Origin of the sequence: Chryseobacterium sp. Leaf180 (genome assembly GCF_001424585.1) — a bacterium.
Taxonomy (GTDB): Bacteria; Bacteroidota; Bacteroidia; order Flavobacteriales; family Weeksellaceae; genus Chryseobacterium.
In genome coordinates, this window is record NZ_LMPJ01000012.1 from 1 (window position 1) to 57,671 (window position 57,671).

Sequence of the window (57,671 nt, forward strand, 5' to 3'; positions counted from 1 at the left end):
GGTAAACCTGCTGCCGGTAAACCTGCTGCCGGCGGCTTACCGGAATACCGAACGTATCTATCCGAATAAGATGACGGGTTACCTGGCTTTGGCAAAGATCAAGATGACTCTTAACAAGAATGCCGAAGCAGGTTTGCTGCTTCAGGGTATTCTTCAGTCCTCTGCGTATGCATTTCAAAGTGATATCACCAAAGTTTTTCAGAAGACGGGCACGCATATTCTCTGGCAGCTGAAACCTAAGAATACCAACGATGCAACAAAAGAAGCAACGTTGTACAATTTTGTCGGAGCACCCACCTCTTTTACAGCCAGTGCGAATCTGGTCAGTCAGTTTACCACGGGTGATCTGAGGAAGCAGCAGTATGTAACCGCGGTTCCTTTTCAAACGCAGACCAATTATAAGATCTCAAAGTACCGTAACTTAGGCGTTAATAACGCCACGGAATACTCCATCGTGTTCAGGCTGGAGGAAGTGAACTTCCTTTATGCGGAGATCCTGATCGGGCAGGGGCAGGTGTCTGCAGCAATACCGTATATCAATAAGACAAAGGTGCGCGCAGGGCTTGCGGCACTTCCGCTGAATCTTACTGCTGATGTTGCCTTGTCTGAACTAAGGTCTGAGAAACGGAAAGAAATGTTTGCTGAGCATGGCATCCGGTTTTTTGACCTGAAAAGGTGGGGATTACTGGATCAGCTGGTTACGGTAAAGCCCAACTGGAAATCCTTTCACGCGCAATGGCCGCTGCCAAATAAGGAACTGCTCCTAAATCCTAAACTGAGCCCGCAGAACCAGGGGTATTAATATCACATTGTCAATTTCATGGGGTTAGATTTCAGTTACAGATCCGAAGGGTTTGTATTTGAAAAACCTGATTGAAATTCCCAAAGAGCAGGGTTGATAATTACGAATTATCAATAGTCAGATAACCGTTAGATAACCAACAGATAACCATAATCCGGTTATCTGGTTTCTGCCTGCTTCTTCTTTAAATAAAATTGCACTTTATTTATTAATAATCTCAGATACTCATTGGTCTGGGATAAATATCATAATGTATGATCAATTCTAATAAAATACTTTTGGTACTGCTTCTTATGTTCCTGCCGATGCTTTTGATTAAATCGCAGGATAGAAATGAAATGCAGCATTTGAGAGACCTCGTTGAAAAGCAGGAGGAGCTACGGTTCCTGAATATGTCGGGAGACGGCCGGTGGGTTTCGTGGCAGTCTGTTTACGAGACAAGGCCTTCAGAATTAAAAGTGTCTTCCGTAAACTGTAAAAAACCGCTATTGACCATTCAGGGTGCCCATTACTGGCAGTTCATCAGAGACCACGAGATTGTTTACAGCAATGGTTCGGAAACTACCTATCGGGACCTTCATACCTTAAAGGAAAAGAGTTTTGATGATGTGAAGACTGCTTCATATGTGGATTTTCTTGATTTACTGTATATCCATCATAATGAAAAGGGACAGTATAGGCTGGATTTTTATGGAAGGAATTTACAGCTTGTTCGGACAATTCCGGATGTAAACAGGGTGATCAAACTTGCCAAGGAAATCATTATTATAAGAAATGACGGAAAGCTGAATCATGTTTTGCGTTATGATGGTAAAGCTTTACAGGAAATATTTTCTTCTCCTTCAGAGATTTATTCTGTAGCTGCATCGGATCTGAAAGAGGGAGGGTGGATTTTAACCATTCGGGAAAGGAACGGGTTTTCGATGTTCTTTGTTGATCATGAATTGAAGTGGAAGCAACTGTCAGTTAGTGGCAAGATGAAGTTTGATGGTCTGGCGGTGCATCCTTCATCGGAAAGTAATGCACTGCTGATAGATCTCCAAACCATTCAGGTTCGGGATAAAGGTATTGTTGATATCTGGTACGGAAAGGATTTTGATCTGGAAGACCATTTTAGGGATAAAAAGATAAGTAGCCGGGTATTATGGTACCCTGGTGAAGACAGAGTGGTGGGTACTTCAGACGAAGACTATTCTGAGATTGCTGCTTTGGGAAAATCAGGATTGTTTCTGCGATCAGTTGTTGATCATGAGCAGGTGGACAGCAATGACCTGAATGCAAAAGAAACGATAAGGGAATATGTTCTTTATGATCCCAAGTCAGGAACTAATACAGCGTTTGCGAAGACTTCAAAACCATTTGTAATTGATGATTCCGGCAGATTTCTGCTGTATCGTGATGCCCAGAACTGGCTGCTGTATGATGTCAGTAACCGTACAGTGAGGTCAACCGGATTACTGGAAAATGCGGTACCTTATTTTTCAGAGGATAATCAGTTGATCTGGGTGGAGGGTGATAAAATCTTTCGACAGAATCTACTTACTTTACAAAAGAGTTTGGTTAGTGAATTTTCAATGCAGGAAATTGAATTGGTAAATGGCACAGTGAACAAGTCCTTGTTACAACAGCATATTTTAATGCAAAAAATAGATGTAAAAAAAGGGTTGCTTTTGAAACTTACTGACAGAATGGATCAGACCTCATCAATAATATTATTGAAAGGAAGGATAAGCAAAATTATGGTGGACAAGACAGCTGACCGGATTACTGATTTTATATTTAATGATTTAAAAAGTTATGTGTGGTTTTCTGAAAATTTTAATAAGTCAAGAGAGATTTCTAGTGTTAGCGGTAACAGTAAAATGCATCAGGTTTATTCCACTGGTTTAAGTTCCGGGAACTCAAAAGATATCAGATTGAAGGAATTGAAATATAAAGGAGTTATGGGCGAGGAGCTGACAGCACTGCTTTTTTATCCACCTGGTTTTTCAGAGGAAAAGAAGTATCCTGTTGTTGCATCGATCTATGAACTGCAGAGTAAAAACAGAAATCAATACCTGCATCCTACTTTTAAGAATTCAAGAGGTTTTAATGAAAGGTTATTTTTGGAACTGGGATATATGGTCCTGCTGCCGGATATCAATAATGCAGGCGATGTAGGTCCGGGAATGGCTGCGTTACATTGTGTTAATGCTGCATTGGATGAGTTGCAGAAAATTGCACAGGCGGATATGAAAAGGGTAGGGCTGCTCGGTCAGTCTTTCGGCGGTTATGAGGCGAATTTTATTGCCACGAAATCCAATCGATTTGCAGCTTATGTTTCCGGAGCCTCCATTTCAGATATCATCAACACTTCTTTTGCATTTAATTACAATTTTTTCTCTGCGGATTATTATCGTTATGAGGATGGGCAGTTCAAGCTTGGAAAGTTTAGTGATAATAGAGAAAAATATTACGGTAACAATCCGCTGTATTTTGCTGAGGATGTGAAGAGCCCAATGCTGCTTTGGACTGGAACCGCTGACAAAAATGTGAATCCTGAACAGACCCGGTCATTTTATAATGCCTTGAGGAAATACAGAAAACCAGTGATTGCTTTGTTTTATCAGGATGAATTGCACTCGCTGATGGGAAAAGATCAACGGAATGATCTTACGGTGAAAATGATTGAGTGGTTTGATTATTATTTGAGATATAAAAAATATTTTATGGATTAATGTAGAACATATTGGAAGATAAACTATAGTGGTATAATTTTCGAGAGCTTCTTTTATTACTCAGGTGAAAGATGAATTATGAAGTAAAAGAAAAGATCAGATTAGAAAATGTAATGGCAGTAATGAAATTTGTGATCGTCTGCGGCTCAGCAATGACATTTGATTTCCGCTATACTTTATGGGACCCAAACGCGCTGCGACATATTTTGCACATTTTAAAGATCCTGTAACGGTGTTGTGGGAGTTACGCAACAGTGTCTTATTGAATACAAATTTACTTTATTATATCGGGATTTCATCTTCAACTATTATATATATAGAAAATGTTTCTAATTTCCCAAATAACTATCATTTAGACAATCTAGTGTTTCAAACAGGAATTACTTAATTAGCTTATTTACAAAGTTTTCATCTGCAGGTTGCTCAAGTCACGAATTTAGTTGCGACAATTAGAGCTACATTTTCTACTAAAGCAATTCTTACCAAAACTATTACTCCGGTTGATATATCTACACCGGGATTTGATTATTAAGAGCAATATATATAATACTCTTTATAACAAAATTTTGAAATAAATAACTCTATCAAGTTAGAAACCTCTGTCATTGAACTGCACGAATTTGAGCACGAGCGAGACGCTCGCGCCTGCTTAAGGTAAATATGTCTTACAACCCTACTTCTCTACGATGCTAATATCAAAATGTCTATCATTTATTAAACTTATATTAAAGCTGATATGTGAATAGAACAAAAAGATAAGATTATTGACGAGACAAATCATTAAATATATAATTATAAAAACTTTTATCAGGAATTTCGGTATTATATGTGTGATACTGCTTCAGCTTTTTTATAACTTCAAAATTTATAGTCCTATCATATCCGAATGTAACTTTTTCGAAATCTGGATCTTTATGGATTATCCAAGATAAGCACCAGCGACAACTATAATTCCCAATGCTTGAAAATCAGAATACTCATGTAGTTCGTCGCTATCACGAAAAACAAAGTTTTTAAAGGTCATTGCTTCAGTAAAAACTTTTGCATCAACATTTGCAAATTTTTATTCTTGAATAATTGATCTATACCCATTACATAAATAAATGTTATTACTACAACTAATAACATTTCTAAATGTTTTTATCGAATCATCAATACTTTCGTAATTAAAATAAAGACATTTAACATTATCAGATGGTCGGACAATAGCTTGAGCACTTAAATCAAATGTCATATAGATCTTAGAATTTATATTTTTCATTTGAACACAATAGTTGAATTTTTTTTATTACCTAACGTTTGAAAAAACGTATCAAAACCAGAGTAATTTCCAGTTTTTGATTGTCTAAAATAAATTATGTTTAAACCCTTTTTCAGCTGGTAGTATGCCTGATCACCAGTTCCTATTAATATAGACTCATAACCTTCTTTAATTAGTTGTCTAAAAACGTACGCAGCTTGCTCTTTTTCCTCCTTCAGCAATAATTTTTACACCTTGCCCAACTCGCACTGTTTCTATTCCATATTTGCCAACTTGTTCAAAATTCTTTATCCTACCATAATATGTTGCTTCAGTAGTACTTCCTGCTGCAAAAATTTCTCCTATTGCAAAAATAGGCATCATTAACACTGCTTGTGATTCCGGGTGTGTCCAGGCATCTTTAGCTACCTCTTTAGTCGCCCAGATTGAAATTTTCACAATTTCTTTCGCAGGCATTCCTTGTAAGTCATGTTTAGGATAAGCCTTACGAAAATCTTCAAAACTTTCGTAGTTTTTCCACTTTTTATCTTCAAGAACTGAAACATGATATTCTTGCGCACCTTTCCAGTTTTTACCTTCAATTCGTGTAATTTGTCTATCAAGCTGTGAATTTCTGAAAACGTTAAGGCCATTAGCGCTCATTACTGCATTAAAACTGGTAAACTTGAACTTTATGAGGGTCCCCAGGCTTCATTTTATAATTGATTACTTCTTCAATAAGATTTCCTTCTCCCTCATGTATAGGATCAGATTTCTTCCTATCTCCAGGTCCCCCGATCCTTTCGCCCATCAGCCCACTTGGATCTGCATAGTTTATCGGATCATTCTAAGAATATGCATACGGCGAATTTGTTATTTCAGCTAAAGGATCTACAGACAGCCAAATACATCTTTTAGGGTCATAATATCTTGCTCCATAAAGAAAATATCCAGTACTAGAATCAAACTCCCGTCCGTTAAATTTATAAACATTATTATGGATAGAGCTGGATGATTCCATCAGCATCTCTCCATACGAAATGTATTCGTACCAACTGGTGACTGCGACATTTGAATTTGTAAGAAATAAAGGAGCGCAATTGTCCTTTGTTTTACAAGCTTGCCATTTTGGTGGTAATTTTACAGTTTTTCGCTTTAAGATCGGCATATGTTTTATATACATTAACGTGATCTACACTAATTTAAGTTTCTATGACATAAGGCAGCAGACTTGTTGGCAAGACTGAGACGCTCGGGCAATATCGTACTGAGGTAGACCTAAAATAACAATTATACTATGTCATCCTCATATTGCTTCAACGAACTCATTATTTTTTCTTTAATATTGAGATTCTTTATTGATGTCACATTATTTCTTAAGTAATTAGTAATAGTCGTCCAGACGAAAGTCAAACATTACACCGATTAGATTTTCTATAACCGATACGTCGTTAAAATTCGTTAATTAAAAAATACATTCCGATAGCTTAGATCTTACACTAGAGAAAAGAACATTGCCATTATAAAACATCATATATCTCTGTCCCAGTTCTTCTAAGATCTCTAAAAAGATTTTATTTTGAAATTTTATTTTTTTTTCTAATAACTCATTTAACAAACAATGAAATTCTATCTCTCAACTATTTCATCCCAATTTCTGTAATCATTAATATTCATATTTTTAATAGTTCAGTGGTATATGCGATGAATTTCTGAAATTATTTATAATCACTTAAATACTACGGTAGTTTACTTATTGAGGGAAACGAATAAAGCCGATTTGTTTAAAAACCTTATAATGCTTCAACGACTTGCCGAACTGCACAAATGGATAGTGCCCGAAAAGCCATGTACTACACGTATTGGATGGCTTTATTAAATCTTTTAAACATAAAAATATTGCTGCTCTGTAATCATCAAAAATGTTTTACTGATAATTCTTTAAGCATTACTGTAGCTTGGTTATAAAGTGATGTGTTTTCTTCTCTAACCTCAAAATCCTGAGCAATACATTCAAACATATTATCGTGAAAAGTTAAAATGTAATGTTTATACATTTTCCATTTTTCAGGATTATAATTATGATGGATTTTTTCAATATCCTGTAGAGATTTAATAAGGTCGGAATTTCTCAACTCATAAAATGAGTAGGATTTCATACCAAGTTTACTATATGGATGCCCTTGTATTGTTTCATCGCCTGGCAAACCAAATGTGTATTTCAAGAAAACTTTAAACTTTAATGCAAAGATGCCTGTATCATAAATGGTATTACGTTCTTGCGGGATAGTATATGAACTTTGTTTATCCGCGTAAAAGGCAATAAACAACTCATTATCGTTTGACAATATCGTTGGCGAAGGCGAGCCAAAATCCATTTCAAAAAGACCTTTTATTTCTATTAACTCCATTATTCAACTATGTATTTTGAAGGTATTGGGCCTGATAACCAAATGCCACTTTCTTCTTTATAAAATCGTATATTATTTAAAAATGCTTCCTTAGCTCTAATAGTTAGTATAACTAAATCTCCTTTTCTTCTGCTACCTACCATTTCTGCTGTACGCCTATCAATTGAAAGGTGAACGTATTGCCTATCCATAGGTAATAATCCTTTTTCAAGAATATCAGATAAACTATTTTGCACTGTTCCGTGATATAAAAATTCAGGTGGTACAACTGGATGTTTTAAAATTTTATCTTTTACGGAATGCCCATAATAAGCTCTGATTTTGCCATTTAGAATTTGGTGCCTTTTCTTTTCAGATAATTCAACCATTTTATTAATACCAAATTCATCAATCTGTATTCCCTTTGATTTTAACGCAATAACTAAATCAGAAAGTAATACCCAACCTTGATTATCTAAATTAAGATTATAAGACTGTGGCTCGTGCCTTAAGGCGTGAGACACAGTTTTACTAAGTTGTATAAAATCTATTTTATTCACTAATGAGAAAGAATTAATTGTGTACCCGATTGTCTAATGGTCTTTGTACCGTTAATCAAACCATTTCTTTCCAATTGACCTGTAAGCATAGTTTCAAATGAAGAAACTCCTGTTTGATTTATTATATTCCAAGCGCTTCGTGGAACTCCTCCCCGCATTAATGCTGCTGACGACCTTGTGTTTAGAATAAACGTCTGACCATTCCTCAAGATCACATTTATAGGAACATCTGCGGCAGATAAAGTACCACTTCTTAAAGCACCCGCAACACCTTCAACGGTTTGTTCTGCAAATTTGCCACCTGCACCAAATGTACCACTATATGTTTTCTGTGCCCAAACAGCTCCTTCTGCAGTTACCCCTTTAGCGGCAATGTTAGGAACACTTTTTGGTAATGATCTGCCAAACTTACCTACTTTTAATGGTAATAATATTGTTATGGCTGTAAATGTTAAGTCACCAGTTATTCTCCCCTTATCATATAAGTTTCCGTAAAGATAGACATTTGAAATCTCGGCCACCATCTTATCTTCATAAGGCATATTTTCAGTGGGATCTGAAGGACAGTTACCAGTAAAACATAATGTTGATCCTAATGGTAGATTGCCTGAACTTACTATTCCCCGTATAGTTTCAAAGCTAACTTTCGCAGCGTCTCTAATGCCTTTAAATGTAATCATGTCGAACATAGCCCCTTTGAAACCATCTTTAAATCCTGCTGTAAAAGTCTTCGAATGCGGCATCCATGGGATTATCACTTCTTGAATAAGAGTTCCTTTACCTCCATATATGGGGTCAGATTTCTTCTCATTTCCAGGTCCCCCGATTCTTTCACCCATCAGTCCACTTGGATCCGCATAATTAACAGGATCATTCCAGGAATAAGCATATGGCGAATTGGTTATTACTGCCAAAGGATCCACAGATAACCACGTAGATCTCTTAGGATCATAATACCTTGCACCATATAAATAATATCCGGTACTTGAGTCAAATTCCCGTCCGTTAAATTTATAAACATTATTATAAATAGAGGTGGATGATTCCATCAGCATTTCTCCGTATGGCATATATTCATACCAATTGGTCACCGCGCCATTCGAATTGGTAATCACTGAAGAGCCACTTTGTTGATCCGGATGTATCCAATACATTTCTGATTTAAGGTTCTCAGCGGGAGGAGTCATACACTCACTGTTGTGACTGTATTCATTCCACAAATCACAAATAGCACAATCATTATTTAGACAGTTTTCGTAGAGAGTTATTAGTTCTTTGTAGCAATCTTCCTGACCTTGATCCTGAAAAATAGCAAGTTGCTCTTCTATCAGCGATTTGCAGGTATCATCATCCAACGGGTTTTGTGGATTATTTGATGAATAACTTTGCGAATCTGGATTTTGCACATAGTATGCCGGCGGCAGTCCTGCAATTTGCAATAGATCTCTTATTTCTTGTGACAATACAGCAGACAATGCTGTAAGTTCAGGAGTAGGATTGGTTTTAAAACGATGTGAAGGGATTTGACTTACCTTAGTTGCAATCCGCTGACCACCCATGAAATAATGCTTGTTCATGGTTTTATCGCTTAATACGAAGAATCCGCTAGGGTAGTAGATAAAAGCACCTATCTGGGTTATTCTTTTCGGGTCATTTCCATTCACATACATTTTTTTCGAGACAGCATCACTTTTTAATATTCTTGCCCCGGAACCGTCATAAACATAATAATTAAAATTTTCCCTGTTTATTGCCACCGCCTGCAATCTGTTTTGAACATCCCAATGCAATGTTCTGAGACCAGTTGTTGCTGTATTTAAATTATTATGCTCTACAACAGCGGTCATATTTCCATTTACATCATAACTAAACTGTTCATCAACAAGTATCTGAGGATTTACAGGTGCATTACCACAGTCTAAACTTGAATTAAAATTATCATACCTCTTATACTCAATCGAGGAAACAGCATTTGGGTGGGTGGGATTCAGATACTTATATTCAGCTTCATCACCTTCATTCATAGGATACTGGCATTGAACGCCATTATCATAGGTTTTTAGTTGAAAGATTTTGTTAGCAATGTTCCCTGCTGGATTGTAGTTCATGTGTAACTGGTAAAACTTTTTATTAAACTTTCCAGTCGCATAAATTCTTGAAGAGCTTAATCTTTCAAAATTATCGTATTGATATGTTTTGACGGCAGGTATTGCCAGATCATTAACCGGGAGTGAACCATTCATCGGCACAGTACCTGTTACTTTACTCAGATTTCCGCTTCCGTTATATTTGTAATAATTTGTTAAAATATCGCTGTTCGGATTGAGTGACAATTTCAATTGCTCAAGCCTTCCCCATGTACTGAAAGTACTGTTTGCAATTGTGTTGTTACCATTATTATAAGATAACAACTGATTACGGTTATCATAAGAAAGATTGTCAACAATAGTTCTGCTCGTGGGCTGACCAGCTTCAATACTAGTAATCTTATTTAAGAGACCTGCAAAGTTATAGGTGTAATCTACCTCTTCCAGATCCGGATACGTGATTTTTTGTATTCTTCCGTATACGTCATATTTAAACAGTGTTTTGAACAGCTTAGGTGCGTTCTCGGGAGCGACTACAACCCTGATATTTTCTTTTATATTTCCAAATAAATCATATTTCAAAACTTGAGTACCGGTTCGATCCGTTTGCTTGATAACTCTTCCACGCTCTTCAGCGGGACCCGACTGAGGGCCATATCTTAAATTTACCTCATGATCATAATAGACAATCTTTGTTAACTGCTCATAGTTATAAACGTATTTAGTAGCAGTGCCTACCGCATCAATGAGCGGATTCATGTAAGCCTCCAGCTTATTATCCAATGTGTAAAAGTAATTTGATGTGCCGGCATCAGGTTCGATTTTTCGATACATTCGACCTAAAGTATCATAAAACATTAAGGTGATATTGTTTCCAGCATCTTTTGAAGAAATTACCTGTCCTAAAGGATCGTATTGATAACTTGACCAAAGTTCAGTGGAGCCAGTTAATTGTTTTGATGCCGTTACTTGATCCTTCGCATCAGAATAGGTCAACACCTTGTTGCCAATCGGATTTTGAGTTTTTGTTACGAACTGTGTTATTCCATCGCGATCCGGACCAAATTCGTAGGATTGTGAAGTGACAAGATTTTGAACTCCAGTTTCTGTTTCAACATTATGTTGGGTCGAAGTCAGTGGCCGGTCTAACTCATCATAGGTAATTGTATTAAAAGTCTGTGTTGCCTCAATCTCACTTGTTGTGTAGTCATCATAAATTTGCAATGAAGCAATGATATTATTACCGGTAGTGACAAAATCCCTGAAAATCGTTTTTACGGGTCTTGCTAATTCATCTTTCAATTGAAACACATTATTCGTAAAATAATAACTTTGACTCTGTTTCTTGAATAAACTTTTAGACATGATTGCCTCGCCCCATGCATCAGTGAATATGCTGCCGAAATAGTTTTCCTGGCCACTTACAGGATTTCTTCGTTCGGTTATGGCAACAGGAATAGTCTGTGAAGGATAATAATAGAATTTTAAAGTCCAGTCCGTATCATTTGCAGCCGTAAACTGTGTTGTTCGTCCGAATGAGTCATACGAGAATTGAGATATACCTCCATTTTTGTCAAATATCTTTTTTGGAACACCGTACAGGTAGTTGCTGTCATATTCTATAGAACTTGTAAACTGATACGAATCTGTGGTGGAAGTCAGATAAGTATTGTATATAGGATCATAAACATAGTTATATTGTAGTCTTTGATTATTACTGTAGGATCCTGCATTTGGATTGGTTAATTTTTTTAAATTCCCATAAGTGTCATATTCAAAATCATATTCCTGTAGTTGTAATTGTGCACTAGGATTTGCATAAACATTTTTGGTAATTTTTTTAATATTCTGCGCTGCATCAAGAAGGGTAGATGTTTTACGCTGAACTGCACCTAAAGCACTAACTTCGATCTCTGAAGGTGTATTAATCACATTTTTGACGCCAGGCGGATGATAGGTAATAGCTGTTCGCACATCATCATTAGTGTCTGTTAAATTAACACCGAAGTCTTTCGTTTTTGAAATATTACCATAGCGGTCATATTGATCAAATACCTGAACAGTTGTTTTACTATGATTATTTGAACCTGAATATTCTGTGGTGGTAGATTCAGTTTTGTAGAGTAGAGGTATAATTCTGCTTATATCTTTAAACTGTGGTTCTATTACAGTATCATCAAGTATATATCCATTTGTTGATGACTGACTAAAGTATTTATAAATATTAGAAGTTTCTGTTCTCTTTCTGTTTTGATTATCTAATAGAAAAGTAGATCTAACAAGACCTTTTTTATAAAAATACTGCCTAACCCTGGTATCATCAAAATTAACGAAGAAGTTCCCATCATTGCCTCCATAGTTGGTTTCATATTCAGTCACAAAAGTTTGATGAATATTTTGACCATTGAAAACTTTCGTAGTAACAACTCCGAATCCTAAAAACTCTCTTTCTCTACGATCCTGAATACCTTTCTCATATTCAAAATGAAAGTTTTGGTAAGGTTTGACTCTTCTAGGCGCGCCGGATATATCATGAGCCGGATCAAGTGTATCCATCGTTCTAAAATTCCACAATTGTACATCAGAGAGGACAGTCTTAGAGAATGGCATTTGGTATGTACCTCCAATCAATGTTGCAAAATTATTTTTTACGTTTACATTGTCATATTCCATTTTAATAATCCCCTGAAGAGGATTTTCAATAGAAATTAGCATGTTTGAACGTCCTAACTTGTTCTGATAGAAGATTAATTCACTGTCACTTGTCGAAAGTAACAAATCGGGATATCCGTCACCGTCGAAATCTCTCAAATCCGCTTCTTGCTTAGAAACTGATTTATCAGTTGCCCCACCCACGGATATACATAATTTACCCCCACACTGTACGCAAATTGTTCCAAAAATATTGAGTCCTGAAGAGTTTTGTTTTGTGTCTAAACTAAAGTTTTTATTAAAATTTGCCTGATTGATAAATGATGTTCCATTATTAATTAAAATCATATAGGAATTTCCGGATTTAATTATTTTATCAGCCAAGCCATCACCGTTGATATCAATAAGTGCAACAGTGGCTGTAGATTTTGACTTAGAAAGTCCAACGCCTCCAGCCAAACTGTTATTTGTGGTGGCAAAGCCTCCACCCCCAGAAACCGATAATGAAGTTGATTTTGAAACATCAGCTACATCCCAATCGTTCACATCATTAATAAGCCCATAACCATTATTTAATTGGGAGCCTCCCTGCGTTATATAGTCTATAAGTCCGTCTCCGTTGATATCGACCCAAACACCGGTACCTTCACTCCATGCTTTACCAATTGCTATGTTTGCTCCTATTCCTAGACTAAAGGAAGAAGATCCCACCTGAGTATCCTTCTCACCAGCAAATGCAAAAGAAATATTTGATGTATTACTAAATTTAGAAATTGAGGCTGCCGCTGAGACGCCGCCTGCAATGACTGTACCTTTGTTTTTCGTTGTGATATTGTAAATAAACTGAGATGAACCTAACTGGCCTAACTGATTTGTTTTCTGAGTCAAACTGCCTGAAATAACATCAGGATATCTGTCACCATTGAAATCAAGGAAATAGTCTGAAGTTTTATCAACGGAATACCCACCATGGCCACTTATCCCTAACCAAGGTAAAAAAGACCCTTTAGCATAAGCGTGGTATCCCTCAGTTTGAGTCCGAAGAATCAGACCCATAGGATTTGGAACTGCGTATATCGGCGTGACTACAATTGAATCTGTTGTTGCTGACACTCCAAGTAAAATCGGTTTCATTTCTGATCCAGACATTTCAACAGATTCCAGCGGCGAGATGTATGCATATTTATCCGCATCCAACTCAAGGGGGGTAAAGTAACGGTTGCTATTTTGCTGATTAATAAGATTAATCATGCAGGTCACATAGTTTGAAGATGCGGGGTCACAGGGCGATGGACCACCTGGCTGAGGTAAATTAGCCATTGTATTTACATTGAATTCACTTTCCTTCAGATAAGAATTCGGATATTTAGATCCATTGTATGTAAATCCACCCCATCCTTTGTAAACTAGACCTGTCTTGAGATTATAATGAGTATTGTCGGATCTATATCCATTATAATCAGGAAGATGCCCCGTATTTTCTAAAGTAGGGTCACCTAGAAATGCGGAGTTTATTATGAACGCATTAGTTAGAGCCAAATGCTTTGTAACCATATAATCTAAAGAACTTATCTCAAAGTAGAATGGTAGGCTACAGATCTCATAATAAGAAAGTGGTATTGCGCTGAAAAATTCACAAATATCAATCTTAGGAATAGGCATCACATTATTTATAACGTCTACAGTATTTTTGGCAGTGTAAATATTTCCGTTATTATCCTTAATTTTTAGGGAAAAAGTTACCTTAGTATTGTGTATTCCTGAAATGTTGTTAAAGGTATAATTGGTAGCAGAGTTTGCATTGCCGTTGTAGTTAGGAAATAAATAATATGCTGCGGCGCTTTTACATCTTGGGCATTCCTGCGTTTTATCGCAAAAGTTAAATCTTCTGTATTTATCAAAATTCTGCGGAAGTGTATTAGTTAGTTTTTCAGAAAATGGCAAATATTCAACTAAGGCTTTTATTTGTGTAGTATCTGTAACTGATTCAATTAACATTTCAGGTCTCCATACAATTTTCTCCCACTTTACATTGGTATCAGATGAAACTTCAAAATGTAGTAGAGTCATTGTCGGGTCAGATAAGGACTGGTTCAACAAAAGATTCGTAATATTTGAACCTGGGATCAGATTTGCCGTTGGAGATACTGTGTTTAAGCTGGAACCTTTGATCAGTTTATGGTGATATATTAAATTACCTGATGATGCTGTTGACGAGGTGTCCGTTACTGATCTTACGGTCTTATATATCTTGAAATCCACATCATCTGTAAAAATTTCATTACCAAGATTCCAGCCTATGTTTACTTTACTTTTATCTCCAATAATATTATCTTTTCTGCTTGAAGCCAAGTAATGCGTTTTGGAATTTTGCTTGAAGTAATAATTATTATTTGCATCCTGAACATTTAAACTTGTAGTTGCGACCCCTGACACCAGAACGTATTGCACTGATGTCTCGGAAAGTAGTCGATCTAGTGTTGGATCATTCTTGGAGCTTGCTATTATATATATTCTTTGACCTTTTTGCACAAAAGCAGTCCCTGATAAATTCTGCTGCTGATTTTGGGTCGTAAAGGTTATTGGTGAGGAGATGAGCGTTCCTTGTGGTGGTACAAAACCACTTACTTCTTCCGTGGATTTATTCATTCCACCAAGTTCCATCCACAGATCAACACCATCTGTGGAATTTTGTACCAGAGATGCAATCGTTTCTATGTATACTTGTCCACTGGCTGGAGCCTCCCACATACGGACAATATTGGCCAGAGATTTTGCGGATTGCGTAGTCGTAATAGTGTCGTAAACCACACCGCTCCCGGCAAGAATAGCGTTGGGAGTTGTTTCGGTAACATTTTGATTACCTGCGTAGTTTTGCGAAATGAACTCAGGAGTACCATTTCTGATTTTATTAAAGAAAACCTCTCCATAGTTTACCATATCAACCAATCCGTCACCATTTACATCGGACAAGTAAGTTGGTGCGTTTGTGTTGGCATCTGAATAGTTGAAACCTATTACGCCGCCCGAGAATGAAAATTCAAGTCCTAAGGTTGTATTATAGCTGTTATGTTTGCTCAGGGGGGTTCCTCCAGGAAGACCAGTGGTACCTGAGACCCCACCAAATCCCATCTTGTTATTCTTTCTATATCTTATAGCACCACTATTCGTATAAAACGTTTTATCAAGAATACCATCACCGTCGATATCAACCAACTGACTTTTACCATACGCCCGATTATCATCGTAACTAATGGTGGCTCCTAGTGTGTTTCTTTTGTTTATTGAAATCGGAGGTAAACAAGGTCCGAAACCTAAACTTATTGATCCTTTTACATTCTTATTTTTACTGTAAAGACCATTAATAATTGTAGTATTTCCACCTGAAAACGAACCCACGTCACTGTTATCATTTGGAGTAGAGTATACCTGAGTAGGATTTTGAGAAAAGATCTCTGTATTAAGATCATATTTGAGAACATGCTTATTGAAAAAAACGCCATTTCCGTCATACTGAAGAATTTCAGTAAGCAGTCGTTTTTGAAACGCTCCGAAAAGGGTATTTACCAAGATATAATTCCTAATTGCGATATTTGCCCTTTTAACTTGTATACTACTAAGAATCTTTGCATCAACTAATTTTACACCCAACCTGTAATTGAATGTCAAGTCAGGTCGAGTACCCGGTTCATTTGTAAATTCGATAACTGTATTGTTGCTGTATGTAATTCTTGACAGATATTTATTTTTACCTCCGCCTTCAAAAGAATCGGAATATGTATATATAATAATATTTCCGAACCGATCCGTAACCTTTGATAAATACCATTTAACTATGTTGCCGGAGGAATTAGAACCGGGGATATTTGTTAATACATCATTGTACTCTTTTTTAGTACCCTGTCCGTCAATAGTTTCCCATGTATAAGATCCTGTGCCGGAGCCTTTTCTTGTAATTGAATAACCATCCTTTATTCCGTTTCTGTAATAAAAAAGGCGATTGGCAACTCTCGGCTCAGTGTAAGGAACCTTATGAGGAAGGTAGTTATCATTAAACACTAGCTGTTCTCCCGCAATAAGGTATACTTCACTTTCGTCAGCTGCAAACTTAGGAACACCCCATCTTGTGTCAATATCAATGGTTTCAATGGGAATGTTCCATCCGGTTCCCGCCCATCCAAACTTATTATCACTATCATAAACAAGTTTAACTTCAGGCTGAAATCCATGGACTCCTGCAGGTATTTCGATTGGATAAGTTACTACTGCTGATCCCTGCTGATTTGGGGTTGGCGGCGCAATCAAATTAATTTTAGAAGCGGGGTTGGCTATTGGACTGTTGTCGAAACCTACTGCAGCGTTACCGCCGCCGTCAGGGCTTTCAACTTTGTTGCTTACACCGACAACATAATCTGTCTTTCCAAAATCCATACTCAAAAAAACTTTCTGCTCCTTGACATTTACACTGTCCAAAGGCGCATTGATCCAAAGTTTTTTATCAAAATCAAATTTTAACACTTCTATATCATTTTCAGTGTAACCTTTTGGAAGTTTAGCCAGATCGATTGGCAACGAAAATTCCTGAACGGATCTTTTAAGGTTTTGATATTTAAACCCCTCATAATCCTTCCCAATATTTACAAAAGATGCATTTTGCGGAGGAAAATCATATGCACGAAGACCTAAAAGCTTTTCAGTTTCAGACTCGATCAAAACATTATTATAAAAAGAAGGCAATTCTGATAGTATAGCATCGTCCTTAATGTTACTATCTGCTACCGGAATTTTTAAGGAAGCAGATATGTTATTGTAAAGAAATGATACTGATTCCGATAATTTTTTATCTTTTAAAAAAACTTCAAATTCAGAGCTTAGCATCTTGGTTTTATTTCCATCTACAGACAACTCCTGAGGAAAACTTTCTCCATCTATAAAACCTCTGATATATAATGCTTTGTCTGTAAGAAAAGTTTCAGTTATATTTATACCACGTTTAACTTCTTCTTTAGTTTCCCTGACGGTAACGTTCTTGATGCTGTAAACATCATTTTTTTTAAGGGCATTGAAAAGTAAAATATTTTTCCCGTTTTCAAGAATTTTTGGGCTTATTTTCTCTGCTACATGTAGCCACCCTTTATGTCCTTGCTTGTAAGCGCCTCCTAAAGAGATGTTTCCATTAATACTTCTTGTAACAGCTCCAATACCGGAATATCCGTCCAAATCATACTCGAGTAAATATATCTTATTTACATCTAAGTTTTTAATCTCTGCACTAAAAACATTATCTGCTGCATTTTCATCTATTCCATTTGCATTTCCTATTACCCCAATAAAACCTGATGATATAAGACCATTGGCATAGTCCAGATTGAGCAGATTGTTAAGAGAGGGCATATTTCTAGATAGATTTTTCTCTGGCGAATTAACATAATCATCTATTATTCTTTCGCTATTATCTCTCTGTATAATATTTGTTTCCTGCTCAGTTTTCTTAGTTAAGTTTTTTTCAATCAATTTACGTACAGATACAGAGGCTTCGGAAGAAGCTTTAACAATAGCTAATAAATCACTCTTACTAAAAAATACATTGTATATGGTCCAACTTGAGAATAGAATGACACAAGTAGTCAAAACAAAAAGATAAATCTTTTTTTGTAAAAGTCTTTTAAAATTTGATATCATGAATATGTGTTTTTAGTTTATTAAGAAATTAACTCCCTTACTTTCCTCAGGAATTAATATTTTGATGCTATAATATCCAACCATCGGCGGTATATTCAGCGGAATATTAAAATTTGTATTGGCAGGTATCTGCACTTGTTTCATAAGCATTCCTAATGCATTGAACACCTGTATTGTTAATGTCTTAGATGAAAATAGTTCAACTTTTACTGTAAAATTACCATCATGTGACGGATTAGGAGATACAGTAATATTTTTGAATTGTGTATTACTGTTTTGAGTATCATATTCAACCTGTGTTAAAACTTTAAGCACTTTTATAACTTCACAATTAAGTTTGTTATTAATCTTCAATTGATAATTTCCCATTGAAGTTAATTTATATGGAGCTGAATTGGTTATTGCACCAGACGGAGATATTAAAGTGTATTTAAAAGAAGTTGTATTCAGATTTAATTCAATCGGCACATTGTTCCATACATACTTATCTTGTACATTTTGATTGACAATACCTTCCAAATCAAATAATCTTACAATGTCTGATTGGCCAGGTCGATGAATCAGTAACTTATATTTGGCAGTTTGTAGGTTATTAAGCTGTAATGTACCAGCAGTTCCATTAAGGTTCTGATGGATATTTTGAAGAGTATTCTCATTAATTAATGTATAGGTGTAATTACCAAAATTTGCAGGAAATCCCACCTTCACGATACCGGCAGACATTTCAGTGCATGAACTGATAATATTAACCAATTGTCTGCTTTGGAGATCACTTAAGGTAAAAGTAAAATAGTCAATCTTATTTAAATCGACATCCCAATCAATATTCGGAAAAACAAATAATGAATCATTAATTCTCTGTCCTTCTGTATTTACTGAAATATCATTCTGATAATCTGCCTCGTTTTTAAACAATCTTAAAAAAACCATATCAGTCAATGCTAATCCAGAATGCCTTAAATATGCATGGGTTTTGAAATTGTTGCCCGGCGCATTTTTGACCTGAACTTTCCATATTCGATGCATATCCCTCTGCGGATGAGATGAAATCAAATCGACGTCTTTAAAAACCATTTGCTGGTTATTATCTCCCCATAATAGAAAGCTACCATTTATAATAGGTTTTAAATTCTGATTATTGGCATACTGAAGAGCACCAAGCGACATAGCAAATTTAAAATCTTCCCAATTTTGTGATTGTTTCTGATACAATTTGAATACGTCATCCCTTCCTATTCCAGTAACTCTAAAATTATATTGCTTATTTTCCTCCGAATTCCAAACAATTGTATTACTGGATGTGATGTAATTCTTTTCCGAAATATCATTTATTGTTATACCATATTTGATTGATAAATAAGTTTCTACCTTTTGCTGATCAACAAATCCTAAGTTCCTGTTAAATAATAAAATCTCGGGAATCATTAAGTTAGGGTCTGTTTTCTTAAGTATAAAAACACTCGGAATAATTTTACGGTTAGGATCATTTTTCCCAAAAACGACAATCTTAGATCCTGTAACATTCGAATTGATCCGCAGGGAATCATTTACATCATCTATGCCTAGCGTACTGATGACAGTAGTGCCTATTTTGGCGTAAATTTTTTTATCAATCCCTCCGAATTTATTACTCACCATAAAAATGGTGGGACTATTTATTTCAGTGCTGAGTTTTTTAAAAAACGTTTGAGGATGTAGATCTTTTATCAAATGATAATTCATCGTTCTGCCAACGATAGTATCTGTTGATACGATGGAATCCTTCACGGAATATTTTCTGAATGCTAATCCATTAACATTTCCAAACATACTTGTCTGGCTCACCATTAAGCCATATATAAATAATAATGATAGAAAATAAATTTTTTTCATGATTGAATTTTTAGTAAAAAGATATTCTTTAATCTGGCAAAGATTTCACATTTGAGATTTAAGGGTATTTTTATTGGATAAATCTATATAAAAATTCTTAAATCATTATATTTTTTTCAGAAAATGATTTATTGTTTGGTATTTATTGACAACTATCTGAATGGCAGTGATTTATTTTTATTCAATTATAATAATTCACTTCGTGACTAAATTTTTTCAGCAGTATTTATAATTTTAAGTACTTTTTAATAGTCAGTGATAAATATTCACGTAAAGCTTCAGATATGTTAAATAGCTCTTAAAAAATCATTTTCCCACAGTATTTAAAAATGAATAATCCAAAATATCATTAAATTGTTGCAAGGATAAATGAGGACTATCTATTTGATAAAAATTTTAGAAAATTAAAAATCTAGCTCGTTTTGGATTATAATAAATGTTGTTAAAGAATAGGTTTAGTGAAAAAATTCCTTAAAAATTAATTATTAAATTGGAAAGAGAGAATGATAGTTGATATATACCTTCATCTCAACTAGTATATAATAAAAGAGAACTACGTCAGTTTAGAAGGATCATGTAACAGATAAAGGAATATGAAATTAAGCTTCCTAAAAATAAATGAGAACTTGCATCGAATCTTAAACGGAAGAAATATAATAGAGTCCTTGATATGGAGAAATCACTAAATATTATGCAAAAATAAAAAAGAAGGATGCATTATTGCATCCTTCCGGCTTAATATACTATTGTATTTTGTACAAAGTATTTACACACCCCTGTTCGAAGAGGTTATGTTCTCCCGAAACATCGGTATAGGTGCAGACATCTCCTGATGGGATGGTGCTGCATTCCTGCTCAGTCATCTGGCATTTTTCTGCTGGTGCCAATGGGTCAAAGCGGTAACCCAATTCTACAGTGCTCCCTGACTTTACTGACGCTGTTGTTGCGTACGCACTTCCGATACCTAATGCAAATACTGCTAAAGGCAATGCGATTTTTCTTAATTTTCTCATAAGATAAAATATTAAGTATTGTGCCTACTCTTTGTTCAGGTTTTCGGCTTCCCCCGTTCTGAAATGTTGAGTCACGTTCTGCGCAAAACGATACCTCAGCAGTTCATTTTCAATTAATAAATAAAGGCTGTCATCTGTAATAAAAAATTCAGTCTTCTTTGTGTTTTTAGCTTTCGGTAAATACAGACTGCCTATATATTTTTGTTCCTGTGTTGAATAAATATCGATCACAAGTGACCGGTTCCACTGTTGACGATCTTCAAGTCTGCCTATTCTTGCGGATTCTATGAATAGAAGACCGCGATGAACGAATGATGAACGGTTGACCGTAAGTGGAGGCGTTTTCATCTTTTTTTGTCCGTCACTCCGTTCAAGAATGTCGATCTGTGGCTTGTCAATATTGTCAATGGTGTGGAAATCTTTTCTCGACGTCAGGTTTTTATTAAATACCCTGAATTGATTTCGGTACTTGTATACGTATACAATTTCTCCGGTACCGGAGTCTACCAGCAGATTACCGTCGGTATCAAAAATTCCATCCTTAAACTTTTCCAGTGTTGACGGATGAATTTCTACAGGATTCGGATGATTCGGATACAATATGCCGAGTGCCTGAATCTTTTCCTTACCTAAATAGGTTACAATGGCAAATGCTGAAGAATCCAACACTTTGAGTTGGCTGAAGTATACCTGTCTGTAACTTAAAGTTTTTAGATTTAGATCTGTTGTTGCACTTTGATATAAAACAGGAACCGTTCCGTCAAAAAGATAGGTCTTTGAATCTTTCACGAAGATTCGAGCTCCTTTGAACGTGAACCCTGACTGATCCAAATTTACAGATGATGTACTGAACCCGGTAAAATCTGTTGATAGTGTGCTTACCGTAAACGGTGCCGTGTGATTTCCCAGATAGATCGTAGAGCCATTGATTCCACCAAAATAATACGAGTTATAGTCCAGCTGAAATCTTCCGGCTTCAGTTACAGGATGTTGCAAAAACCGTCTGGTGAAATTATTATCTTTTCGCATCAGATGCTCAGATCTGTTATAGAGTAGGACCATTGCCATACAGCTAAAACCGGACAATATGATTAAATAAACAGCAGAGAATTTCAGAGGTCTGAATTGCAACCGCTCTGACAGCATTATGCCGGCTGCTGCCAGTGAAACGGTTGCAAGATTAAAGACCAAATGGGTTCTCCAGTCCATTTTCTCCAGGATACCTCCACAGGAACAGGGGATAAATTCGCTGTAGTTTAATATGAGATAGATGTAAAATGAAAATAAAACCATTAATGTAAAAGAGAAATACAGCCCGAGCTTTCTCGTATTTTCAAACAGAAGCAAAACAGCTGTCATGAGTTCTATCCCTAAAACCAGGTATGAGACAAAGCCTGCAAATGAGCTCAGTATTGGGGACTGCGCAATCTGGATTTGAAAATTTTCGAAGTCCATGATCTTACTGATACTGGCATAGCAGAACAGAAGAATGAAAAAATAAGCTGTTGTTTCAGGAAATCTTTTATATAATGTTTTCATAATCTGATATTATCCTAAAGTGATGATTACCCACTGTACTTTTTTACCGCAGTATTCAGGCATGAGCTGACCTTTTGAAACATATACCGTAGTTGTTATCGACCCTTTGAGCTCCCACTCGCCGCTGTGGGTACATCGTTTACCCGTGGAAAGAATAATTTCTTTCGGTTCAACATTTTTGACCACTGCCTATCTAATAGAGTCTGCTCCTGAGACCGTGTCATTAACCGTCCTCCAGTGTTGCTTATCTCTCCGCGGCTCATCATCGTCACCTGTTTCCCTGCTAGTATTTTCATATTCTTCATCTGACTTTTCGTTCTTCCCGTGAGACAGATTCGGTTTTTTGTGTACGACTTTGGTCGGTTTATTTAGTTCGTGATTTTGTAAAGTTGTTTCCATATTTTCATCCTCGCACGATTGCAATGATAACACAGTTAATACGCTAAAAATTGAGATATACTTTTTCATAATTTTCAAGATTTTTAAAAGTTATCCCGGCCGGGTTGATTAGAATTCTGGATCGAAATTATGCTGAACAAACACGGCATAAAAACTATTGGAGGCGTGATTGATCATTAATTAGGGAATAATTGATCAAATATTCCACCCGTTTTTGTTCTTAAATAATTACTATTCATTGCTTTAAGCTAGAATTCCCCAATGAGGGTATTTGTGTTGTTTCGGGCTTGTGTTTTTGAGTACATTTGAGGTATTCAATAGGTGATGATAAATACCAAGCATTTAATCTTTATGATCTTAATGTCATTTGTAACGCATTTCAAATGTCAGTGGAATGAAAATTCTTTTAAAGAAATTTCATCTCTTATCGATACCTATCCGGAGAATGACGAAAGAGCCATGGTGTATGTGCAGATTTTTTTGGAGAAGGCTAAAGCCGCGAAGGATATTAAAAAGATCATTGCAGGATATGAGGACGCGATTTACTATTCACGATCTACGGCCAATAAACTAATCTATGCAGACAGCACAATTGCCGCGGCTAAAAAGTCAGCAGATCACGCGGAGATTTCCAGGGCATATCTGGGTAAAGGAATTGTATACTATTATAATGTCAGGAGCTACAGAAAGGCCCTCGAAGAATACCTTAAAGCATTTTCATACGCGAAGGATGTCAATGACAATTACCTGAGAAATAAAATCGTATACCATCTTGGAATGGTAAAATACTATTTAGGATCGTATGCACAGGCTTCGAAACATTTCACTGAAACGTCAGCTTTCTTTCGAAATGCCTCTGCTAAAAAAAATATTCACAGAAATACGAGACTGAACTATGAGTCCGGATATTATAACAGTATTTACAGGCTGAGTGAATGCTATCGGAATATGCGGCAGTATGATAAAGAAGACTCATTGGTGGATGTCGGACTTGGGAATATCAGTTCAATGGATGACCATTCAGTAGAGTTTGCATATTTTCAGCAGGCCAAAGGTATTCGCTTGATGAGGCAGAAAAAATATCAGAAAGTTATAGGTCACTTTAAAATCGCAGAAAGCATACTGGAACATAAGCAGGATTTTGCAGGACTTAATACCTTAAATTTTTATATCGGTAAATATTACTGGGACACCGGCAACCGGATATCAGCTATTAAATATTTCAAAAAAATTGATTCTGTTTTCAGTAAATCACAATATATTACTCCTGAAATCCGCCTCTCATTTGAACACCTTATTGATCATGCAAAGCAAAGCAGGAATAAGGATGCAACTTTGCACTACACCACTCAGTTGCTTAAAGCAGATTCCATTATCATCACAGATCAGCCGAACCTCTCTACAAAAATAACTTCTCATTATGATACGGAACGGCTGACCAGCGAAAAAGAAATGCTTCTCCGAGATAAAAAGAACAATTACAAATTATTTTTTGTTATTCTGTTTCTTATTCTGGCGGCAGCTTCCTTTATTATTTACAGGTACAAATGTTCAGAGAAAAAGCTCACCCAACAGTATCAGCAATTGGTAAAGACTATCGAAGATCGCAATAAAACCGGTACGGAACCTTACTTTATCAATAGATCAGAATCAGGTATAACAAATGATTCTGTTGCTGAACCCGCAGGTAAATTTGCCAGTGGAAGTTCAGAAATCAAAAAAATTCCTAACCCTGAGCTTATCAATAAAATATTGCAGAAGCTACAGGAGTTTGAAGAAAAAAAGGGGTATCTGGAAGTAAATATGAAGCTGCCAGATCTGGCTGTGTTACTCAATACGAATCGCAGTACTTTATCCTATATTCTTAATGATTACCTCCATACGCCTTATCCTGACTACATCAAAAGACTTCGCATTAATCATATCACAGCACTGATGATGGAAGACCGCAAAAATCTGTTGCTTAATGTAGAAGCTCTGGCGCATAAATGCGGTATTTCAAGCAGGCAGGTTTTCACGCTTCACTTTAAAGAAATCAACGGGATGAGCCCAATTGACTTTATGCGGAAACGTCTGGAGGAACTGGATCGTAATCAAACCTAATTAAAATCTGCATCCTGTATTCAGGATAAGCTATTTACAACGTATGTATTTAACAAAAAAAATTGAACAACTTTATAAAGATCTGACTGAGAATATTGACTTGATCAGAAGAAATAAGTCCGATGTACTTTTATATGCCGAGGAAGTCCTTATGGAAACAGATGCTGCTATACGCAAGCTCAAGAAATATATCGGTCAACATCAATTCAAGGATTGGGCAGAAGAAATAGCATTTTTTAAGGTTACCAAACCTAAATTCGTATCCATTTATATATATTACTCAAAGCTCCTGGCTATTGAAAGTGCTAAGCCATATGCAGACTCCGCAATTTTAAAACAGTACTATGAATCGGAACGTAGTAACCTACTGTATTTTTATCACGAGCACAAGGAGTTCATCTCTTACTACAGGCGCAAAGCAACGTATCTTGACAAAAAATATTTTGTCAAATACCGCTTTGATTTCAAGTTAAAATTAAGTGCTGAATTTTACAGCTACGACGAACAGTTTTCAACTCCTCATGATCATACCGTTTCTCAGATTCTGGCAAACGATCGTCTTGATTTATACTTAACATCTAAGATACATGAGGATCAGGTGGTCGACAAAGTGATATTTCAGAGCAGTCCTCTGGAATGGACGGCGCCAAAGGTAGCACTGACAGAATTATTATATGCATTATACCAGACCCGTTGTTTTAATGCTGGAAAGGCTGAACCGGGGGAAATATTCAGATGGGCTGAAACGGCACTGAATATCCAGCTAGGTAATTACCATAAAACCCTTGCGGAAATAAAATTACGGAAAACCGACAGAACGAAGTTTTTGTCTCTTTTGCAACATAATATGGATCAGTATCTTGAGAATTCAGATAAGTGAGATTATAAAAATCATCCGGTGAAAACTTTCTTGAAATCTTCTTTTCATCAGCATTTTCAGTATTGGTTTTTAAATTTTGTAAACCACCAGTTCATCTTACAGATCTTCTAAAATCTTCTGTTATGGTTACCAGGATTGCATAAAATGATCTGAAACGCCTTCATGAATTTTAAGAATTTTTCTTAGCTACAGAGATCATCTGCTCAATTTCAAAAGGCTTTTCTATATAATCGTCAGCCAAACATTCCTGAGCTTCTTTACCCACGTTTTGGGATGTAGAGGTTAGTACTGCCGGAACATCTTCGGTCGCCGGATCTGATTTTAATTCTGATATTACTTTTGACCCCCGCTTACCTCCCTTGATATGATCGTCAATAATGATCAAGTCAGGGTCTAAAGTCGGCAGCTTATCAATCGGTTCTGTAGTGACTGAAGAGATAACGTCAAATCCTTCATCAGTCAGGATTTCATCCATTACTTCCAGAATATGTTGATTATCCTGAATCAGTACAACGGTTTTATCCATACTATTTTTATTTAGGTAAATGTAAACTAATTGAATGTATTGAGTAATTATAAACTTCCATTAAGTATTATACTTTTTATATCTTAAGTACTTGCAGCGATATTTATTTCATTTTGTAATGATGCTGATCCTTCAGCTCACAAGAGTCATGCATGGTGTTGGATTGCTCATCAAGTTACATAAGATGCGTAAATAAACGCATGCTTATTTGTTAACCTGCGTAAAATGATCACAGCTGTTGCAAAAAATGTGCGCAATATCATCAATGTAGCTAAGATTATTTTTTACTTGCATGTCTTCCAACAATTAATACGATGTAGTGCCTTAAAATAAATCGGTCGCAGCACCTTTATAAAAAAATGATAAGTATAAACCACTCTGTGGCAAGATGTGTCTTTGTACCCACAAATTTACCAATTTATGCGTTCAAAGACCTTCTTGCCTTTTTGCAAAAGGTTATGAAAAACTGCGGAACTTGTTTTTTATTTTCAGTGAATCTTAAGTATAGAGTATCAAATAATCTATTTTATGCTTTTTTAACCTTTTGAATTTACAGATTTATCCATCCTGTTCCCAAGTGGTCCGCAAGCCTTTGCTGCTATTGTTTTCGTGAATTTTCTGTGGCAATTTTGCAACAGAAAATCAAGCGGAAAACAATGAAAAAATTAATATGCCTCCTTATTTTAGCTTTTAGTTTAGGTTATCATGCGCAGGTTGGGATCAACACAGCAACACCTCAATCAACATTTGAAGTCGTAGGTAAACCAGACGTTTTAAATCATTTTGATGGAATTATTCCGCCCAAAATTACCGGTGATCAACTGGCAAAAAAGAGTTACTCCTTATCTCACAAAGGTGCCATCATATATGTTACTCAACCGGCAACTATTTTATTAGGGCAGGTTATCCATGTTGTTGAAGAGGGCTATTATTTTTTTAACGGTGTATACTGGATAGGAATCCTGAAAGAGCCAACTTATTATGACGCGTTAATAATTTTAGATGCGACTTTGCCTACAAACACAATTGTTGAACAAACAATGTGGAACTCTTACCTTCCGTTTACAACTAATCCCCGTCAGCATAGCTTATCAAACAAAATTTACAGACTGGGAACGTCAGGGCTTGGCATAACAGGGCAAATCAATGCCAGAAGAATAGGAACCACAGGCTATCTTGACATCAGTGTAAACTGTTCAACACCCATGACTTCAAATTTTGTAGAGTTAAGCCTTCAAAAGCCTTTGCAGCATTTAGGATTTATGTCTGATGGTAATGCTGCTTCTATAAACAATATTTTGGTAAGCGGAAGTCCTGCAGGAAATGGTTCAGGGATCGAACAGGGGTTAATAAGTCTGACAAATGTAGATTTCAAATTGCTTCTGTGGAAAAACCAGATGGAGAAATTCAGCGGAACCATAAAAGGTATGATCACTTTTCCAGTTAATTATCTGAATGTTGTTGAATGATATCAATTAAAGATTGGACAAGACAGATTATATCAAAATCCGAGTCTCAAACCTAAAAAAAAAGGATTGGAAAAAAATATGTTTTGAAAAGCAAATCTCTTTAACAAGCCTGATCATCAATTCTGTTGAGAACCGGATGATGAATGATGAAAGACGAAAAGTGTTGGACTTTATAGAAACGCAGGATAACATCTTTTCAAAAATCGAAACAAATATCAATCAGGTGGCTAAAATTGCAAATGGTCAAAAGTTTATTTCTGAGAAAACGCTCTGTGAGTTTATTAACCAATTGAAAAACTTAGAAAAGCTGAAGGTAGAGCAAAATGAAATATTCCTTACAATCTATTCGCTGATTGCCGATGATCGTTAAGATTTTAGGTTCTGCAAGTGCCAGCTTTCATGGTGTTCAATACAATGATAGAAAGATCGAGAAGGGTAGTGGAGAACTGACATTGATGAAAAACTTTCCTTCATTCATAAATGAGGATAGCAGCCAGCAGCAAGTTAGAGATTATTTAAAATCAATCTCAAAAAATGACAAAGTCAGAAAGCCTCAGTTCCATGCTGTGATATCAACCAAGTTTCAGGAGCACAGTAAAGATGAGCTGACAAAGATTGCAGAGCATTTTATGGGAGAAATGGGATACGGTAACCAGCCGATGATTGTGGTTTTTCATAAGGACACGGATAACAATCATGTACATGTGATTTCAACCAGGGTTGATAAGCAATCCGGAAAAAAGCTCAACGACAGTTACGAGCGGCTTAAGGCCCAGAAAGCTCTGGCCCGGGTGATGGAGAAGTTGTATGGTCAGGATCAGGCAGGGAATCTGGAAAAACTTCTTACTTATCGTGTGAGTTCTTTCAGTCAGCTGGAAACTTTGCTCCAAAGGAATGGTTTTAAAATGAGCAGGTGCACAGATGATGAAAATTCGTATGACATTTTAAAAAATGGAGTGAGGCAGCGAAAACTTTCAGGAAATAAAATCGTTTTTAACAATGCGAAAAATGACAACAGGGTGCGGCAGCTTAGAGCCATTCTGAATAAATATAAGGAATTGTATTCCAACAAAGTTTTTAAGGTGGTTGACAACAGACAAAATCAGTCGCTCCATCCAAAGTGGAGATCATCTGATCAGAACAATTCAAAGACTAAAATCGAATTTGAAAGCGAATTGCAGAAAAAGCTGAAGAATGTATTTGGGATTGATATCGTATTCCATCAAAAGGCAGATTTAAAACCTTTCGGCTATACGTTGATTGACCATAAATCTGGAACCGTCTATAAAGGAAGTGAGATTCTGAAAATGAATGAATTGTTTGAGTTTACCGCTGATGTCCTGGATAAGAAGCTTTTTGAGATCCTGAAAGATTATAACGTTCCTGATCGGCAATCCAGAGATGTACTGCTGAAATTTTTACAGGAACATTATCAGGAAGTTAGAATCAAGGAGTACATGCTTTTTGAAAACCGGGGAAGAAAGGATCTGAATACCTATCGCAAAGTGCAGTCTGAGGTAAAGGATTTTATCAGGAACAGAAAGGATATAAATGATGAGAAGAAACATATTTCTATAATAAATGGTGAAGACGGAAAAATCTATGCGATTCATACCCGGTTTCATTACATAGGTGAACTTAGATCGCTGATTGGGGAAAAGGAATTTCAGCAATTTTTAAATCCGCATCACTCGCAGGAAATGATATTAGAAAACAATACTGAAAAAACAGAATTGAATAGTGCTGTTAATGAAATGATTTTTGAATGGATGAAGAATTCGGGTGGAAACAAAGATCCAGCGGAAAACGAGCTTAAGAAACGCAGAAAAAAACGAAGGTAATAGAGCTTAGGTTCAAAATACTTCGGTTCAAAGTAAAATAAAAGTCAAAGCTACTGCTCTGTCAAACTAAATTAATGATGCCATGATTATCACATTTGCCACTCAGAAAGGCGGAACGGGAAAGACGACATTGGCGATTGCCTTCGCCAATTATATTTCCTCCCTTTCGGACCGAAAAATCAATGTGTTTGATTTTGATTATCAAAAGTCTTTTTACCATAAATGGAAAGATGACGAAATTTTGGAAATTCCAAAATTATACGATGTGGAAATTATCGGTGACGATGACGGGCTTCCGTTTTCAGATTTCGAAACGCTTATCAATCTGAAAGAAAGCCCAGAAATTAACCTTTTTGATCTCGCGGGAACATTGGATGCGAAGTACAGTGATCTTTTAATATACAGCGATTTTATTGTAGTCCCTTTTGAATATTCAGATGTCTCGGTGAAGTCCACATTGGTATTTATCAATATGCTGGGATTGCTGGAAAGTGAAGCAGAAAGAATATTTATCCGTTCCAAATATGACAAGGGTTATAAATACTTAAATCAGGAGGCAATGGATAATGAACTGAAAAAATATGGAGTGCTGTTGTCAAACCCCGTATTCAAGAGGAATTGCCTGCAGGCCATTGATACCAGAAAGCTAACTTATGAACAGAAATACGCTGTCACAAAGTCTTTTCAGGAAATCGTGGGATATATTAATGAAACGCTGACCATAACTCTTTGATAAATAATGCCAGTTACAAAGTCCATGTTTTAAACCTTAAAAATTAGATTCAAAATGATAAAAATTTCACTCAGCATCATGGCTGTCTATCTGATTTATTACATCGGTAATATGGTCTATGATCTGTATTTTCAAAAGGAAAGTAAAAGTACTGATGACGATACTCATGAATTTTCATTATCTGAGATTTCCGAAACATATGAAAAACTGACGAAGTCGGTAAGGATTGAAGATGTTGAAAATATCAAGACTCCAAAATCCTTTAATACAAAAGAGTTGGTACCGGTATCCTCTTTTCAGTCGGAGGAACGGCCGGATTTACATTATTTAAAATCGAGGTTTGATTCTGACCAGAGTCTGACTGCGTCTGAAATGTTTTTAGAAAATGAACTGTCAAAAGACAACGAGATCATAGATGCTGAGCAATCCGGTACAAAAGAAAGCAATAATTTCAGAGAAGAAGCTATTGTTTACGAGCAAAGGCATAAAGAACCTATTCAGGAAAGTGGGTCAGATAAAGCTAAAGATGAAGAAATTTCCAGAGTAAAGGAATGGAAAAAAATGCTTAATCTATCCGAGACCCTGGTTCAGCTTGTCGCTAACTACGATGGCCATAAGGTTTACCATTCTACCATGTAACCTCCCATTCACATTTTTTAAGACATTAAAAAACAACGCTTTAGTAATGCGTTGCAGGGTAATCTTTGCATAAGATTCAACCATACGATACAATCAACTTATCTAAAAACATATTTTTTATGAACCCAAATTTTAAAAGAAACCGGATGATGAAAAGAGTTTTCACCCTTGCACTGGTTTTTATTTCGCTTACTCCTGCTTTTGCTCAGGGTGGTGCAACAGCAATTTCAAATGCGGCCAGTGACATTAAGGATTACTGGGACCCCATCAAACTGATCCTAAAAGCGGTAGGCGGATTGGTCGGTTTTATCGGAGGCCTGAGGGTCTATAATAAATGGACAAATGGCGACCAGGATGTAAACAAAGAAATCCTTGGCTATGGAGGCGCGATGATTTTCCTCATTGTTGTGCCGGAATTTGTTACTGCTTTCTTTGCTTAAGATGGGATTCTATCTCTACAAGGGGCTGAAGAAACCCCTTGTGTTTTTCGGACTTAAAGGAAAATATATTTTCTATGCCGTGGGCGTCATTGGAACCGGAGTTATTGCTGCATTGATCCTCTCTAAATTCGGATTGATCGGATCACTTCTGGGTCTGATATTAACAGCGGGAGGTGTGTACTTTATCTTCAGGAGACAGGATAAATACGGCTTGTACGATAAGACTAAAAATTCTGATCAAATCCTGATTTTTCCTAAAAAAATAACAAATAAAAGACTTTTAAAAAATGGCAAAACCAGATAAAAAGGAATTTGATTTACCCTTTATAGGATATGATTATGGCGGGGATTTCAATTGGGATTTTGATGTTCTTTTCGGGCAGTATGGAAACCCGATCATCGGAATACGGATCAGGAATATCGTTGAACAGTATTCAGCAGATCCCGAAGCCTACCTTCATTTTCATACGGTACTGAATCAGGTGGTGTCTATTATAGGAGAGGGAAGAATTGTTCAGAAGCTCGATTTTTTCTGCAGAAAAAAATACTGCGCGGAAAGCTCTGATCAGTTTCTTCAGCAGAAATATTCAGAACATTTTGAAGGCAGACTTTTCAAAACGATTGAAACGGTATTTTTCTTCACGGATATAGTCGATGACAAACTGAAAAAGAAAATGAAACATTATCATTTTTCAGACAAAAGCTATAAAGAGCTCCGGGACAAATGCCAAAAAGTATTTATGCTGTTGAAGCAGAATGACTGCAAGCCCGAATTCCTGTTTGAGAAAGATTTCAATCACTACATATCCAGCGTGTTGTCAATGCAGTACAGTGAATCTCCCGTTTTTGATAACATTAAGAGCACCAGTGAATTTCTGAAGATCGGGAAAAGGTTTGTAAAGAACATTTCCTATGTAGATGTAGAAAAAATCGATCTTCCTTCAGAAATAGAGACTTTCTCAATTCTTGGCGGAAACGGTGCGGCGGCGGAAACGGCAGTTGATAATTTCAGCTTTATCAGTGAACTTGAAGGTTATGACATGATGGTATATAATCAGGTTATTGCCATACCCGAACAACAACAGTTACAGCGGGAACTTGACAAAAAAAAGAAAAGGCATGAAGGCGCTTCCAAAAATTCTCCTTCCAATGCGATCGTCGCCGAGGAAATCGGTGATCTGCTTCAGGATATTGCAACTGACGGACAGTTGATCATTAATGCCCATTTTTCGATTCTCTTTTCTGCTGATACCTATGAGAAGATGGAATCTCTCGAATCAATGATCGAAAACAGGCTTTTTACGAAGGGTATTATTGTTTCAAAAAATGCTTATAACCAATTAGAACTCTGGCGATCGGCGATACCGGGTAACAGCACTGAACTCAGGGCTTATGATCTTTTTATGACGACAAGCGAAGCGGCCTTGTGTTTTTTTTTTAAAGAGGCTTATCCCGTCAGTGAGGAATCGAATTTCTACTTAAGATTTACCGACAGACAGGGCGTTCCGATAAAGGTTGACCCTTCGGATCTGCCAATGAAAACCGGAAGAATCAATAACCGGAATAAGTTTGTTTTAGGCCCCAGCGGATCAGGTAAGAGTTTCTTGATGAACAATATTATCGAACAATATCTTACTTATAATTATGATGTTGTGATCGTGGATACGGGCGATTCTTATTCTGGAACATGTCAGTATAAAGGCGGACGGTATATTCAGTATACGGAGGAGAAGCCCATTACTATGAATCCTTTTCTTATGGGTAAAAATGAGTTTAATATTGAAAAAATTGAATTTTTGACCAATCTGATTTTCCTGATCTGGCAGGGATCCGATGCATCCATGTCGTCAGCACAAAAATCGATCCTGGACAATGCTTTAATGGCATACTACCATCATTTTTTCAATGCCGGGACAAATTGGTACGAGGCAAAAAACTCAGAAGATTTGATGTCGCATCTGCAGAAATACAATATACACGCAGAAAATATAAGTTCTGATGCTGAAACCGAAACGCGTAACCCAAACTACTACGATATCCTGGGAATATCGTTTGATGCGAGTCCTGAGGAAATCAAAGAGAGGGGACGAAAGGTGATTATTGAAACACACCCGGACAAAAACACCAGAAATCCGGACTATGATCCTGCATTCTTTTATACGGCCTATGAAGCGTATGAAACATTAAGGGACGAGGAAAAGCGGAAAATTTATAATGAAACTCAGCTTATTCTTTTTAAAGGAAATGATATTCTTAAAAATTCTGGGAGTATGGAGGAAAGTAATGATTGCTTTCGGAAAGCGATTATAAAAAGAATCGCAGACATCGAAAAGAATTTAACGGTCAGTGAATTATCATTTAACGGATTCTATGATTTTTGCGATCGTTTTCTTCCTATTTATCTGAATAATAAAAAACATCCGATCGATGAAAGAGAATTTAACATCCGAACCTTTTTATTCGTTTTAAAAGATTTCTACAAAGGAGGACGATACGGAACCACATTGAATGAATCTGCGGATAATACGCTTTTTGATGAAACCTTCATTGTTTTTGAAATCGACAATGTAAAGGACAATCCCAAACTTTTTCCCATCGTTACCCTCATTATTATGGATACGTTTATTCAGAAGATGCGATTAAGGAAAGACCGAAGAAAGGCACTGATCATCGAAGAAGCCTGGAAGGCAATCGCGTCAAAATTGATGGGAGGTTACATCCTTTATCTGTATAAGACAGTAAGGAAATTCTGGGGAGAAGCCATAGTGGTGACTCAGGAACTGGATGATATTATCGGAAATACGGTTGTAAAAGACAGCATTATTAATAATTCCGACACTTTTATTCTGTTGGATCAAACCAAATTCAAAGATAATTTCGACAGGATTGCGTCATTGCTTTCATTAAACAAAGTTGAACAGAATAAGATCTTTACTATTAATAACCTGGATAACAAACTTGGCAGAAGCAGGTTCAAAGAATTTTATATTAAAAGGGGTGCAAAAGGCGAGGTGTACGGAAATGAAGTGTCATTAGAGCAGTATCTCACCTATACGACAGAAAAACCTGAAAAGTCGGCAGTTGAATATTATGTAAAAAAGTACGGCAGCTATGATGAGGCACTGCGTAAAATAACAGAAGATCTGATAATCTTCGGTAACAGCCTTGAGAATTTTTTTTCAATCGTGAATTTATATCAGAATCCTGTCGACCACAAAGTTTTATGTTTTTACAGAGAGATCAAGGAGAAACATAAAGGGAAGAATGTCTTTAAAGTCATCGCGGAGACATTAGCAGATCATCAGATCAGCTTCTCAGAATTAATCAACAAGCAAGAATATCAATATGAAAAAAATGAGCCTTCTTTTCCTGGGATGTAGCAGTTTCCTGTTTTCCCAGAACACATACATAGATCCTACGGTAACTGCAGCTATGATTCTCTACTCAGAAAATCTGAAAGCAAAACAGAATGATGTTATCGAAGAAACAACGAAGCTGAAAGGTGCGCAGGCTTGGGTAGGAACTCAGATGGCTGCCGCAAATGAGATTCAGAATAAAATTTTAACTGGACTGAAGGAAGTTTCCGGCACATTGCAGAACGGGATTCAGGTGCAGGATATCTACTCTGAACTCAATAAGTGCTATACGTATTCATCACAGATTGTACAATTGGCATCTCAGCATCCGCAATACGCAGTTTTCGGCGTGAAGGCTTCACAAAAAACCTATGAACAGAGTCTGAAGATTGTTACCGACATCTCAGACATATTAACATCAGGGAATCTGAATCTTGCGACTGCCGGTGACCGTTATAAAATTCTGCATAACATTTCGGGTAATGTAAAAAATCTCAAACTCTGGCTCCTGGCGATCCGGCTGCGGCTGGAAAAAGCCAACCGCGTGGGCTTCTGGAATTCCATCAATCCGTTTGCAGGATACATTAATACGGACAAAGCGATCGTGGAAAATATAATGGATCATTATCATAAAAATTTTTAATAGGTAATTAATTGAACATGAGAATTATTGGTGACTGTTTACATGCAGCTAAAAACAGATTGGCTGCTGTGCTGATCCTGCCGGTGGTATATTTTATCCTAACCTCTTCCGGAGGAAGTTCTACACCAGCCTGGCAACAGGAAAATGTTTCGTTTTTAATGATGGACATTGAGATTAATGCTGCGATGAAGGAGCATGACCGGCAAAAATTAATGCGGGAACAACAGCTTACAAATCTATCAGCAGAAACGGCCAACAAGGCGCAATGGAAAAATTTCATCAGTAAGATTACCGGAATTCAGGATCGGTTGAGAATTGTTTCATTTGCGCTTCAATCAGTACCGGCAGGCATTGCCATAAACAGGGAAATTACAAAAATCACTCAAAATCAGAATGCCATCATACATGAAATAATTGACGCTCCCTATTCAATCATTTCTGTTTTGCCTTCCCAAATTGAGTTTCTGGATGATCTCCAGATGGTCATCAGACTCCTAAGCGGAATCATACTGTCTTACGGTGCAATTAACCAGATGGAACAGGCAGAACGTAAAATACTGCTAGATTATGCTTTAGGCGAAGTAAAGGCATTAAGCAGGAACTCTACCCAGATGCTGTTAAAAATCCGCGATATAAAGGCGAAGGTAAACCGTAATAAAAGGGCCTTTCAGTTTTATGTTAATAGGGATAAGAAAGTGGTTGAAGATATTATGTACCAGATCAAAACCTTTTAGCAATGAAAAAAATAGTGGTATGTGTCATGTTTGTTTTTTTTGGTGAAAATGCAGACAGCCAGCAAATAGTTATCAATGATAAACTTTTATCACAGCTCACCATCAATCATGGCGTACGATTAGGCAGCGAACAGACTTTTTTGGATTCATATGAAAGGCAGAAAAAACTGTATGATGATATCAACAATAATATTTCACAGGTCATCGCGATTCAGGAATATATCTATCAGCAATTGAAAAATGTTAATGCATCGCTGACGCAAAGTAAAAAACTGATGTATCTCTATAGGTACTTAGGGAAAATTGCAACCAACTCCGGTGAGATGCTGCAGCTGTCGTTGCAACACCCTGAATATGCAGCATTAATTTCTAGATACTACATAGAAATTGGTGAGCAGACGCTCAGGATATATCAGGAAGTTACTCATGACATCCTTAATGAAAACAAAGATTTCCTGATGGATGCCATGGATAGAGAAATGCTTATTGAAAAAGTATTTACACGGGTAAGGACCATCAACGGAAATATTCTGTACATCATTTTAAGGTTGAAAAATGCGAAGAAAATCCCCTTTCTCTATCAGGTGCCCGTCCTCAGAAACTACATCAGTATCGACAGAGCCATTGTCGGAGACATTATCCGGAAATACAAATACATATTAAATTAAAATTATGGAAAATTTATTCAGAAAATTCGTCATCCTTTCGCTCCTGACCTACACAGCTGCTGTTTTCGCGCAGGTAAGCTTCAAACGTTTGAATGATCCTGCCATTGTTGCGCAGCACAGGAGGATGGTGTTCCAAAGCTGGGGCGACTGGAGACCTTATCCTAAATATTTTTTAGGCGTTCAGACCAATTTCGCATATGCGACCGTCTGGGGATTATGGTCCACAAAGATCAATAGGGATTATAAAGATGGTGAGGACATCAGACCCCTGAAACCGACAGGAATTCAAAATCAACGTTTGGCTCAACTGAAATTGCAGGAAGAGGAAGCCCTACGCATAAAAGCATCATCGGATACGATTCGGCAGAGAAGCATTCACGATTTGCTGCACTGGACTTCTGCCACAGTGGACGCTGATCCTTTATGGCTGCTCTATTACAAACGTATGTTAAAACACCTTTATGAATTTCCTGATCATCCTCAGAATTTTTATGAGTGGAAGTTAAAAGACCACGATACTTTCAAAACATTGACTGAGACCGGAGCCATTGCAAGGTTGCAGGAAGAATTGGATCTGATCAAAGAAAAGTACAGGATGTCAAGAACGATGGATATGCCCAGGGGAAAACGATTCCTGATGTATCACGAAACCCTTGTTAAATGGAGAAGATTTGAAAAAGAGTTACGGGGTTATAATGACAGGGTGACATTGCTGACAGGCTACAAGACTGTTTTGAAAAGTCATTCAGATAACGCGTTATCCTCTTCATGGTATCCGGAATCAGACCAGCAGGTGGTCAGAAAAATGATGCAGCATTTCAAGCACCGATATTAAAATGAAAAAGAAGTATACAATTTTTTTCTGCCTTCTCGCAGTGCTGTTACCGGCTATGGGATTTGCCCAGACCAACGGTGATTACAGTAATCTGCTCCAGTTTTTAAAAGGAGACGGTGCTTTTGAAAAATGGTTTATGGAAGTTTTCACGAAGCTTGACACCAGTGTTCAGGACAGCGCAGCGGAATCTGCTTTGGTTGGAAAGGCGATAGGCGGTTTGGGTGCGCTTATGTATCTCGGATATCTGGGTTGGCAGATGGCAGCAGGTGACCGGGAATGGGAAATTGCCCCAATGCTGAAACCGATAATTATTGGTTTTACCCTGATCTATTGGAGTGGTTTTGTCAGTATGATTCAGGCACCGTTTGAAGCGATTGCAGAACCCGGCATCGCTATTTTCAGCGACATAGAATCTGAGGTCAATGATCTGCGGGTCGAGCGATTCAAAAAGCAACAGGAACTGCTTGATGCTGTTATAAAACTGAAGGCTGAGGAGGATGCAAAGCAGGAGGTGATTGATAACACGTCTGAAGATGCCGATGATTCCTGGTATGACATCAGTGACGGACTGGATAAGCTGATTCAACCCATTAAAGAATGGTCCATCAGAATGGAGTTCCAAATGCAGAAATTGGTTGCAGAACTTATTGAATTTGTATGTCTTTCCATCCTTAGGATCTGTGTGTACCTGATATTTTTTATTCAGAAGATATGGGCTTATATTCTTATCATTTTAGGACCGGTCGCCGTTGGAATGGCACTTATTCCGGGATTTGAAAATTCGCTGTACAGCTGGGTTTCCAAGTTCATCAATGTCAACCTGTACACTTTTGTTGCCTATACCATTATTAACATCGGTCAGCAGCTGATTGCATCGGGTTATACCATGGAAATCGAAAGGTACGATACCTTATTATCAAACGGAACGATTACCAATCTCGACGCTTTGATGGTTTATGTAAGCAATTCAGGAATGATCTACAACCAGCTTTTTACCTGTGTAGCATACGTGGTTACAGGAATCGGAGTTTTAATGACCCCGACTATCGCAGACAGTATCGTATCTGCCGGTGGTGCAGGATCGATGACCAAAATGAAGAATGCAGCGGCAAAACTTGCCAGCAGTGCAAAGACCGCAATTGTAGTGGCTAAAACAGGGGGCACAGCCATCTCTAAAGCCTCAACCTCGGGTTCGGCATCTTCCAGAGTGCAGAGAGCCATGAAAAATGGGAAATGAATACTCATGATAAAACTGCAAACAATATGACCACTTTATACATTTAAATATGCTTGTAAAAAATATAGAACGAAGAATTAAAGTAAATAAAACAGTCTCGATTGCCTCCATTGCTTTTGCCTGTTTTATCGTAATCACCGGATTGTTTTTCGCGTACAGGTTAATTGAGGACTCCAGACGATCCATTTATATCATCGACAATGGTATTCCCGTCTTAGCGAAGCAAACGGATGTACTTATGAACAGACCCGTTGAATATAAGGCGCAGATCGAACTTTTTCACCGGCTGTTTTTCACACTGGCTCCCGATGATGCGTACATTAAAGATAACATCCAAAAGTCAATGTACCTTATCGATGACAGCGGCAAAAAGGAATATACCAACTTAAAAGAGAAAGGTTTTTACAACCAGATCATCGCGTCCAGTTCCATGGTCAGTATTCGTACCGATTCAATTACCGTAGATATGGGAAAGAAAAATTTCTGGTTTTTTGGAAAACAGATGATCACGCGAAAATCTTCTGTTATTACCCGAAAACTTATTACAGAGGGCTATTTTGAGGATATCATACGAAGTCCGAATAATCCGCACGGAGTCATTCTTAAAAGCTGGCGTATCATGAACAACGATGAGCTGTCAAATCAAACTAAAAATTCTTATTGATTATGAATCTTTTACTGAAACGCTTTGCAAAGCGTGGGCTGCAATCAGCAGCTCAAAATCCTAAAAAATTCTTTGCCTGGGCAATGGTTTTACTGTCGGTATCATTAATTGCAACACTTGTTCAGGGAATATTTTTTCCTTCCGAAACGGTGTTTAAAATCAGACCGCCAATCGTCTTTTCAAAGAGTCGAAAGAGTGACAATATTCCGGCAAGGGATGATACAGAAATGCAGAAAATAGTCAGCGAACTGAAAGCTTTAAAAACGAAACGTGATGAAAGCAATCTGGACAAAAAAGACAGTCTGCGCATCGACTATCTGTTTGATCACTATCAAAAAATAAAAAATGGACATTAAGAAAATAAATTTCAAATCAAAAAAATACGTTCTGCCGCTTTTGGCTTTGCCATTTCTTTTTCTCTTTGCCTACATCACGGCTGAGTTTACGGGTGATGTTAAATCAAAAGCTGTTCATTCCAATCAACTGTCCCTTTCATTAGGTGAGACAAGGGATTCAATATTGACGAAGAACGATGCGTACGATGAATTCTTTAAAAAAGAGGACAGCAGGACCATGCTCAACGGTTTAACTAAGGAGACTGATAGCTTATTGCGTTATGATGATCAGTTATCAATGAAACAGAAGCGGGAAATTGATTCCATAAAAGCTGTTAATAACAGGCCCTTTATCAATCAACGCACAAAGAAAAAATCCTATTACAGTACGGATCAGCGAAATGATCAGGATTACAACAGGTCTGCAGATATTATCAAAATGCTAAATGAGAAATCTTCTTTTGGGAAAGGAGATGGACATTATGCAGAAGGATCTCGCGAGAAGGCACAGAACGTTGTTCAGCCGGACCCGGTAAAATATCTCAAACAACAGATGTTGGTCATGGATTCTTTAGAAAAATCGAGAGATCCGGAATATCAGAGTAAGCTTGCTGCAGAGCAAAAATTGAGAGCCAATAAAGATAAGATGACCGAGTTTCTGAATTCTACATTTAATGTCAGCAAGTCAGGAATGAGTAATGAATTCAATGCTTTCTACAGGGAAAAAGAAAACAGTTTTATCAAAGCGGTCATTGACGAAAACAGCAAGGGCTTTCTTGGAAGCAGAATACGGTTCCGATTGTTGGAGGACATTTTTGTCGGAAACAAAAAGATAATCAAAGGTTCGGTTTTATATGGTCAGATATCCGGGTTTTCAATGCAGAGGGTAGATCTTACAATTGTTTCAGTATTTACCAAAGGGGAGATCTATCCTGTCAATCTTTCTATTTATGATGTTGACGGTACGAAAGGACTGTACGTTCCGGAAAGTGTTTTCAGAGATATGATACGGGAAATGGGAACCAATTCTGTACAGGGCACTCCACTGGATATCGGAGGAAAAGGTTTTTTCTCAAGTATTGGAACCAGCCTTTTCACATCTACCTCTAAATCTATAGCTAATCTGATCAAAACCAATACAGCAAAACTGAAATATAATTCTTACGTTTTTCTGATTGATGAAAAGCAGCTGAAAGATTTACAAAACCAACAAAATAAATAAATTATGAAAAAGACCCTATATATCGTTTTACTTTTTATTGTCAATTGTTTGACGGCACAGACTGCTACAAAAGAAAAAATTGTGTCCGATTTACCTGAAATTGAAATCACCGAGGGAATCAACTTGCATATTATTTCACCTGAACCTATTCAGTATGTGGATCTGTCAACCCAAAAACTCACCGGTGATCTTCCGTCAGGAAATATTGCCAGAATTAAAATAATAGGTGTAGATACATCCGATTCGAAAAATGAGGAAGGAGCGATGGCTCACAACCGCTATGGTACGGGGGAAAACATGGGTATCATTACCGTAGTAGCACAATCTTTCATTGCCCAGTACAAAGCCGTTTACAGAATGCCCGGAAATCTGAACACCGTTACCAACCTCCACATCCAACCTGAGGAAATGCAGCCTGTAGAGTTTGATAAAACGGCTTTTTCCAGTATGGAACTGAAGAAATTCGCAACGGATATTATTCAGCAGGCATCAGGGCAAAACCCGATCAGAAAAGTAACCGATCTAAAACTTAGCTTCCAGCTTAATAATGTTTATGTTATCAGTGACTATATCTTTTTAGATATGACGATCCAAAATAATTCAAATCTCAGTTATGATATTGAAGATCTGAAGTTCACATTGGAAGATAAAAAGATATATAAAGCAACAAACAATCAAAGTGTTGATCTTAATCCCATATATCAACTGAATACTCAAAAACAGTTCAGGAAAAGTTTCAGGAACATCTATGTTTTCAAAAAATTTACTTACCCCAACTCAAAAGTGCTGAAGATCCGACTCGTCGAGGAACAGATTTCCGGAAGAACAATCGAAATGAAAGTCAATTACTCCGAAATTCTGAAAGCAGATACTTTATAATCTTTTGGTATTCTATAGATCTTGATCATAATCCAATAATATTATTCAATGCAAGAACAACAACATCAGATAAAAATCTACGGATTTCTGCAGAAGGCAGTATATGCGGTCGTTGCATTAGATTGTGCCTCTCTTTTTTACCTGAATGCTGATATTCCGGTAGTATCTGAATTATTAAAGAATTTTTCCAAGCTAGCTTTTATCTATCCGCCAGCCAATGCAAAGTTTGCCACCCTTCTTTTAATAGGATTGGTGGCAATAGGAACAAAGGCTAAGAAAAAGAAGGACCTTAATATATCAGTCGAAATTATTGTTCCCATATTGTGCGGACTTACCCTTATTTTTTCGTCATTGCTCTGGCAAGATGAGGCTGGAAATGCAGCGCTTCCAAAATTCCTACCAGGCTTGAATTCCTACCAGGTATTCTACGCGGTTCTATCCTTTCTTGGAGCTGTTATTCTTCAGATGGGAGCCGACAGCATCTCAAAGCTGATGCAGCAAAAAATGGGTAAAGACCGATGGAATGTAGAGGAAGAGTCTTTCGATCAGAATCAGGAATTGATATGTTCAGAGACTACAATCAATATTCCGTATCTATTCAGGTACAAAAACCTAAGCAACAAAGGCTGGATGAATATTAATCCATTTCGTGGAACAATGGTGATCGGGACACCGGGTAGCGGTAAATCTTTCGGTGTTATTAATCCTGCGATCCGGCAGATGATTGCCAAAGGGTTTTGCCTTTGTATCTATGATTTTAAGTTTCCGGATTTAGCACAGATTGCCTACTATCATTACCTGTTGAAAAAAACCAGAGAATCAGACTATTCGTACAGCTTTCACGTGATCAATTTGAATGAGATTGAAAAATCAAGAAGAGTCAATCCTTTCAGAAAAGAATACATCCGGACTCTGGCCGAAGCTCAGGAGATGGCAGAATCAATGGTGTCTTCTTTACAAAAGGGAGGCGCTACAGCAGGCGGTGGTGCAGACCAGTTTTTTACCCAGTCGGCCATCAATTTTTTATCATCCTGCATTTATTTTTTTGCCACCTACGAAAACGGTAAATATTCAGATCTGCCTCATATTTTATCTTTTATGAACAGAAGCTATAAAGAGATATTTGATACCCTCTTTACCAACGAGGAAATTTTTTCCTTACTCTCGCCTTTTAAGTCCGCATATGAAAATAAGGCGTTTGACCAGTTGGAAGGTCAGGTAGGTACGTTGAAGATTTTCCTTTCCAGGCTGGCCACCAAGGAAAGCTTTTGGGTCTTTTCAGGTGATGAGGTGGAATTAAAGTTCACGGACAAAACAAATCCCTCTATCATCATTCTCGCCTCTGACCCGGGGACGCAGGATATTAATTCCGCGCTTTATTCGTCAATACTGAACAGAACTTTGCGGCTGATTAATTCAAAGCAGAATTTACCGGGAGGAATAATTGCTGATGAGTTTCCAACGATTTATATTCATAAAATTGATAACATCGTTGCTACCGCACGAAGTAATAAGGTAGCTGTCTTATTAGGACTGCAGGAACTCCCGCAACTGCGTCAGTTTTATAAAAAAGAAGTGGCAGACACGATCTCTGCTATTGTCGGAAATGTTCTCTCGGGATCCGCGAGGGATAAAAATACACTCGAATGGCTGGAGAAACTCTTTGGAAAGATAAAGCAAAAAAGTTTTTCCCAATCCATATCCCAGCAGGGAACATCCACCAGTATCAACGAAAAAATGGATCATATGATCCCTGCCGGAAAAATCGCAGCCTTAAAAACCGGAGAAATGGTGGGGATGATTGCTCAGGGTGAGGAGAACAATACGGATGAATATAAAACATCTGCTATAAACGGTAAAATCAATCTGGATATGAATGCCATCGAAAAAGAAGAAAAAAGCTATGTGAAAACACCGACCTATTACTCTTTCATCGATAAAATGGGCATCGATAGGAAAGAAGAAGTGCTTATGACGAATTTCCGCAAGATCAATAAGGAAGTGGAATTAATCGTCAGTGAGCTTATTAAGATATAATGATGCCCCTTATGATAATGAATAAAGAAAGTCAATACAGATGAAAAAATATAAAATAGTATTGTTAGCCTTCATTTTTTTGAGTGCAAGATTCTTTTCACAGTTTAATACCATCACCGCCATTGTACCAAAGAAATCTGATCATCTGACCGTATATGAAGAAGTCACTGTGGAAGGTCAGATAAGAAAAAAGGATACTCAAAAATTTTGGAAACAGCTTTTAAATTTCTCGGCGAAATCAGATTTAATAAGCAAAATCGATTCGCTTAAAACAATGGTTGATAGCTATGGTCAGCAGAGAAGTCTGCTTGAAAGTGAAATGGAATCTTTAAAAAGTAATGTATTGCAGCTAATTAAAATGCAAAAGGATGAAGTGGCAGAAGTACAGGATACGCATCAATACGTTAAAACTGAAGAAATGAAAGTTAATACAACCGATTTTGTAAAGATCAGCATGCCGCTTAATAAGATGCTTGTAACATCATCCTATGGAAACAGATTGCATCCAATTTACGGAAGAAAAAAAATGCATAATGGAATAGATCTCAGGGCCTACTATGAAAATATTTATTCTGTTTTGGATGGGGTTGTAACGGATATCGGACGGGATGTAAAAGGCGGAGGAAACTTCATTAAAATAACACATTTCAACCGTTTTGAAACTTCATATCTGCATCTTTCTGAGATTTATTATCGGACAGGAGAAAAAGTGAAAGCAGGATATATTATTGGGAAAAGCGGAAATTCTGGTAACTCCACTGGACCACATCTGCATTTTTCGGTAAAAGAATTAGGACAAAATATTAACCCTTCAGACTTTTTGAGCGACCTCGTAAAAGTTTACAATTTAACAACAAGATATAATGAGTAGAGAAAATTTACCAGCAGATGAGCTGATCAAATTTGGAATCATGAATGATGATTTATCATTCTCAGACAAACTTAGCCAAGAAGATATTTATAAGTTTTTAAATGGCTACACTATCGTTGCAGATCATGACAAAAACAGGGCAACTTTCCAGCTGGTGGATAGCAACACCACTCTGAAGGTCATATTACTGGAACGGGACAAAAGCATACATGAGATTCTGCTTAACAGTAGGAATCATATTGAATATTCCAGCGTTCAGGACTTTTCAGACGCGGATGGGAATATGATCTTTCAAAAAAAAGCCCACATATATGATAAGGAAAACCGAAAAGTGGTTGAATTTGATTTCGTTAAGAATGCGCGGGAATTAACCCCCATTATCGCCGATACGAAGGATACAGTGGAACTTAATAGATACATGGATGAACTTGTAAAGTACAGAATATTTCTTCAAAAGAAAGCCGACCAATTTCCAAACGTAGCAAATGAATTAATTCTTGATCTCCAGATTGTTACCAAAGAATTGGGTGTCATAAGTGAAATTTCCAAAAATTTGAATCTACCTGATTCGCAGCGTCAATACAGACCACACCTAACAGTCACTAATGGTGATTCAGATGCTATAGGACAGCAAAGTGAAGATCATGAAATAGAAGAGGAGATAGAAAAGCCAAGAACTTTCAGACGGTAAGGCGAAACACAATAGGCCATATCAGCATTATCACTACTTAGGAATGTGGTATACCGGAGAAACCTTTACCATGAAAAGGGAAGATCTCTACCTCAGATATCAGTCAGCAAAACATAAAAAACTTAATTATTAATCAAAACCCAATTACTATGGAAGAACAGAAACAATTCGATCAGGTTCAATACCTAAAAGACCAGTTAAAGTATCTAGGTTTCGGAGAAAATGAGAAACTACACAAGGATCTGGAACACGGGATCAACGCTGTTGAAAAACAGTTTGAGATCAAAACATCTTCAGATAAAGCCTTAGCAGGTAATCAGATTGACTTTATCCTCAAATTCAACAAATCTGAAAGCGGCGGTGTTTTTTTCAACATGTACAATGCCAAGTTGAAGAATGAAAAAGGAGAAGAGATTTCACATAATTTCCAGATTAGCCGTGAGCATAATTTTACAGCTAAAGAGGCTGTCAATCTTCTTGAAGGGCGTACCGTTAAAACCGAGTTTCAGAACCCAAAAACGAATCAGACAGAATCGGCTTTTGTAAAGTTCAATTTTGATGAGCCCAAGACTGAAAAGGACAATTATCAATTTCAAAATTTTTATCAGAATTATGGTGTTGATACGACGCGCATTGTTGAAAAATCAAACCTCATTTTTGATAAACCGGAATATAAAGAGGACACCATTAAATCTTTGGACAAGGGAAATGTTGTCAAAGTCAAGTTTGAACTTGATGGTGAAATATTGGAAGGAAAGGCAGTACTGAATCCACAATACAAAAATTTAAGCCTGTATAACCAGGATATGAACCGGATCAATACCAACAGATCTTTGGATGGGTTGGATAATGATACTAAACTTGATAAAAATAATGCGAAGGAGCAAAGCATCAAACGATAATTTGCAACAGAAATAATCTTTTAAGCGGAAAGTAACACAATTCTTACCGCTTTTTTTAAACCAAAGATCATGAAGAAAAAACACATTATATTTTTAATTACCTTATTTTCAATCGTCTCCTGCCACAAGGAAATAAGATCCGAAAATGGTGGAATCGATGTAGTTTCTGTCGTTTATTTCAAGGCATCCAAGAATCTGAACCAGAAGCAGACTTTCCACTTGTCCGGTATCAACTATTCGGGTGACACGATCATAGAACGGATTCCTGATGTTAATTTTCCGGAGATAACCAGGCAAATGTTTCTTATTAAAGATTCCCTTTGCTACAAGCTGGCAAATGAAAATGCGGGCAGTACTATTATTTCTGAAGTCATTAAAAGCCGTAAGCCGGTGCCGATTAAACTGAAAAAAGAAGGAACCCTATTTAGTAATGAACGTATCCCCAATTACAACAACAGGCGGAACTTACCGGATACTGTTTTGTTTGATAAAAAGTTCAAGCGGTTTGAAATCAATTCTCCCTGGATGTATACACGCTTTTACATCCATCCAAATGATACAATTCTACCTTACTCAATCTATAGACATGCAGAAAAAGATTATGGAGGAAGACTGGAAAGAATCGATTCCTACAATAAAAAGACTGACATATTTGTAACGCTTCAACTCATACCCAGAAAAAATTGGGATAATGCTGCAAAAGAGATTTTTGAGTTTAATTCGTTTCTGAAAAAAATAAAAAGTGAATAGCCTTAATCCTCAAGATAATATAACCGGTGACATAACGGTTGTTCAGGGAAGTAAGAATGAGGTCATTGTTTTTGGGGATCAGGATGACACCGAAGCATTTCTGGAACTCTTGAAATTAAACAATCAGACCGGTTTCAGAACCATTATCACTTTAAATTCCCTTGCAAACGACAGCGTGTTTTTAAATCTGTATCAAAAGTTTGACGGTAAAATATTTCTTTGCCTCAGCGGCGACAAAAATGGAGACGTTGCCACAGAAAGAATAATGACAGGGTTCTATGGCAAGAATATAAAAGATATCAGATCATTATATCAAATTTCCGGAGATCATAATAGCAGTCTCAGTGAGTATCTGCTAATGAGGTCAAAGATTAATAACAAAAATATTAATTTAGTTGAACCAACAATTCTAAAAAATGAAAACAATAGTCCTCAACCCGACAGAATTTCCAATACTCAGCACGTGGAATCCGGAACTTCTGGAAGAAATCCTGCAGGAAATGTCGAGGAAAGCGAATCCTTCCAAAATACAGATTACTTCAGCAGACAGGGAATGGTCGGCGGCAATGCTGGAAATGGACTTGCAGACACAATCTGGGAAAATCTGGTTGGAAGCGGAAGGAGAGATGGATGGAACGGAGGAACACAACAAAAAACAGTTGGATCTGATGAAAGAACGGGAGATCTTGTGGGGAGAGTCGTATCCGGGAGAGATTTATCCAATGGACAAGGACAAAGACCAGTTTCCGATGTAGAAAGTTTTCTTGAATTATATAAAGGACTGCAATTATCCAATGAACAGATTGCAGAAGTAGTGTCTGCGGCCTGCATTGTCAATGAAGATTCAAAAATTGTCCTGAAAAAAGATGTTAAGATTTCCGCTGGTCTTACTGAAATTTGCAGTCAGTATCGCAGTGGCGGCACGGCAAAAGCGGGTAGAGGGATTTTGGATGAGTATTATACAGATCCCGGAATTGTTGATGCCATCAGTAAACTTATCAGCAATCATTTTAAAAATAAGTCTCAGATCTCCGTTTTAGAACCCAGTGTAGGCACAGGAAATTTTCTTTCCGCTGCGAAGAATCTGGGTGTAAAAACTTCCGTTACGGCATTTGAGGTTAACGAGACTACCGCAAAAATCGCAAAGATTTTCCATCCCGAAGTCCAAATTAACCTGCTTTCTTTTGAATCTCAATTTATAGATGAGAAAGGAAATAAGAAGGATCCTAAACAATACACCGAACGGTTTGATTTGGTAATTGGTAATCCTCCTTATGGTGAGCATAGAGGGCTTTATAAAGGTTTGGGTGAAGAGCCAAAAATCGCGAAATACGAAGATTATTTTGTTAAACGCTCATTGGATTCATTAAAGAGCGATGGCATTCTGGCCATGGTCCTTCCTTCCGGCTGGATCAACTGCCAAAAAAATTTATCTAACGCCTCCATTTTGGAAGGTTTCAGGTTGCCTGTCGGCTCTTTCGCAGGCACACAGATTGGAACGGATATCATCATCTTAAGGAAAAATCCTCAGAACAGATTCAATGATATTTCGAAATATTTTGAAAATAATCCTTTCAGGATTCTTGGCGAAATTACCGAAAGAACCAATCGTTTCGGACGTTTGGAAAAATATGTTGTTGGAAGTTTAGAAGAATCACTTCTACAGCTAGAACAAATTAAAAAGGCGAAAGAAACGCTGCGAATTGGAAATCTTTTTGAAGATTTGGTTCCACTTGATAACGATAGCGATGACGATAATGAGAAAAAATCTACTAAGGAACTAACGACGAACAAAGAGCAGCCACCATCAATTCAAAACCAGGATGGTCTTGGAATACATCTGCCGGATATTCAGAATAAGGTTACAGAGGTTCTCTCAAAGCTAAACAGTATAAAATTTAAATCTCCTTCGGTTGTACGGGAGATTGATAAATATGTAAAGATAAAATCTGAATTACTTGATCGTCCTGAAACGTTTAACATTGAAACAATCAAGGATATTGATCAGAAGGCCGATAAGATCATGCAGTCCCAGTTAGGAAAGAAAGCAGAATATAAAATCCTTACTAGCCCTCAAATTCAAAAAGGTGTCTTAAAATATCAATTTTCCAAGGCTGATGACATTGTCGAAACTTCCCTGCAAAACAATTCTGAGATTTCTACACAAGAGATTGAAGCATTTAAGGATACCGAGTATGACGGAACACTGAGAAATCACCAGACTCATCATCAGTTTGCTAATTTTATTTCCGGAAAGTGGGTTCACGATTTTTATTATGCTGAAGGAAATATTTATGCGAAGCTGGAACAGTTAGAAAAGGACCTGTCTGATAAAAGTATCGTCGACCTATCAGGAAATCAATATGAAAAGCAGAAGGCTCTGTTACAAAGCGTACTTCCAAAGACAAAGTCACTTGATGAAATTTTTATCAGTCCGAACCACGAATTTGTACTTCAATTCAGTCTGGGCGAAATTGAAAAAACACGATGGAATCATCAAACAAGAAGTTCTGAGCAAATTATTGAAAGTTATAATCTTGCCGAAAATTTTAAGGATTTTGTGGGAAATTTGCCGAGTGAAGCATTCGCAGGTTCTTCTTCATGGGAAGTAAAAAGTTTTGTGGATAATGAAACAGTCACGGGAAGCGACAAAGAAAGAAACGCCCTGGTTCGCGAGAGAAGAAAAACTGCCGCAAATGATTTGTTTTACAAGTTTCTTCGGAATGAACTGTCGGATGATATCAGGGATCGGTTTGTAATAGAATTTAACCGTAATTATAACAATATTTACGTTCCTGACTACTCAAAATTTCCTCTGTTTTCGAAGATTCATCAGAATTTCAAGGGTAAAGAATTTCGTCTGACCCAGGTGCAGAAGGCCGGAATTGGAAGGCAGACCACAAAAGGAGTCGGACTGCTGGCTCATGAGGTAGGTTTTGGGAAAACACTGTCCGGGATTTTATCTATGCATGAAGCGATGTGGAGAGGAAATGCGAAAAGACCTTTAATAGTTGTACCCAATGACAGCATCTTAAAACAATGGGTAGAAACGATTTTTGAAAGTATACCCAATGCGAAAGTTAATGTACTCGGAAATCTAGGTAAAGATTATGACCTTTCACAGTTTAGTAACAAAGACGGAGAGATCACTATTATGACTTACGAAGGCTTCAATAATATTGGTTTTTCCAATACGATTACCGAAAGCTTATCATCAAAATTCAATTATATTTCTGAAAGTGAGCTCAAAGGTATCACCAATACTGAAAGAGATATTCAGATTGGATTGCAGAGGGAGAAGGAGATCGAAGGGAAAATGAAACGCGGAAAGATCTACGACTGGGAAGACTTCGGCTTCGACCATCTGACTTACGATGAGGTGCATAATGCCAATCATATTGTAGGGAAGGTTAAAATCGAAGACCGGAGGTTCGCATCTGATTTCAGAGGACAGAATCAACAGACTTCCAAATTAGGAATCAATACCTGGATGGCAGCCCAATATATTCAGGATAAGAATGAAGGCAGAAATGTTACGTTGCTTTCAGCTACACCTTTTACAAATAAGCCGCTGGAATATTATTCAATTTTATCACTTATCGCCAACAAGCGTTTAGAGGAATCCGGTTATTTTAATGTAAATACCTTCTTCGAAACCTTTATGGAGGCAGACAATGATATGGAAATTGATGCAAAGGGTGATGTAAAATTTAAAGCAAATGTCAGAAGATTTAAAAATAATTCGTTGTTTCAACAGCTGTTATCGGAATTCATTGACATTAAAGGGGAGGAGGATAATCCAGAACTCGTCCGTCCTAATAAAATTAATAAAGAGTATAAGATTGAACAGAATCATCTGACCAAGATGCAATACGAATTGCTGAACGAGAGTTTTAACGACAACGAAAAAGGAGCAATTCTTACCCATATTCTCAATGCCCGGCTCATTGCCATCTCTCCTTACCTCTCGATATATTACGAAGGGGAAGAAGCGACTGTTAAAGAATTTGTAGAAAACTCACCAAAACTGAAGCAGACCATGGATTTGATCGCACAGAATAAAAAGGATATTCCGGAATCAGGACAGATTATTTATTCAGAATTAGCTGTTTCTCAGTTTCCAAAACTAAAGCAATACCTAATTGATGAAATCGGATACTTACCGGATGAGATAGGAATTATAACAGGGGCAACTAATAAGAATCAGCGAATAAATATTCAAAATGATTTTAATTCAGGCAAAATAAAAATCGTGATCGGAAGCGAAGCAATACAGGAAGGAATGAATCTTCAGCAAAATACGACAGATGTTTATCTGCTTTCATTACCATATAATTTTACTTCTTTGCGACAAATAGAAGGGCGTGCCTGGCGCCAGGGTAATAAAAATGAACACGTGAGAATTAACTTTATGTTGACCAATGATAGTATTGATGTTTTTATGCTGCAAAAGTTGCAGGCCAAGCAGGCCAGGTATTTAGAAGCAATGAAAAAAGGAGCAGATGTTCTTGATATATCAGACATAAGTACGCAGGAGCTTAAAACATCGATCATAACCGATCCCGTAACGAGGGCCGATATTGAGATAGAACTTCTCAAAAAGCGGATTGAAAGTGAGAAAAACAGGCATCTCGCAGACCGGGCTTTTGTCCTGAGAAAGTACGAAGATGTTCTTAAGGTAAAGGAATTAATCACCAAGGCAGAATATGCTTACAATAGAGTAGAAGGCTATTCCACTAACGGTGATGGAAACGCAGAATATTGGAAATCTCAATTACCATCCTATCAGCAAACTATAAATCTTCATCAGAATCAATTGCGGGAAGTGGTTCAAAATTTATCACAGAAGAGTGTAAACGTGTTGGAAATTGAAAAACAGAACCAAGCTACTGATGACTCAATTCTTGCTTTAGATAGAAAATTGGAAGAACTTTCCTCGGTCCGTGAAGAGATGATCACACAATATAAAATAGAGAAAGAAGACATGTTGAAAGCTAATGAAAACAGAGATTATTTGCAGGAAAGGAATGAAGAGAACATCATGATATTTAATTCTCAAACAAAATCTGTATTTGTTAATCCCTTATATTCAGGTGTTAGTCCTATTAGACCAGAAATTTCCACTGAAAAAATAACGGATCAGGAAAAAAGTTTTTTTATGAAGCGATAATAAATGACAGCCTTCCTGATGGTTGGGGTAGATTACTCTTCGATCGTCTGCTTCGCTCGGAAGGAATCTTTCAATCAGATATCTCACCGCTTCACCGTCTGGCATATGTAGGCCTTCACGGTATGGGGGCTTTATTTTATGAACCGGATCAAAGTCCTGAAAGCAGTGATGAAATGATCAATTTGGATACGTTGGCTACTCAAACTGAAGAATTTTTACAGGGTGATTCAGAAGAGGTGATTCCGCAGCTATTATCTTTAAACGGATCTTCTGCCGGAGCAAGGCCAAAAGCACTGATCGGCGTTGATACAGAAAGAAAAGATATATCCTATGGAGCGAATGTTCTTAGTGATTCTTATGAACCCTGGATAGTAAAATTTCCTAATTCAGTAGATGGTAAAGATGCCGGGGCGATAGAATACATTTATGCTTTGATGGCTTTGTAGGCAGGCATTAATAATCCTGAAGTTCATCTATTCCCTTCAAAGAAAGGTAATGGCTAGTTCGCCGTTAAACGTTTTGACAGGGAAAGGAAAGAACGTATCCATATGCATACGGTAAGCGGGCTCATGCATAGCAATTTTAGATTGCCATCACTTGATTACGAAGAACTACTATCATTAACCGGCATCTTAACCAAAGATATCCGAGAGGTGGAAAAAATGTATAGATTGGCAGTGTTCAACGTTTTGGTTCATAACAGGGATGATCATGCAAAGAACTTTAATTTTTTGATGGATGAATCGGGGAACTGGATTCTTTCACCTGCATACGATCTGACTTTTTCAAACGGTCCGGGTGGTGAGCAAAGTACCATGGTGTTAGGAGAGGGCAGAAATATAACTGTAAAACATCTTTTTAAGCTAGGTCAGGAAGCTAAACTGTCACAGGTTTTTATCGATAGCGTTATAGAGCAGACAAGATATGCATTGGCGCAATGGAAAGATTTGTCACAAAAATTTGACGTAGAGAAAAATAAAGCCGTATTAATCAACCGTATCCTTAAAAATATATAATTACAGTTTTATGAAGGTAGTTTAATCCATTGTAGTCCAATTGATACATACTTAATTTGTAAGTCACCTAAATAGGCATTAAGTAGCCTCTCATCCATATAGAATACATTATTCTTCCATATTTATTGCGATTTTAGCTCATCACATTTGATCAATAATTATCAGTAGCTGAAAAATATACTGAGACATAAAAATGGTCAAGTTTTCTCCAAAGTATAAGCAATAAGTGGTCAGGAATAATGCGTAGCAAACGAAAACAAATAGATTCTCAATCTAGAGATTTTAAAGAATTCGAGCTCGAGCCGCTTATGAAGTTCAATGAAATGCAGAGCGCTGAAGCTCAAAAGATTTTAAAAAAGTCAAATATTGATATGTCTGAAGAAGAAGTAGCGGATATATTGGTTTTGCTTCATATGGTTGTTAAGATAACCCTCAAAGAACTCTTTTCAGCTGAAGAATAATTCTTATATTAGTGCATATAATATTGATAATCATATCCGTTTCAATATTAATTACTTTCCAATCAACAAATAAGTTTTATGCAAACTGCCGATTTATACATCCGTGTTTCTACGGACGAACAAGCTGATAAAGGTTATTCTCAGCGCGATCAGGAGGAACGTCTCCGTAAACACTGTAGCACTCAAAATATTCAGATTGATCGTGTCATCATTGAAGATCATTCCGCAAAAACTTTTGAAAGACCGGAATGGCTGAAATACATGTTTGGTTTTAGAAGAGGTAAACCTGGCAAGCAAAATAAATTGCTGCTGTTCACCAAGTGGGACCGGTTTAGCAGAAATACGAGCGAGGCCTATCAAATGATCTCCAAACTCACCAAGTTGAATATTTTTCCCCAAGCGATTGAACAACCTTTAGATTTAAGAGTTCCCGAAAATAAACTATTACTAGCGATATACCTTTCTACGCCAGAGGTAGAAAATGACCGTAGAGCTTTAAATGTGATATATGGAATGCGTAGGGCCGTAAAAGAGGGCCGGATGATGGGCACAGCTCCTTACGGCTATATCAATAAATGCACGGAAGATGGACGAAAATACGTTGCCATAAAGGAGCCTGAAGCTTCAAATATTATCTGGGCTTTCAGAGAAGTTGCAAAGGGGCATCTACCTAGTGCCAAGGTGAGAGAGCTTATGAATAAACGAGAAGGACGGGAGCTGACCCGGAACTCATTCCTTGAAGCTCTTCGCAATGTAGTCTACTGTGGAAATGTAATTTTAAAAGCCCACGGTGACGAGGAAGAAAGAATTATCAAAGGTAAACACGAACCCTTAATTTCAGAGGAGCTCTTTATGAAAGTTCAGCATATTCTTAAAAGGAAAAGCAATAAGGATATTTTTTTGCCTGGAGGTCGTGTCATCAACGAAGATCGATATCCTTTACGTGGGTTATTACTTTGTCCAAAATGTGGAAAGAATTTAACTGCCAGTAGCGCCAAAGGTCGGTCGAAGCATTACTATTATTATCATTGCACGTTAGCCTGCGGCTTCCGCCATAATTCTGAGATAGTTAATGAACTTTTTGAAGCAGAGCTTTCCAAATTTCATTTTATCCCAGCTTTTGCAAATCTGTTGAAGGAGATATTGAAAAAAAATTTTTCGAGTGTGACGGATGGGCTTGATGACGAGAGAACACTACTGACCGAAAGCGTTACAAAAATAGAAAACAAGATTTCTAGGGCAAGAGATCTATACCTTGAAGATAAGTTGGATGAAGAAGATTTTAGAGCTGTAAAGGCAAAAAATAAGGATGAACTTGACCGACTATTATTCAAACTTAATTCTATCAAACAGTCCAAGAAGGATAATAATGTTGAATATAAGCTGGATGCAGCTTTAAAGGCCGTTACTCAAATTTCTGAAAGATATAAAAAAGCAGATTCAATTGACAAAAGGGCTATAATTGGTTTGATATATCCTGAAAAGTTAACCTTCGACGGAGAGAACTTTCAAACCACAAAAATCAATAGTTTTGTAAATACTATCTTTATGATTAAGAAGGAATTAGGAAATAAAAAAAACCGACAAAGAAGCGAAAAAACTTCAAATGTCGGTTATGTGACCTCGACAGGATTCAAACCTGTAACCTCCTGAGCCGTAATCAGGTGCGCTATTCAGTTGCGCCACGAGGCCGTCGTTTAATGGTTTGCAAATATAATACTTTTTTGGTTTCTTTGAAGAATGAAATTCAAAATTTTCTTCGTTTCTGCCGTTTTTGCGGTAATGTCCTGTAAACAAGAGACAAAAAATGCGCCTCAAAAGCTATTTAAAATCAGTGAAAAGGTTTCGTATGTATCCGAAGGCGGATTTTTTAAATTTAAATCAGGAAAATTCATTTATTCTGTCGATGAAAAAAAGCTTCCTTTTAAGCGGACAATCTTTCTGAATGCAAGTTTGCTGGGTTATGTTTGTGAAATTAAAGCTGAAAATTCGGTGATTGGTGCCGCCAGTCCGGAGTATATTTTTTCACAGGATTTAAATCAGAAAATCAATTCTGATCAAATTGTAAATATCGGAAATGAGCAGAAATATGATCTCGAAAAAATTATTGCTTTACGCCCAGATGCCGTATTTACGAATTATATCGCGAGTTTTGAAAACACGTATCAGCTTTTAAAAAACAACGGTATCAAAGTTTTTTTCCTCGACGAATATACCGAGCAGAAACCTTTAGAAAAAACCGCTTATATCAAGCTTTTCGGGAAACTTTTCGCGAAAGAAAAACTTGCTGAAAAACGGTATAAAGAAATCTCAGAAGAGTATGAGAAACTTAAAAATCTGGCATCGCACTCCAAAGACAAACCAGAAATTTTAGCCAATGAAATGTACGGCGACATTTGGTATCTTCCAGGCGGGAAAACTTTCACGGCAAATTATATCAGCGATGCAGGCGGAGATTATTTTTTAAAAAACAACACGGAAGGAAAAGCGCTGACTATGAATTTTGAAGAAGTTTATTCAAAATCGCAAAATGTAAAATACTGGATCAACGCTGGTAATCACCATTCTAAAAAAGAAATGCTGGCAGTGAATCCTTTATATTCAAAATTAAATGTTTTTAATAAAGGTAAAATTTACGCAGTCACTGCGAAGGAGAAAGGGAAATCAAATGACTTTTTTGAAAGCGGCGTCGTGCGTGCTGATTTGATTTTGAAAGATTATATTAAAATTTTTCATCCGGAACTGCTAGCAAATTATCAGCTCACGTATATGAAAGAAGTGCAATAAAGCGCGGATTTCTGTATTTTTGCACCAATTAATTATTATGTGGAAGAGAATTAAACAGGTACTTTTTATCATCCTCTTGCTGAACGTGTTTTTCATCATTTGGGGAAGATTTTTCAATCCGCCGATCACACTTACACAGCTCGGCGGCATTTTTGCGTACGGGAAACTCGATCGCGACTACGTTTCGTATGATGAGATGGGAAGTAATGTGAAAAAGGCAGTAATCGCCTCGGAAGATCAGAACTTTTATAAGCACGACGGTTTCGATTATAAAGCAATTGAACGCGCGATGAAAAGCAATGAAAAAGGAAAAAAACTGCGTGGCGGAAGCACCATTTCTCAGCAGACGGCAAAAAATATTTTCCTCTGGCAGGGTCGGAGCTGGATTCGCAAGGGTCTGGAAGCGATCTACACGTTTGTCATCGAAAAAGTCTGGTCAAAAGACATTATTCTTGAGCGGTACCTGAATTCGATTGAGATGGGACAGGGCGTTTTTGGTGTCGAAGCGGCTTCGCAGTATTATTTTAAGAAAAGCTCGAAAGATCTTTCGGCTTCTGATGCAGCGTGGATTGCAGCAGTTTTGCCAAATCCGAAGAAGTATGATCCGAAAAATCCGTCACCGTATCTCCGCAAAAAACACAACTGGATAATGCGCCAGATGAAACACATTAAACTGCAGTAAGTTTATTTGAAATTTTTACGAAATAACAAGATCTGAGAAATTCTGATCCGGAAATTCTTCATTAAATCTTTTTAAATAAAAACTTCTGCGCATCTGAAAATCGTTTCTCAAAAGTGGAGAAGCGATTTTTATTTTGATAATTTTATT

The 57,671-nt window shown here is 37.1% G+C and carries 44 protein-coding genes, 1 tRNA gene and 1 pseudogene (1 of these 46 running past the window's edge); 33 read left to right on the forward strand and 13 right to left on the reverse strand.

Annotation, left to right across the window (positions count from 1 at the left end; all coding sequences use genetic code 11):
- Both ASG01_RS14055 and ASG01_RS14060 read left to right on the forward strand, forming a co-directional pair.
- Nucleotides 1-802, forward strand: an 802-nt coding sequence (locus ASG01_RS14055) for a RagB/SusD family nutrient uptake outer membrane protein (protein ID WP_117613463.1), incomplete at its 5' end; no start/stop codon positions are given.
- A gap of 254 nt (nt 803-1,056) precedes the next feature.
- Complete coding sequence (locus ASG01_RS14060) at nt 1,057-3,519, forward strand: alpha/beta hydrolase family protein (RefSeq protein ID WP_082498386.1); 2,463 nt, start codon at nt 1,057-1,059, stop codon at nt 3,517-3,519.
- Nucleotides 3,520-4,960: 1,441 nt separating this feature from the next.
- On the opposite strand, the gene ASG01_RS14065 is transcribed toward ASG01_RS14060, so the two are convergent.
- The 10 genes from ASG01_RS14065 to ASG01_RS16100 form a co-directional block, all read right to left on the reverse strand.
- On the reverse strand, nt 4,961-5,422 hold the full coding sequence (locus tag ASG01_RS14065) for a hypothetical protein (protein WP_055864981.1): 462 nt from the start codon (nt 5,420-5,422) through the stop codon (nt 4,961-4,963).
- Nucleotides 5,423-5,606: 184 nt separating this feature from the next.
- A complete protein-coding gene (locus ASG01_RS16435) occupies nt 5,607-5,942 on the reverse strand; it encodes an RHS repeat domain-containing protein (protein WP_055864984.1) in 336 nt (111 codons plus the stop codon).
- Nucleotides 5,943-6,675: 733 nt separating this feature from the next.
- A complete protein-coding gene (locus tag ASG01_RS14075; protein ID WP_055864987.1) occupies nt 6,676-7,170 on the reverse strand; it encodes a hypothetical protein in 495 nt (164 codons plus the stop codon).
- Complete coding sequence (locus tag ASG01_RS14080) at nt 7,170-7,709, reverse strand: RNA 2'-phosphotransferase (RefSeq protein WP_055864990.1); 540 nt, start codon at nt 7,707-7,709, stop codon at nt 7,170-7,172. Before ASG01_RS14080 ends, ASG01_RS14075 begins: the two co-directional genes overlap by 1 nt.
- Nucleotides 7,709-18,130 carry an RHS repeat-associated core domain-containing protein gene (locus tag ASG01_RS14085; protein WP_055864991.1) on the reverse strand — a complete coding sequence of 3,474 codons (10,422 nt, stop codon included), beginning with the start codon at nt 18,128-18,130 and terminating at the stop codon, nt 7,709-7,711. The genes ASG01_RS14080 and ASG01_RS14085 overlap by 1 nt, the downstream gene beginning before the upstream one ends.
- 12 nt (nt 18,131-18,142) lie before the next feature.
- On the reverse strand, nt 18,143-20,002 hold the full coding sequence (locus ASG01_RS14090) for a hypothetical protein (RefSeq protein WP_055864993.1): 1,860 nt from the start codon (nt 20,000-20,002) through the stop codon (nt 18,143-18,145).
- Nucleotides 20,003-20,745: 743 nt separating this feature from the next.
- Nucleotides 20,746-21,015: a DUF6520 family protein gene (locus ASG01_RS14095; RefSeq protein ID WP_055864996.1), complete on the reverse strand. Its 270-nt coding sequence runs from the start codon at nt 21,013-21,015 to the stop codon at nt 20,746-20,748.
- Nucleotides 21,016-21,039: 24 nt separating this feature from the next.
- Nucleotides 21,040-22,554 carry a MauE/DoxX family redox-associated membrane protein gene (locus ASG01_RS14100; RefSeq protein WP_055864999.1) on the reverse strand — a complete coding sequence of 505 codons (1,515 nt, stop codon included), beginning with the start codon at nt 22,552-22,554 and terminating at the stop codon, nt 21,040-21,042.
- A 9-nt stretch (nt 22,555-22,563) separates the two neighbouring features.
- Nucleotides 22,564-22,740 (reverse strand): hypothetical protein, encoded by a 177-nt coding sequence (locus ASG01_RS16035; protein ID WP_157844204.1) that lies wholly within the window; start codon nt 22,738-22,740, stop codon nt 22,564-22,566.
- A gap of 3 nt (nt 22,741-22,743) precedes the next feature.
- Entirely contained in the window at nt 22,744-23,022 is a 279-nt protein-coding gene (locus tag ASG01_RS16100; protein ID WP_055865002.1) for a hypothetical protein, read from the reverse strand.
- A gap of 291 nt (nt 23,023-23,313) precedes the next feature.
- Here ASG01_RS16100 and ASG01_RS14110 point away from each other — a divergent pair, with 291 nt between their 5' ends.
- Together ASG01_RS14110 and ASG01_RS14115 are read left to right on the forward strand one after the other, a co-directional pair.
- The gene (locus ASG01_RS14110) at nt 23,314-25,056 is read left to right on the forward strand and encodes a helix-turn-helix domain-containing protein (protein ID WP_055865004.1); all 1,743 of its coding nucleotides are present in this window, start codon (nt 23,314-23,316) and stop codon (nt 25,054-25,056) included.
- A gap of 43 nt (nt 25,057-25,099) precedes the next feature.
- Nucleotides 25,100-25,936, forward strand: a complete 837-nt coding sequence (locus ASG01_RS14115; RefSeq protein ID WP_055865007.1) for an RteC domain-containing protein — start codon at nt 25,100-25,102, stop codon at nt 25,934-25,936.
- A gap of 169 nt (nt 25,937-26,105) precedes the next feature.
- Here ASG01_RS14115 and ASG01_RS14120 read toward each other — a convergent pair whose 3' ends face one another.
- Entirely contained in the window at nt 26,106-26,462 is a 357-nt protein-coding gene (locus ASG01_RS14120; RefSeq protein ID WP_055865016.1) for a two-component system response regulator, read from the reverse strand.
- Nucleotides 26,463-27,118: 656 nt separating this feature from the next.
- Between ASG01_RS14120 and ASG01_RS14125 the strand changes: the two genes are divergently transcribed.
- The 27 genes and pseudogenes from ASG01_RS14125 to ASG01_RS15790 all read left to right on the forward strand — a co-directional run bounded on the left by ASG01_RS14125 (nt 27,119) and on the right by ASG01_RS15790 (nt 55,708).
- Nucleotides 27,119-27,931 (forward strand): hypothetical protein, encoded by an 813-nt coding sequence (locus tag ASG01_RS14125; RefSeq protein ID WP_131725381.1) that lies wholly within the window; start codon nt 27,119-27,121, stop codon nt 27,929-27,931.
- 136 nt (nt 27,932-28,067) lie between these two features.
- Complete coding sequence (locus ASG01_RS14130; protein WP_238584562.1) at nt 28,068-28,301, forward strand: hypothetical protein; 234 nt, start codon at nt 28,068-28,070, stop codon at nt 28,299-28,301.
- Nucleotides 28,291-29,772, forward strand: coding sequence for a relaxase/mobilization nuclease domain-containing protein (locus ASG01_RS14135; protein ID WP_055865026.1), 1,482 nt, complete (start codon nt 28,291-28,293; stop codon nt 29,770-29,772). The genes ASG01_RS14130 and ASG01_RS14135 overlap by 11 nt, the downstream gene beginning before the upstream one ends.
- An 82-nt stretch (nt 29,773-29,854) precedes the next feature.
- Nucleotides 29,855-30,505 (forward strand): ParA family protein, encoded by a 651-nt coding sequence (locus ASG01_RS14140; RefSeq protein ID WP_055865029.1) that lies wholly within the window; start codon nt 29,855-29,857, stop codon nt 30,503-30,505.
- A 54-nt stretch (nt 30,506-30,559) separates the two neighbouring features.
- Nucleotides 30,560-31,144, forward strand: coding sequence for a hypothetical protein (locus tag ASG01_RS14145; RefSeq protein ID WP_055865032.1), 585 nt, complete (start codon nt 30,560-30,562; stop codon nt 31,142-31,144).
- Between the two features lie 119 nt (nt 31,145-31,263).
- Nucleotides 31,264-31,584 carry a DUF4134 domain-containing protein gene (locus ASG01_RS14150; RefSeq protein ID WP_055865035.1) on the forward strand — a complete coding sequence of 107 codons (321 nt, stop codon included), beginning with the start codon at nt 31,264-31,266 and terminating at the stop codon, nt 31,582-31,584.
- Nucleotide 31,585: 1 nt separating this feature from the next.
- Nucleotides 31,586-31,888, forward strand: a complete 303-nt coding sequence (locus tag ASG01_RS14155) for a DUF4133 domain-containing protein (RefSeq protein WP_055865038.1) — start codon at nt 31,586-31,588, stop codon at nt 31,886-31,888.
- Nucleotides 31,872-34,964 carry a TraG family conjugative transposon ATPase gene (locus tag ASG01_RS14160; protein ID WP_055865041.1) on the forward strand — a complete coding sequence of 1,031 codons (3,093 nt, stop codon included), beginning with the start codon at nt 31,872-31,874 and terminating at the stop codon, nt 34,962-34,964. Before ASG01_RS14155 ends, ASG01_RS14160 begins: the two co-directional genes overlap by 17 nt.
- Complete coding sequence (locus ASG01_RS14165) at nt 34,939-35,583, forward strand: hypothetical protein (RefSeq protein WP_410492826.1); 645 nt, start codon at nt 34,939-34,941, stop codon at nt 35,581-35,583. The genes ASG01_RS14160 and ASG01_RS14165 overlap by 26 nt, the downstream gene beginning before the upstream one ends.
- Nucleotides 35,584-35,600: 17 nt before the next feature.
- Complete coding sequence (locus ASG01_RS14170) at nt 35,601-36,317, forward strand: hypothetical protein (protein ID WP_055865047.1); 717 nt, start codon at nt 35,601-35,603, stop codon at nt 36,315-36,317.
- 2 nt (nt 36,318-36,319) lie between these two features.
- Nucleotides 36,320-36,985: a hypothetical protein gene (locus ASG01_RS14175; protein WP_055865049.1), complete on the forward strand. Its 666-nt coding sequence runs from the start codon at nt 36,320-36,322 to the stop codon at nt 36,983-36,985.
- Between the two features lie 4 nt (nt 36,986-36,989).
- Nucleotides 36,990-37,820 (forward strand): hypothetical protein, encoded by an 831-nt coding sequence (locus tag ASG01_RS14180; RefSeq protein ID WP_055865052.1) that lies wholly within the window; start codon nt 36,990-36,992, stop codon nt 37,818-37,820.
- A 1-nt stretch (nt 37,821) separates the two neighbouring features.
- Complete coding sequence (locus ASG01_RS14185) at nt 37,822-39,057, forward strand: hypothetical protein (protein ID WP_055865054.1); 1,236 nt, start codon at nt 37,822-37,824, stop codon at nt 39,055-39,057.
- 49 nt (nt 39,058-39,106) lie between these two features.
- Nucleotides 39,107-39,721, forward strand: a complete 615-nt coding sequence (gene traK / locus ASG01_RS14190) for a conjugative transposon protein TraK (RefSeq protein ID WP_055865056.1) — start codon at nt 39,107-39,109, stop codon at nt 39,719-39,721.
- Between the two features lie 2 nt (nt 39,722-39,723).
- A complete protein-coding gene (locus ASG01_RS14195; protein ID WP_055865059.1) occupies nt 39,724-40,077 on the forward strand; it encodes a hypothetical protein in 354 nt (117 codons plus the stop codon).
- Nucleotides 40,073-41,278, forward strand: a complete 1,206-nt coding sequence (gene traM / locus ASG01_RS14200) for a conjugative transposon protein TraM (RefSeq protein WP_082498395.1) — start codon at nt 40,073-40,075, stop codon at nt 41,276-41,278. Before ASG01_RS14195 ends, traM begins: the two co-directional genes overlap by 5 nt.
- Nucleotides 41,279-41,281: 3 nt before the next feature.
- Nucleotides 41,282-42,157: a DUF4138 domain-containing protein gene (locus tag ASG01_RS14205; RefSeq protein WP_055865064.1), complete on the forward strand. Its 876-nt coding sequence runs from the start codon at nt 41,282-41,284 to the stop codon at nt 42,155-42,157.
- 48 nt (nt 42,158-42,205) lie between these two features.
- Nucleotides 42,206-44,194, forward strand: coding sequence for a type IV secretion system DNA-binding domain-containing protein (locus ASG01_RS14210; RefSeq protein ID WP_055865066.1), 1,989 nt, complete (start codon nt 42,206-42,208; stop codon nt 44,192-44,194).
- 40 nt (nt 44,195-44,234) lie between these two features.
- Nucleotides 44,235-45,065 carry a M23 family metallopeptidase gene (locus tag ASG01_RS14215; protein WP_082498388.1) on the forward strand — a complete coding sequence of 277 codons (831 nt, stop codon included), beginning with the start codon at nt 44,235-44,237 and terminating at the stop codon, nt 45,063-45,065.
- Nucleotides 45,058-45,756 (forward strand): hypothetical protein, encoded by a 699-nt coding sequence (locus ASG01_RS14220; RefSeq protein WP_055865071.1) that lies wholly within the window; start codon nt 45,058-45,060, stop codon nt 45,754-45,756. Before ASG01_RS14215 ends, ASG01_RS14220 begins: the two co-directional genes overlap by 8 nt.
- Nucleotides 45,757-45,905: 149 nt before the next feature.
- Nucleotides 45,906-46,658, forward strand: a complete 753-nt coding sequence (locus ASG01_RS14225; RefSeq protein ID WP_055865074.1) for a hypothetical protein — start codon at nt 45,906-45,908, stop codon at nt 46,656-46,658.
- A gap of 69 nt (nt 46,659-46,727) precedes the next feature.
- Entirely contained in the window at nt 46,728-47,408 is a 681-nt protein-coding gene (locus ASG01_RS14230) for a hypothetical protein (protein WP_055865077.1), read from the forward strand.
- Nucleotides 47,401-52,578, forward strand: coding sequence for an Eco57I restriction-modification methylase domain-containing protein (locus ASG01_RS14235; protein ID WP_082498389.1), 5,178 nt, complete (start codon nt 47,401-47,403; stop codon nt 52,576-52,578). The genes ASG01_RS14230 and ASG01_RS14235 overlap by 8 nt, the downstream gene beginning before the upstream one ends.
- Nucleotides 52,579-52,751: 173 nt before the next feature.
- Nucleotides 52,752-53,024: a HipA domain-containing protein gene (locus ASG01_RS16260; RefSeq protein ID WP_238584563.1), complete on the forward strand. Its 273-nt coding sequence runs from the start codon at nt 52,752-52,754 to the stop codon at nt 53,022-53,024.
- Between the two features lie 69 nt (nt 53,025-53,093).
- Nucleotides 53,094-53,594, forward strand: a pseudogene (locus tag ASG01_RS16265) (type II toxin-antitoxin system HipA family toxin); the annotation flags it as partial.
- Nucleotides 53,595-53,833: 239 nt separating this feature from the next.
- Nucleotides 53,834-54,055, forward strand: coding sequence for a hypothetical protein (locus tag ASG01_RS14250; protein WP_055865086.1), 222 nt, complete (start codon nt 53,834-53,836; stop codon nt 54,053-54,055).
- Between the two features lie 78 nt (nt 54,056-54,133).
- Complete coding sequence (locus tag ASG01_RS15790) at nt 54,134-55,708, forward strand: recombinase family protein (RefSeq protein WP_082498390.1); 1,575 nt, start codon at nt 54,134-54,136, stop codon at nt 55,706-55,708.
- Here the strand turns inward: ASG01_RS15790 and ASG01_RS14260 are convergent.
- Nucleotides 55,674-55,747 (reverse strand) — tRNA-Arg (locus ASG01_RS14260). The genes ASG01_RS15790 and ASG01_RS14260 overlap by 35 nt on opposite strands.
- Before the next feature lie 48 nt (nt 55,748-55,795).
- On the opposite strand from ASG01_RS14260, the gene ASG01_RS14265 reads away from it, so the two are divergent.
- Both ASG01_RS14265 and mtgA read left to right on the forward strand, forming a co-directional pair.
- Nucleotides 55,796-56,842 carry an ABC transporter substrate-binding protein gene (locus tag ASG01_RS14265; protein ID WP_055865090.1) on the forward strand — a complete coding sequence of 349 codons (1,047 nt, stop codon included), beginning with the start codon at nt 55,796-55,798 and terminating at the stop codon, nt 56,840-56,842.
- A gap of 37 nt (nt 56,843-56,879) precedes the next feature.
- A complete protein-coding gene (mtgA, locus tag ASG01_RS14270) occupies nt 56,880-57,524 on the forward strand; it encodes a monofunctional biosynthetic peptidoglycan transglycosylase (protein ID WP_055865093.1) in 645 nt (214 codons plus the stop codon).
- A 15-nt stretch (nt 57,525-57,539) separates the two neighbouring features.
- Here mtgA and ASG01_RS14275 read toward each other — a convergent pair whose 3' ends face one another.
- Nucleotides 57,540-57,671, reverse strand: partial view of a hypothetical protein gene (locus tag ASG01_RS14275; protein WP_055865096.1) — the end only. 165 nt of this gene lie beyond the right edge of the window; only the last 132 of its 297 coding nucleotides appear in the window; its start codon lies beyond the right edge, outside the window; it ends in the stop codon at nt 57,540-57,542.

Excerpts from the sequence above, each read along its gene's own strand:
- ASG01_RS14060 (WP_082498386.1), top strand. The coding sequence starts at position 1,057 with ATGATCAATTCTAATAAAATACTTTTGGTACTGCTTCTTATGTTCCTG.
- ASG01_RS14065 (WP_055864981.1), bottom strand. The coding sequence starts at position 5,422 with ATGAGCGCTAATGGCCTTAACGTTTTCAGAAATTCACAGCTTGATAGA.
- ASG01_RS16435 (WP_055864984.1), bottom strand. The coding sequence starts at position 5,942 with ATGTATATAAAACATATGCCGATCTTAAAGCGAAAAACTGTAAAATTA.
- ASG01_RS14075 (WP_055864987.1), bottom strand. The coding sequence starts at position 7,170 with ATGGAGTTAATAGAAATAAAAGGTCTTTTTGAAATGGATTTTGGCTCG.
- ASG01_RS14085 (WP_055864991.1), bottom strand. The coding sequence starts at position 18,130 with ATGATATCAAATTTTAAAAGACTTTTACAAAAAAAGATTTATCTTTTT.
- ASG01_RS14090 (WP_055864993.1), bottom strand. The coding sequence starts at position 20,002 with ATGAAAAAAATTTATTTTCTATCATTATTATTTATATATGGCTTAATG.
- ASG01_RS14095 (WP_055864996.1), bottom strand. The coding sequence starts at position 21,015 with ATGAGAAAATTAAGAAAAATCGCATTGCCTTTAGCAGTATTTGCATTA.
- ASG01_RS14100 (WP_055864999.1), bottom strand. The coding sequence starts at position 22,554 with ATGAAAACATTATATAAAAGATTTCCTGAAACAACAGCTTATTTTTTC.
- ASG01_RS16100 (WP_055865002.1), bottom strand. The coding sequence starts at position 23,022 with ATGAAAAAGTATATCTCAATTTTTAGCGTATTAACTGTGTTATCATTG.
- ASG01_RS14110 (WP_055865004.1), top strand. The coding sequence starts at position 23,314 with ATGTCATTTGTAACGCATTTCAAATGTCAGTGGAATGAAAATTCTTTT.
- ASG01_RS14115 (WP_055865007.1), top strand. The coding sequence starts at position 25,100 with ATGTATTTAACAAAAAAAATTGAACAACTTTATAAAGATCTGACTGAG.
- ASG01_RS14120 (WP_055865016.1), bottom strand. The coding sequence starts at position 26,462 with ATGGATAAAACCGTTGTACTGATTCAGGATAATCAACATATTCTGGAA.
- ASG01_RS14125 (WP_131725381.1), top strand. The coding sequence starts at position 27,119 with ATGAAAAAATTAATATGCCTCCTTATTTTAGCTTTTAGTTTAGGTTAT.
- ASG01_RS14130 (WP_238584562.1), top strand. The coding sequence starts at position 28,068 with ATGATGAATGATGAAAGACGAAAAGTGTTGGACTTTATAGAAACGCAG.
- ASG01_RS14135 (WP_055865026.1), top strand. The coding sequence starts at position 28,291 with ATGATCGTTAAGATTTTAGGTTCTGCAAGTGCCAGCTTTCATGGTGTT.
- ASG01_RS14140 (WP_055865029.1), top strand. The coding sequence starts at position 29,855 with ATGATTATCACATTTGCCACTCAGAAAGGCGGAACGGGAAAGACGACA.
- ASG01_RS14145 (WP_055865032.1), top strand. The coding sequence starts at position 30,560 with ATGATAAAAATTTCACTCAGCATCATGGCTGTCTATCTGATTTATTAC.
- ASG01_RS14150 (WP_055865035.1), top strand. The coding sequence starts at position 31,264 with ATGAACCCAAATTTTAAAAGAAACCGGATGATGAAAAGAGTTTTCACC.
- ASG01_RS14155 (WP_055865038.1), top strand. The coding sequence starts at position 31,586 with ATGGGATTCTATCTCTACAAGGGGCTGAAGAAACCCCTTGTGTTTTTC.
- ASG01_RS14160 (WP_055865041.1), top strand. The coding sequence starts at position 31,872 with ATGGCAAAACCAGATAAAAAGGAATTTGATTTACCCTTTATAGGATAT.
- ASG01_RS14165 (WP_410492826.1), top strand. The coding sequence starts at position 34,939 with ATGAGCCTTCTTTTCCTGGGATGTAGCAGTTTCCTGTTTTCCCAGAAC.
- ASG01_RS14170 (WP_055865047.1), top strand. The coding sequence starts at position 35,601 with ATGAGAATTATTGGTGACTGTTTACATGCAGCTAAAAACAGATTGGCT.
- ASG01_RS14175 (WP_055865049.1), top strand. The coding sequence starts at position 36,320 with ATGAAAAAAATAGTGGTATGTGTCATGTTTGTTTTTTTTGGTGAAAAT.
- ASG01_RS14180 (WP_055865052.1), top strand. The coding sequence starts at position 36,990 with ATGGAAAATTTATTCAGAAAATTCGTCATCCTTTCGCTCCTGACCTAC.
- ASG01_RS14185 (WP_055865054.1), top strand. The coding sequence starts at position 37,822 with ATGAAAAAGAAGTATACAATTTTTTTCTGCCTTCTCGCAGTGCTGTTA.
- traK (WP_055865056.1), top strand. The coding sequence starts at position 39,107 with ATGCTTGTAAAAAATATAGAACGAAGAATTAAAGTAAATAAAACAGTC.
- ASG01_RS14195 (WP_055865059.1), top strand. The coding sequence starts at position 39,724 with ATGAATCTTTTACTGAAACGCTTTGCAAAGCGTGGGCTGCAATCAGCA.
- ASG01_RS14205 (WP_055865064.1), top strand. The coding sequence starts at position 41,282 with ATGAAAAAGACCCTATATATCGTTTTACTTTTTATTGTCAATTGTTTG.
- ASG01_RS14210 (WP_055865066.1), top strand. The coding sequence starts at position 42,206 with ATGCAAGAACAACAACATCAGATAAAAATCTACGGATTTCTGCAGAAG.
- ASG01_RS14215 (WP_082498388.1), top strand. The coding sequence starts at position 44,235 with ATGAAAAAATATAAAATAGTATTGTTAGCCTTCATTTTTTTGAGTGCA.
- ASG01_RS14220 (WP_055865071.1), top strand. The coding sequence starts at position 45,058 with ATGAGTAGAGAAAATTTACCAGCAGATGAGCTGATCAAATTTGGAATC.
- ASG01_RS14225 (WP_055865074.1), top strand. The coding sequence starts at position 45,906 with ATGGAAGAACAGAAACAATTCGATCAGGTTCAATACCTAAAAGACCAG.
- ASG01_RS14230 (WP_055865077.1), top strand. The coding sequence starts at position 46,728 with ATGAAGAAAAAACACATTATATTTTTAATTACCTTATTTTCAATCGTC.
- ASG01_RS16260 (WP_238584563.1), top strand. The coding sequence starts at position 52,752 with ATGATCAATTTGGATACGTTGGCTACTCAAACTGAAGAATTTTTACAG.
- ASG01_RS14250 (WP_055865086.1), top strand. The coding sequence starts at position 53,834 with ATGCGTAGCAAACGAAAACAAATAGATTCTCAATCTAGAGATTTTAAA.
- ASG01_RS15790 (WP_082498390.1), top strand. The coding sequence starts at position 54,134 with ATGCAAACTGCCGATTTATACATCCGTGTTTCTACGGACGAACAAGCT.
- ASG01_RS14265 (WP_055865090.1), top strand. The coding sequence starts at position 55,796 with ATGAAATTCAAAATTTTCTTCGTTTCTGCCGTTTTTGCGGTAATGTCC.
- mtgA (WP_055865093.1), top strand. The coding sequence starts at position 56,880 with ATGTGGAAGAGAATTAAACAGGTACTTTTTATCATCCTCTTGCTGAAC.